This is a genomic window from Pseudoalteromonas sp. Angola-4 (assembly GCF_028599265.1).
Classification (GTDB): Bacteria; Pseudomonadota; Gammaproteobacteria; order Enterobacterales; family Alteromonadaceae; genus Pseudoalteromonas; species Pseudoalteromonas atlantica.
On record NZ_JAQREK010000003.1, the window covers coordinates 229,782 to 287,452 of the forward strand.

Annotated in this window: 48 protein-coding genes (2 of these 48 cut by a window edge); 14 read left to right on the forward strand and 34 right to left on the reverse strand. The window is 40.0% G+C overall.

What is annotated here, in order from left to right; translation table 11 throughout:
- The 3 genes from PSH48_RS05775 to PSH48_RS05785 form a co-directional block, all read right to left on the reverse strand.
- Positions 1-775: the 5' portion of an O-acetylhomoserine aminocarboxypropyltransferase/cysteine synthase family protein gene (locus PSH48_RS05775; RefSeq protein WP_273611099.1), read on the reverse strand. It extends 497 nt beyond the left edge of the window; 775 of the gene's 1,272 nt are visible here — the first part of the coding sequence; it begins with the start codon at positions 773-775; its stop codon lies beyond the left edge, outside the window.
- 313 nt (positions 776-1,088) lie between these two features.
- Positions 1,089-3,161 carry a sensor domain-containing protein gene (locus PSH48_RS05780; protein WP_273611100.1) on the reverse strand — a complete coding sequence of 691 codons (2,073 nt, stop codon included), beginning with the start codon at positions 3,159-3,161 and terminating at the stop codon, positions 1,089-1,091.
- Positions 3,162-3,303: 142 nt separating this feature from the next.
- Positions 3,304-5,094 carry a M61 family metallopeptidase gene (locus PSH48_RS05785; RefSeq protein ID WP_273611101.1) on the reverse strand — a complete coding sequence of 597 codons (1,791 nt, stop codon included), beginning with the start codon at positions 5,092-5,094 and terminating at the stop codon, positions 3,304-3,306.
- A 203-nt stretch (positions 5,095-5,297) separates the two neighbouring features.
- On the opposite strand from PSH48_RS05785, the gene PSH48_RS05790 reads away from it, so the two are divergent.
- From PSH48_RS05790 to PSH48_RS05815, 6 genes are all read left to right on the forward strand, one after another.
- Positions 5,298-6,833, forward strand: a complete 1,536-nt coding sequence (locus PSH48_RS05790) for a GGDEF domain-containing protein (protein WP_273611102.1) — start codon at positions 5,298-5,300, stop codon at positions 6,831-6,833.
- 79 nt (positions 6,834-6,912) lie between these two features.
- On the forward strand, positions 6,913-8,256 hold the full coding sequence (gene ppnN, locus PSH48_RS05795; RefSeq protein ID WP_004586396.1) for a nucleotide 5'-monophosphate nucleosidase PpnN: 1,344 nt from the start codon (positions 6,913-6,915) through the stop codon (positions 8,254-8,256).
- A gap of 10 nt (positions 8,257-8,266) precedes the next feature.
- Positions 8,267-9,040, forward strand: a complete 774-nt coding sequence (gene xni, locus PSH48_RS05800; protein WP_273611103.1) for a flap endonuclease Xni — start codon at positions 8,267-8,269, stop codon at positions 9,038-9,040.
- Between the two features lie 69 nt (positions 9,041-9,109).
- Positions 9,110-9,496, forward strand: a complete 387-nt coding sequence (locus PSH48_RS05805) for a DUF3192 domain-containing protein (protein WP_004586398.1) — start codon at positions 9,110-9,112, stop codon at positions 9,494-9,496.
- Positions 9,497-9,502: 6 nt separating this feature from the next.
- Entirely contained in the window at positions 9,503-11,191 is a 1,689-nt protein-coding gene (locus PSH48_RS05810; protein WP_138611303.1) for a hypothetical protein, read from the forward strand.
- A 189-nt stretch (positions 11,192-11,380) separates the two neighbouring features.
- Entirely contained in the window at positions 11,381-12,388 is a 1,008-nt protein-coding gene (locus tag PSH48_RS05815) for an isocitrate dehydrogenase (RefSeq protein ID WP_004586400.1), read from the forward strand.
- A 204-nt stretch (positions 12,389-12,592) separates the two neighbouring features.
- Here the strand turns inward: PSH48_RS05815 and PSH48_RS05820 are convergent, their stop codons facing one another.
- The gene (locus PSH48_RS05820) at positions 12,593-15,592 is read right to left on the reverse strand and encodes an immune inhibitor A domain-containing protein (RefSeq protein ID WP_273611104.1); all 3,000 of its coding nucleotides are present in this window, start codon (positions 15,590-15,592) and stop codon (positions 12,593-12,595) included.
- A 444-nt stretch (positions 15,593-16,036) separates the two neighbouring features.
- Here PSH48_RS05820 and PSH48_RS05825 point away from each other — a divergent pair, with 444 nt between their 5' ends.
- Together PSH48_RS05825 and ilvN are read left to right on the forward strand one after the other, a co-directional pair.
- Positions 16,037-17,761: an acetolactate synthase 3 large subunit gene (locus PSH48_RS05825; RefSeq protein ID WP_054981927.1), complete on the forward strand. Its 1,725-nt coding sequence runs from the start codon at positions 16,037-16,039 to the stop codon at positions 17,759-17,761.
- Positions 17,761-18,258, forward strand: a complete 498-nt coding sequence (gene ilvN / locus PSH48_RS05830) for an acetolactate synthase small subunit (RefSeq protein WP_004586403.1) — start codon at positions 17,761-17,763, stop codon at positions 18,256-18,258. The genes PSH48_RS05825 and ilvN overlap by 1 nt, the downstream gene beginning before the upstream one ends.
- 205 nt (positions 18,259-18,463) lie before the next feature.
- On the opposite strand, the gene PSH48_RS05835 is transcribed toward ilvN, so the two are convergent.
- The 16 genes from PSH48_RS05835 to PSH48_RS05910 form a co-directional block, all read right to left on the reverse strand.
- Positions 18,464-18,739 (reverse strand): HU family DNA-binding protein, encoded by a 276-nt coding sequence (locus PSH48_RS05835; protein ID WP_004586404.1) that lies wholly within the window; start codon positions 18,737-18,739, stop codon positions 18,464-18,466.
- Positions 18,740-18,945: 206 nt separating this feature from the next.
- On the reverse strand, positions 18,946-19,485 hold the full coding sequence (locus PSH48_RS05840) for a DUF3833 domain-containing protein (RefSeq protein ID WP_138611301.1): 540 nt from the start codon (positions 19,483-19,485) through the stop codon (positions 18,946-18,948).
- Position 19,486: 1 nt separating this feature from the next.
- On the reverse strand, positions 19,487-19,960 hold the full coding sequence (locus PSH48_RS05845; RefSeq protein ID WP_138611307.1) for a chalcone isomerase family protein: 474 nt from the start codon (positions 19,958-19,960) through the stop codon (positions 19,487-19,489).
- 50 nt (positions 19,961-20,010) lie between these two features.
- Complete coding sequence (locus PSH48_RS05850) at positions 20,011-20,523, reverse strand: DUF2878 domain-containing protein (protein ID WP_029774497.1); 513 nt, start codon at positions 20,521-20,523, stop codon at positions 20,011-20,013.
- A complete protein-coding gene (locus tag PSH48_RS05855; protein WP_138611300.1) occupies positions 20,498-21,760 on the reverse strand; it encodes an SAM-dependent methyltransferase in 1,263 nt (420 codons plus the stop codon). The genes PSH48_RS05850 and PSH48_RS05855 overlap by 26 nt, the downstream gene beginning before the upstream one ends.
- 53 nt (positions 21,761-21,813) lie before the next feature.
- The gene (locus tag PSH48_RS05860; RefSeq protein WP_054981923.1) at positions 21,814-22,551 is read right to left on the reverse strand and encodes a DUF1365 domain-containing protein; all 738 of its coding nucleotides are present in this window, start codon (positions 22,549-22,551) and stop codon (positions 21,814-21,816) included.
- A complete protein-coding gene (locus PSH48_RS05865; RefSeq protein ID WP_273611105.1) occupies positions 22,544-23,800 on the reverse strand; it encodes an NAD(P)/FAD-dependent oxidoreductase in 1,257 nt (418 codons plus the stop codon). Before PSH48_RS05865 ends, PSH48_RS05860 begins: the two co-directional genes overlap by 8 nt.
- Positions 23,797-24,507, reverse strand: a complete 711-nt coding sequence (locus PSH48_RS05870; RefSeq protein ID WP_004586411.1) for an SDR family NAD(P)-dependent oxidoreductase — start codon at positions 24,505-24,507, stop codon at positions 23,797-23,799. Before PSH48_RS05870 ends, PSH48_RS05865 begins: the two co-directional genes overlap by 4 nt.
- Positions 24,508-24,509: 2 nt before the next feature.
- Positions 24,510-24,938, reverse strand: a complete 429-nt coding sequence (locus PSH48_RS05875; RefSeq protein WP_024031753.1) for a nuclear transport factor 2 family protein — start codon at positions 24,936-24,938, stop codon at positions 24,510-24,512.
- Between the two features lies 1 nt (position 24,939).
- Complete coding sequence (gene phrB, locus PSH48_RS05880) at positions 24,940-26,331, reverse strand: deoxyribodipyrimidine photo-lyase (RefSeq protein ID WP_273611106.1); 1,392 nt, start codon at positions 26,329-26,331, stop codon at positions 24,940-24,942.
- Entirely contained in the window at positions 26,331-27,284 is a 954-nt protein-coding gene (locus PSH48_RS05885; protein ID WP_055254114.1) for a YbgA family protein, read from the reverse strand. The genes phrB and PSH48_RS05885 overlap by 1 nt, the downstream gene beginning before the upstream one ends.
- A gap of 8 nt (positions 27,285-27,292) precedes the next feature.
- The gene (locus PSH48_RS05890) at positions 27,293-27,973 is read right to left on the reverse strand and encodes a ChrR family anti-sigma-E factor (protein WP_273611107.1); all 681 of its coding nucleotides are present in this window, start codon (positions 27,971-27,973) and stop codon (positions 27,293-27,295) included.
- A complete protein-coding gene (locus tag PSH48_RS05895; RefSeq protein WP_273611108.1) occupies positions 27,966-28,589 on the reverse strand; it encodes a sigma-70 family RNA polymerase sigma factor in 624 nt (207 codons plus the stop codon). The genes PSH48_RS05890 and PSH48_RS05895 overlap by 8 nt, the downstream gene beginning before the upstream one ends.
- 69 nt (positions 28,590-28,658) lie before the next feature.
- Positions 28,659-29,240 (reverse strand): LON peptidase substrate-binding domain-containing protein, encoded by a 582-nt coding sequence (locus tag PSH48_RS05900; protein ID WP_004586417.1) that lies wholly within the window; start codon positions 29,238-29,240, stop codon positions 28,659-28,661.
- 223 nt (positions 29,241-29,463) lie between these two features.
- Positions 29,464-29,742: a hypothetical protein gene (locus PSH48_RS05905; protein WP_054981918.1), complete on the reverse strand. Its 279-nt coding sequence runs from the start codon at positions 29,740-29,742 to the stop codon at positions 29,464-29,466.
- Positions 29,743-29,967: 225 nt separating this feature from the next.
- Positions 29,968-30,327 carry a hypothetical protein gene (locus tag PSH48_RS05910; protein ID WP_273611109.1) on the reverse strand — a complete coding sequence of 120 codons (360 nt, stop codon included), beginning with the start codon at positions 30,325-30,327 and terminating at the stop codon, positions 29,968-29,970.
- A gap of 167 nt (positions 30,328-30,494) precedes the next feature.
- Between PSH48_RS05910 and trhA the strand changes: the two genes are divergently transcribed.
- Together trhA and PSH48_RS05920 are read left to right on the forward strand one after the other, a co-directional pair.
- Positions 30,495-31,124: a PAQR family membrane homeostasis protein TrhA gene (gene trhA, locus PSH48_RS05915; protein ID WP_055254106.1), complete on the forward strand. Its 630-nt coding sequence runs from the start codon at positions 30,495-30,497 to the stop codon at positions 31,122-31,124.
- 598 nt (positions 31,125-31,722) lie between these two features.
- Positions 31,723-32,622 carry an SDR family oxidoreductase gene (locus tag PSH48_RS05920; RefSeq protein ID WP_138577225.1) on the forward strand — a complete coding sequence of 300 codons (900 nt, stop codon included), beginning with the start codon at positions 31,723-31,725 and terminating at the stop codon, positions 32,620-32,622.
- Positions 32,623-32,893: 271 nt separating this feature from the next.
- On the opposite strand, the gene PSH48_RS05925 is transcribed toward PSH48_RS05920, so the two are convergent.
- The 3 genes from PSH48_RS05925 to PSH48_RS05935 form a co-directional block, all read right to left on the reverse strand.
- Positions 32,894-33,445 (reverse strand): diguanylate cyclase, encoded by a 552-nt coding sequence (locus tag PSH48_RS05925; protein ID WP_264389886.1) that lies wholly within the window; start codon positions 33,443-33,445, stop codon positions 32,894-32,896.
- Positions 33,446-33,990: 545 nt separating this feature from the next.
- Positions 33,991-34,302 carry an MGMT family protein gene (locus tag PSH48_RS05930; RefSeq protein WP_273611110.1) on the reverse strand — a complete coding sequence of 104 codons (312 nt, stop codon included), beginning with the start codon at positions 34,300-34,302 and terminating at the stop codon, positions 33,991-33,993.
- A complete protein-coding gene (locus tag PSH48_RS05935; protein ID WP_138577231.1) occupies positions 34,292-35,188 on the reverse strand; it encodes a LysR family transcriptional regulator in 897 nt (298 codons plus the stop codon). The genes PSH48_RS05930 and PSH48_RS05935 overlap by 11 nt, the downstream gene beginning before the upstream one ends.
- A 123-nt stretch (positions 35,189-35,311) precedes the next feature.
- Here PSH48_RS05935 and PSH48_RS05940 point away from each other — a divergent pair, with 123 nt between their 5' ends.
- From PSH48_RS05940 to PSH48_RS05950, 3 genes are all read left to right on the forward strand, one after another.
- Positions 35,312-36,394 carry an efflux RND transporter periplasmic adaptor subunit gene (locus PSH48_RS05940; protein WP_024031767.1) on the forward strand — a complete coding sequence of 361 codons (1,083 nt, stop codon included), beginning with the start codon at positions 35,312-35,314 and terminating at the stop codon, positions 36,392-36,394.
- Between the two features lie 2 nt (positions 36,395-36,396).
- Positions 36,397-39,477 carry an efflux RND transporter permease subunit gene (locus PSH48_RS05945; RefSeq protein ID WP_273611111.1) on the forward strand — a complete coding sequence of 1,027 codons (3,081 nt, stop codon included), beginning with the start codon at positions 36,397-36,399 and terminating at the stop codon, positions 39,475-39,477.
- Positions 39,478-39,810: 333 nt separating this feature from the next.
- Positions 39,811-40,395 (forward strand): hypothetical protein, encoded by a 585-nt coding sequence (locus tag PSH48_RS05950; protein ID WP_273611112.1) that lies wholly within the window; start codon positions 39,811-39,813, stop codon positions 40,393-40,395.
- Between the two features lie 9 nt (positions 40,396-40,404).
- On the opposite strand, the gene rluF is transcribed toward PSH48_RS05950, so the two are convergent.
- The 10 genes from rluF to PSH48_RS06000 form a co-directional block, all read right to left on the reverse strand.
- The gene (gene rluF, locus PSH48_RS05955) at positions 40,405-41,391 is read right to left on the reverse strand and encodes a 23S rRNA pseudouridine(2604) synthase RluF (RefSeq protein WP_273611113.1); all 987 of its coding nucleotides are present in this window, start codon (positions 41,389-41,391) and stop codon (positions 40,405-40,407) included.
- 76 nt (positions 41,392-41,467) lie between these two features.
- On the reverse strand, positions 41,468-42,547 hold the full coding sequence (locus tag PSH48_RS05960; RefSeq protein ID WP_273611192.1) for a DUF418 domain-containing protein: 1,080 nt from the start codon (positions 42,545-42,547) through the stop codon (positions 41,468-41,470).
- Positions 42,548-42,581: 34 nt separating this feature from the next.
- The gene (locus PSH48_RS05965) at positions 42,582-43,796 is read right to left on the reverse strand and encodes an EAL and HDOD domain-containing protein (RefSeq protein ID WP_273611114.1); all 1,215 of its coding nucleotides are present in this window, start codon (positions 43,794-43,796) and stop codon (positions 42,582-42,584) included.
- A gap of 91 nt (positions 43,797-43,887) precedes the next feature.
- Positions 43,888-45,423 carry a glycogen synthase gene (locus PSH48_RS05970; RefSeq protein ID WP_273611115.1) on the reverse strand — a complete coding sequence of 512 codons (1,536 nt, stop codon included), beginning with the start codon at positions 45,421-45,423 and terminating at the stop codon, positions 43,888-43,890.
- 41 nt (positions 45,424-45,464) lie between these two features.
- Positions 45,465-46,766 carry a glucose-1-phosphate adenylyltransferase gene (glgC, locus tag PSH48_RS05975; RefSeq protein ID WP_004586432.1) on the reverse strand — a complete coding sequence of 434 codons (1,302 nt, stop codon included), beginning with the start codon at positions 46,764-46,766 and terminating at the stop codon, positions 45,465-45,467.
- A 14-nt stretch (positions 46,767-46,780) separates the two neighbouring features.
- On the reverse strand, positions 46,781-49,318 hold the full coding sequence (locus PSH48_RS05980; protein ID WP_273611116.1) for a glycogen/starch/alpha-glucan phosphorylase: 2,538 nt from the start codon (positions 49,316-49,318) through the stop codon (positions 46,781-46,783).
- Entirely contained in the window at positions 49,311-51,374 is a 2,064-nt protein-coding gene (glgX, locus tag PSH48_RS05985) for a glycogen debranching protein GlgX (RefSeq protein ID WP_273611117.1), read from the reverse strand. Before glgX ends, PSH48_RS05980 begins: the two co-directional genes overlap by 8 nt.
- Positions 51,367-53,586: a 1,4-alpha-glucan branching protein GlgB gene (gene glgB, locus PSH48_RS05990; protein WP_273611118.1), complete on the reverse strand. Its 2,220-nt coding sequence runs from the start codon at positions 53,584-53,586 to the stop codon at positions 51,367-51,369. The genes glgX and glgB overlap by 8 nt, the downstream gene beginning before the upstream one ends.
- Positions 53,579-55,576: a 4-alpha-glucanotransferase gene (malQ, locus tag PSH48_RS05995; RefSeq protein WP_273611119.1), complete on the reverse strand. Its 1,998-nt coding sequence runs from the start codon at positions 55,574-55,576 to the stop codon at positions 53,579-53,581. Before malQ ends, glgB begins: the two co-directional genes overlap by 8 nt.
- Before the next feature lie 9 nt (positions 55,577-55,585).
- Complete coding sequence (locus tag PSH48_RS06000; RefSeq protein WP_004586437.1) at positions 55,586-55,888, reverse strand: isoamylase early set domain-containing protein; 303 nt, start codon at positions 55,886-55,888, stop codon at positions 55,586-55,588.
- Between the two features lie 373 nt (positions 55,889-56,261).
- On the opposite strand from PSH48_RS06000, the gene PSH48_RS06005 reads away from it, so the two are divergent.
- Positions 56,262-57,194 (forward strand): hypothetical protein, encoded by a 933-nt coding sequence (locus tag PSH48_RS06005; RefSeq protein ID WP_029774473.1) that lies wholly within the window; start codon positions 56,262-56,264, stop codon positions 57,192-57,194.
- Positions 57,195-57,246: 52 nt separating this feature from the next.
- Here PSH48_RS06005 and PSH48_RS06010 read toward each other — a convergent pair whose 3' ends face one another.
- Positions 57,247-57,671: the 3' portion of a cellulose-binding family II protein gene (locus tag PSH48_RS06010; RefSeq protein WP_273611120.1), read on the reverse strand. The gene runs 748 nt beyond the window's last position; the window shows 425 of its 1,173 coding nt (coding positions 749-1,173); its start codon lies beyond the right edge, outside the window; its stop codon occupies positions 57,247-57,249.

Below are 57,671 nucleotides of genomic sequence, written 5' to 3' on the forward strand. Positions count from 1 at the left end.
GACCAATAAAGGCTGCTTCTGCAAAGGCATCGGTATAGACCACATTGTGATACGACGGATCGGGCTCATTCATCATTGCAAAGCGTGTGGCATTGGCTTTCCAATCAAATTTACCTGAATCAACAATCATACCGCCAATAGCTGTACCGTGTCCGTTTATATACTTTGTCAGTGAATGAACCACTATATCGGCACCTAACTCAAATGGGCGGCATAAATACGGGGTCGCCACAGTATTATCAACAATAAGTGGTACCCCTTTACTATGAGCAATGTTAGCTAAACGCTCAATATCGACAATATTACCTGCCGGGTTACCAATGGACTCACAAAATACTGCGCGGGTATTATCATCAATCGCGTCTTCAAAGGCGCTAAAATCATCAGCTTTAATCATGCGAGCTTCAATACCTTGGCGCGGTAACGTATGGGCAAATAAGTTATATGTACCGCCATATACTTGGCTGGTGCTGACAATATTAGTGCCTACTTCACACAAGCATTGAATAGCATAGGTAATAGCTGCCATGCCCGAGGCTACCGCTAGCGCGCCAATGCCCCCTTCCATTGCAGCAATACGCTGTTCAAGCACGGCATTGGTTGGGTTCATAATACGGGTATAAATATTGCCTGGTACTTTTAAGTCGAATAAATCAGCGCCGTGTTGCGTGTTATCAAACGTGTAAGATGAGGTATTATAAATAGGCACTGCTGCTGATTTAGTGGTTTCTTCAGACTCGTAACCATGGTGCAGTGCTAATGACTCTAATTTCATAATTATTTCCTTCAATATTGTGATGATTAAACCTAGCATCATTAGCTTATAAAATGCACATGAATTAAATTAATGAATTATGAGTGTCAGGGGAATTAAAGTTTGCGGGATGAGTTTTACTCAATCTAGTGGGTGTTGTATTTCACTGCATAGGTTTTGTTTTATCAAAATACCAAAGCAGTAGCAGTAAAGCCTATCATATTAATGTGTAGCGTTATTTGGCTAAAGGGTTTAAATACTAAATGCGGTGGGCGGCTCAATTTACGCTATTTAAAGCTCACTGGGTTTAGGTTAACACTTATAATAAATGTACTTATAACGCTTTAAAATCAAGTAACTGTAATGCAGGCAGTGGTTTACTAAAGTAGTAACCTTGAATCAGATCGCAATTTAGCTCGGCTAGTAGTTTTTGTTGTGCTGATGTTTCTACGCCTTCAGCTACCACACTTAAGCCTAAGCTATGCGACATTGCAATTGTGGCTTTAACTAAGCTGTAGTCTTCTTGGTTTTCGGTAATACCACAAATAAAGCTGCGATCTATTTTTAATACCTCAAACGCATATTGCCTTAAATAGCTAAGCGATGAGTAGCCTGTGCCAAAGTCATCCATAGATAGTTTAATACCGAGCTTATTAAGTGCATGCAACGACTCTGTTATATTGGTTTGTACGCTCATTAACACGCCTTCGGTTATTTCAAGCTCGACATTTTTAGCACTTACTCCGGTTTTTTCTAACGTGCTTGCTATAAAACTTAGCAGCTCTGAATCTCTAAATTGGCTTGGTGATAAATTAATTGCCATGCTGTAGTTTTGTTGAGAGCTTGCCTGCCACTGCGTTAAAAATGCTAATGCCTGCTCAATAACAAACTTTCCAATAGGAATAATTAAACCTGTTTGCTCTGCTAACGGAATAAACTCATCGGGCATAACCTTACCAAGCACACTATTGTTCCAGCGTAATAGCGCCTCAGCCCCAATTATTTTAAGTGTTTTAGCATCGCATTTAGGTTGGAAATACAATTCAAATTCGTTTTTTTCAAGAGCAACATGCATCTGCTCTTCTATTGCTAACCGCCTTTTTATGGCGGTATTCATTTCGCTGGTAAAGCAGGCGTAGGTGTTTCTGCCAAGCGCTTTTGCTTGGTACATTGCTGTGTCTGCATGGCGTAATAAATCAGAGGCTGTTACCCCATTATCAGGGTACAAAGCCACGCCAATACTTAACGTTAATAACAATTCGCGGCCATCTATTTCAAAGGGGGTTCTAAAGCTTTTAAGTAAGCGTGTAACAATCGCATCTAGCTGTTTTTTACTGTGTAGCTCTGGTTGTAAAATAATGAATTCATCGCCCCCCAACCTGCCTACGGTCGCGTTTTCATTAACTATTTGGCTCAATTTATTAGCGGCGCTGATAAGTAATGAATCGCCAATTTCATGCCCGAGTGTGTCGTTTACTTTTTTAAAGTCATCTAAGTCGATAAAAATAACAGCGGCTAAAGTGTTTTTGTCGCTCGCAGTGTTAATTAGCTGAGTAAGTCGTTTTAAAGAATTAAAACGATTAGGGAGTAGCGTTAAGCTATCGTAATAGGCTTGTTTACGTATAAGTTTGTTTGACTCATGCTGCTCTGTTATGTCGCGAATTATCACCATGACTTGGTCTGAATGATGTAAATAACTCACTCGCGCTTCGAAATACAAAACGCCTTTGGGTACTAAAAGTTCGTATTCAAAACATACATTACTTTTGTGAATTAACAGCTCTTGAATATTGTCTTTAAACATTTTGGCTACAGTATAGGGCAATACGCTAAACATCGATTTATTTAAAAATTGCTCAGGCTGTAAATGTAAGTTGCTCAAATCATTTGCATGGTAATCAACTATGGTGCCATCCGGTTTGAGTAAAAAGTACAAATCAGGAATGGCTTCAAATACTTTTTCGAGCATCTGCTGTTTATCCATAGCTTGCGCTTGTGCTTGTTTTACATCGCTCAAGTCTATGTCGATGCAGTACATCTGTTTTACCCCATGCTGATTTGTAAACATAACATGGCTTGAAAACACAGTAACATTGCTGCCATTTTGGTGCTGTAATGTAAGCTCAGCCGCGGGTATTTCGATATCGTTTATGAGCCACTCACGATGAGCATCTATAACCGCATCTTGCATTGGGGGCGGAATAATTAAATCTTCTAGTTTTTTTCCGGTTGCGTACTCTTTTGTATAGCCATAAAGCAGCTCACTGCCTTTATTCCAATAAATAACGCGGCGCTGCTCATCGTATCCTTGCACAGAAATACTGTGTATCGCATCAAATAACTGATGCAGCGGATCGTTAAGCACAAATTGATGTGAGAGGATTTGAGTGGTTTTTAATGACTTCATTTATACGCAACCTAGAGTCGTTATTAACACAATAATAGGACGTACTTTTAAAATTAGCACTTTTAGGTTGGTTTTTAAGTGATATACCTTTGCATAAGATATAAAAAAGGAGCCAAAGCTCCTTTAATTAAACGCTATTATGTTAATCAGCTTGCACATTAATGGGGTGCTCTACCCCCATCCACGCTTTAAATAAGGCCCGTTGAGATAAAGTTGCATTTTTATCAGCAACCACCTTTTTAGGTTTATCATAATCTTGCGATAAAACGAGGGTTGTCGATTGAAGTGCATCGCGACGAATAAAATCGATAGTGACTTTTTCACCCGCTTTAAATACTTCTAAGCTCGATTTTAAATCTTTTCCAACATGCTGCTTGTTAACCGCCACAATTTTATCGTCTGTTGTGAGGCCCGCCTGCCATGCTGCTCCGCCTCTGCGAACGTGGGTAAGCGTTAATAACTCACCGCTATTTTTTGCAGTGGCATCAATGCTTGCTAATGGCTTAGCGCTCTTAGGGCGAGTAAGCTTTAAGCCAACTTTACCTAATAAAGCATCAAAATCTATATTAGCTGGGGTGCTCACGTTATCGTGCCACCACGTTGTGTAGTCTTCACCTGTTAGCTCTTTTAATATTGCCAGTACATCTTGCTCAGTAAACCCTTGTGGTAACGTGTGCTTGTTGTATAAAGCGTTGTGTACTTGGCGGTAGTTAACTTTTGCCTGGGTTGTTTCTAGTAAATGTATATCTAACAACATAGAAAGCAATGAGCCTTCTAAATATATATTGGTGCTGTAATTACGAGCGTGGTCGCCCCCTTGGTTTATCCATTTATCAAAGCTTGTTTCGCTGGCACTTTGTACTTCTCGACCTGGTGTTTGTAAGTGGCGATTAATCGTTTTACTCATCACTTTAAAAAACTCATCGGTAGTTTCTATGCCTGAGCGCACTAATAGATGATCTTCAAAGTAGCTAGTAGAACCTTCCGAAATCCATAATAAATTTGAGTAGTTCATGTTGGTGTAATCATAAGGCGCCAGCCCTTTAGGGCGGTAAGCTTTTACATTCCAAGTATGAATAAATTCATGCGCGGCGGTACTTATAAAGCCTAAGTAGTCTTCGCGGCTACCAAAACGATTCCGTGGGCGCTGTATAATGGTTGAGTTTAAATGCTCAGTTGCCCCGCCAGCACCCGATGTAGCATGCACCATAAATACATAACGCTCATACGGGTAGCTATCCCAAATAACATTACCTGTGGTCACTAATTTTTTTAAATCAGTAAGCATTAGTTGCTCATCGTAGTTGCCTTCGCCCCATATAACTAACTCGTATTGGCGGCCATCTACTTCAAATTTATGAAGTTTGTTAATTCCTGTTTCTATTGGTGAGTCTACCAGTACATCGTAATCTGCGGCTTTGAAACTGTGTTTATTACTCGCATTTTCCATACCTGATACAGAGCGCCACGCTTTAGGCACCTTTAAATCTACGGTAACTGGTTCTTGGCGAAACGATTCACTAAACATAAAAAAGCCAGATGCATCAATAAACGCATGGCTATCGTCTATGTGGCGTGCACGTTTACCTAACTCGTTTGCATATACTTGGTAATCAATATTCACGTGTGTTGGCTCAGCTAAATGCACTCGCCATGTGCTGTGATTAATTTTTTCCCATTTTAATGCATTGCCATTGTCGTCTGTGGCCGCAAAGTAACGTACCCCATTGGCTAAATTTAATATTTCGTAGCGACCAGTACGCCATGCAGGCAATTTAACATCGATATGCGATTGCGCCGACTTTGGAAACTCTACACTTACATTACCTAAATGATGTTGTGGCTGTGTAATACTTAAAGAATAATTTACATCGGCTAATGCAGGGGCTGCACAACAGGCCGCTAACATTGACAGGACTAAACGCTTTTTCATAATGACTCAAGGTTACTTATTATTTGAAATAAGCCTAACAAGGCATAAATTAAAAGTGAATTAAAAACGACAAACAACCTAATAGCTCAGTTTACATGCAAGGTCTAAGTAAAAATGCTAAGTTTTTAATTAGATAACTACACTTAATATGATTTTGTTGTAAACTGAAGGTAATGTAATTAATACAATGGCGGTATGCTTAGGTGTCTGAAAACTCTAACGCTGTAGATAAAAAGTTAAAGCAAGCAATTGAAGCAAGGGTAGCCATTGAAAATGCGCGTAAGCTCCAAGTTGATACTTTATCAAATCTAACTGCAAAATTGTCTTTAAGCTGTAAAGGGCTTGATATTGAGCTTGATAATAAACTCGCCAAATTTAGAAGTTCGCTAAATAAAGGTGTTGGGTTTGAAATATTATCCCCTTTAATAGATGACATTTTATTGTTACTGCAAAACCAAGAGGCGTTACAAACAGCCCATCAGCGAGAGCTGTTTTCGAGCGTACAAACAGCCGGTAAGCTTTTACAAAAAACCAAAGGCTTACCAGATGATACCCGCCGTACCTTAAGACATTTACTCGACCACGAAATTAATAATGTACAGTCTACGCACGACTACATCCCGATATTAAATCAGCTTATTAACTTTTATCACCATGCTTTGCATAGCAAGCTTTCAACCACGGATGAAACAAGCACCAATGCTTCTCCTCGTATGGCTAAAAAGCTGTTAGAGCTTGCAAATGAGCTGGTGTTAGAGGATGAATCGACTGAACAAATTAAACAAATAAAAAATGCAATTACCGAAAACGATAATGTAGAAGCCCTGCTGCAAGCTGCTTTAAATATAATAAGCGTCGTGGTCAAAAATATCAGTAAAGAGCGCCAATCGGCACAAAGCTTTTTAGTCTCGCTTAACCAAACATTAGAAGAGTTGCACTCATCAATTGTATCTACCAGCCAGCACTCTAAATCAATGGGTGAAGAGTTCGATACACTAAATAAACATATTGAAGGAAAAATAAAGCATTTAAACGAGCAAACCCAATCTGCTACGTCTATTTCCTCTTTAAAAGAATTAGTTGATAACGAGCTAAAATCCCTCAGCCAAGACTTTATAGCTAAAGAGCAGCTAGAAAGAAAAGACCGCGAAACGCTGATTGCCAGTTTTGATGAAATTAACGAGCGAATTGGCAGCTTAGAAGGCAAACTAACTAAATATAAAAAACGCCTAAACGAGCAACGCTTTAAAAGTTTACTCGACAGCCTTACAAAACTTCCTAATAGAGCGGCTTTTGATGAACGTTACAATCACGAGCTTCACTTATTTAATGTTCAAGCCTCGGATGTTACCCTAGTGGTTATTGATGTGGATCACTTTAAGTCAATTAATGATAGATTTGGTCATACTGCAGGCGATATAACTTTACAAGTTATTGCAAAAGCGCTGCAAAGATCAGTGAGGCAGTCTGATTTTATAGCCCGCTACGGCGGAGAAGAATTTGTCCTACTTATGCCTGGGCTTTCGTTGTCGCACGCTGCGCAGCCGCTTGAAAAACTAAGAAAAGTGATTAAGAATATTCCTTTTAAATTTAGAGAAAAAGAAATAGAAATCACCATTTCGTTAGGCGCTACACAATTTAAAAAAGGCGATACACCGCTCAAAGCATTCGACAGAGCAGATGACGCCCTCTATGAAGCAAAGAAAACGGGTCGGGATCGCCTTTGTATGAGTAAATAATGTCATAATTCTCAATTAGTTTGAGTGCTAAAGTAGATGACATGCAGTTTTTACATTTTAAGTAGCAAGGAGAATGCCGATGTTAATACAGTTAAACCCGACTGGGGTTTTAGATTTGCTGTCACAATTGGAAGTTGATTTATTAGAGCAATCTTCAGCCAGTGAACGTTATCGACTTTTTAGAAACTGTGCCTTAGCCGTCCTTAACGTAGGCAGCCACACAGACGCAAGTAATGAAATTTACGACAAATACCAAGACTTTGATATTCGTTTAGTCAGTCGCGAGCGCGGCATTAAAATTGAATTAGAAAACCCTCCCGAAACCGCCTTTGTTGATGGCGAAATAATTACCGGTATTCACGAGCATATTTTTTCGGTGATCCGCGATATTTTATTTATTTGCCAAAAATACGAAAAAGATCTTAAAGAACAAAAAGCCATTACCCACATGGTATTTGATATGCTTAGAAACGCCGGCGCGCTGCGTGTTAACAGCGAACCAAATATGATTGTGTGTTGGGGTGGACATTCAATTAACGAAATAGAATATAAATACACAAAACAAGTAGGTTACGAGCTTGGCTTACGTGGTTTAAATATATGTACTGGCTGCGGCCCAGGGGCAATGAAAGGCCCGATGAAAGGTGCCACTATTGGCCATGCTAAACAACGTATTAGTGAAAACCGTTATCTTGGTTTAACCGAGCCTAGTATAATTGCCGCAGAGCCGCCAAACCCTATTGTAAATGAGCTGGTAATTTTACCCGACATTGAAAAACGCCTTGAAGCATTTATTAGAACGGCGCATGCAATTATTATATTCCCAGGTGGTGCAGGTACTGCAGAAGAATTACTTTATTTATTAGGTATTTTGCTGCACCCAGATAACGAAAAACAGTGTTTGCCTGTTATTTTAACCGGCCCTAAAGAAAGCGAAGCGTACTTTAGCGAGTTATGTAAGTTTGTAGAGCTGACATTAGGCAAAGAAGCCCTTGATAAGTTTGAAGTAATCATTGATGATCCAGCGCTAGTAGGGCAAAAATTAAAATCAGCTATGGCAAATGTACGTAATTATCGTAAAAGCCAAGGCGATGCCTACTACTTTAACTGGACACTTAAAATCGATAACGATTTTCAGCAACCTTTTGCACCTACGCACGAAAACATGGCAAGTTTAGATTTGCACCTAGAACAGCCCAAGCAGCAATTAGCAGCTAACCTACGTAGAGCGTTTTCGGGGATTGTTGCTGGCAATGTCAAAGATGAAGGCCTGCGCGCTATAAAAGCACATGGACCTTATGTGTTAAGTGGTGAGCCTGATTTAATGAAAGATATGGATAAACTATTACAAGCATTTGTAGACCAAGGTCGTATGAAGTTACCCGGTAGTAAGTATATCCCTTGTTATGAAATAAAAGCATGAGTTTGACTATTTGAAACCCCATTTACTTTTAATTGATGCGCTTAATTTAATTAGGCGCATTTACGCAGTTGACGCTAACCAAACACACCATAGTGAAGAGCAGATGCTAAAGGCCAGTTGCGCGCGCGTAGCACATGCTTGCAAAAAGCTTTTACAGTCAACAAATGCCACTCACGCTATAGCTGTTTTTGATGGCGACAAAAGCTGGCGCTACCACTTTTATAAGCAATATAAACACTCTAGGGCCCCCATGCCCGACACGCTTAAAAATGCGCTGCACTACTTTAAAGAAGCTATAGAGCTAACGGGTATCGTTGTATTTGAACCGCTCAACGATGAAGCCGACGATATCATAGCCACCTTAGCCGACAAAGCTGCAAAAAATAAGATAAACAGTACCATTGTTTCTACCGATAAGGGTTTTTTACCTTTTTTGAACGACTATATTTGTGTGTACGATTATTTTAAAAAGAGCTACCTAGATTGCGACAGCATTAAGCAGCGCTTTGGTATTGAGCAAAGTAAACTTATTGATTTTTGGGCCTTAGCGGGCGATAAAACTAACGATGTACCCGGCGTTAAAGGTATAGGGACTAAATCGGCTCAGCTTATTGTAAATACCTACGAAAGCATAGATAGCGCCATAGAAGATGATGCCCTATCAAGCAGTATTCAAAAAAAGCTAGTTGAGCAAAAAGACATGTATGTTATTTCTAAACAATTAGTAACTTTGCGTACAGATATACAGCTAGGCTTTAGTTTAAAGCAGTTAAGGTTGCATTAGTCGCATGTTGATAGCACTGTTTAAGCGCACAACATATACTCACTGTATTGTTGCGAGTGTGAGTTAAAAATGATTAAAAAGTTTATAAGATACTTAATATTAGGGTTAGGCTTGTATGCACTCATTGCGACTTTAGTGATCACCTTTTATAAAGATGACCCGCAAGCAATGATTTGGCAAGACCGTGAGGCTTTTAACGAGCGCTACATAAGAAAGCTGTCTATTGATGAGGCGGTTACCTTAAACAGTGTACTCGATTATTTAGGAAGCCCCGATTTAACCTATGCCAAACGTAATAAAGACCAAGTATGGCAGATTGTTTTTTACCGTACTCAGCACCAAACTTCAGATGGCATAACTACGATGGATGAATGCACCGGCTTATTATTTAAAAATGGTGAGTTATTTTTATGGGGCCCCAGCGCCTATACAACTTATCAGGAAAAGATCAGGTGATGGCCAATGGATGAGCCTATTTCAAAACAGTTAGTGCGGTTACTGCATAACACACATCAAATACTAACAATTTATAGTGACAAAACGCAGTGGCAACATCTTTATCCGCTTGTTGTACAAACAGCCCAGCACTATCGCGTTTTGTATCAGCAACACCCGCACGCTTTACAAGCGCGTTTAAGCTTGTACACCAGCCACTACGACTTTGCTACAAACCTCGTTATTAACCAATGTGTTATTAGCACCGCACTGTGCGCTAGCCAGCAATTTGATGACGAACTAACCGACCTTTATATTGGTGTTGCATTGGTAGAGCATTGCTGCGTTGTAGCGCAACATAATAAAATTGCGCAGCAGCAAATGCTTACACTCAGCGATAAAAAAATATGGCGTTTTCGCCACCAGCTAGCAGCAAAAGTGTTGCTCAGTGCACAGCACCCTACTCAAAATAGCGTGCGTATGTTGGCTAAACTAAATAAGTATAAGCAAGCGTTACTAAGTACTAGCGACATAATGCTATATGACAATGCCATAACCTTGTGCGCATTAAGTAATATTATCGCGATGAACATAACCTATACATCGAAAAAGAACCCATTGAATTTTTACAAAGCTTTGGGTGAATTGTATGTCAAAACAGCTAACCCATTTGCGCAAAGGTTAATTAAGGATTTAATAGCGCATATAGGCCCGCACCTGCCAGGCAGTAAAATTGTTTACAGCGACCAAGCAATGGTTTATCTAGCAAGTGATGAGGCTAATAAGCATATACTAATTAATGCCAATAATGAGAAAAAACTGGCGTGGTACAAGGTTAAAACCTCACTTAAAGATCAACCAATGCAATGGCTATGTACTGATAAACGGGTATTATTTTTAGCCTGGAACAATGAGCACCTGGTACGTAAAGCCCCGGCGCAGATAAGTTCAAAGGCCGAGTTAATAGCATTAGTAAGTCATATAAAAGTAGCGCATGAATACAGTTTTAAAGGCTTAGATAAGTTACTGGCCCCTTTTAGTGAAATAACACAGAAGCTCTGCCAAGCAGTCAGGCCCTATAACAATCAGCACCAAGCCGCCAAAGACTTACGCCATAGCTTGTCGATGGTCGGCTACGATAATGCACCGGCGATTATTCAGCGGGTTATATTTGAGCAATTAGTGGATACATCACATCATCCGCACAAACACATCGTACTGAATAAACTTAATAGCTTTATTAGTATTTTAGCTTTAATGGTAAGTAATAACCCAAAACAGCAATTTGAACATATAGCCTTGCCCATCTATGGTTACGTACATTATTTATTAACCCATTGCAGTGCACAGCTCTGTGCAAAAGTAACCATAAGTAGCGTGCCTAACCAAACTTATAGTGCCCCATTAGCAGCCTTTTTTGGGGTGGAAGCGATTAATAATGAACATTTAAATACAGAATTAACACAACTACTGAGTGATAATCCTTGGACCAAGCCCCTACTCGATGCTGAACAACAACCTAAAAAAGAGCTAAACGAGCAGCACAAATTATGGATTAGTTTAAAGGTCGTGGCGCAAACTATTTTTAAACCCGCTCTGCCTTTAACGCCTTGGCAAAAACAAACTTTAAATGCACAGCTAAAAGCACAAGGCTTTAAATCTGAGGATGATTTTTTTGCGCAACTGCAAGGCTTATCGCTATATAACAGCATTTAAGTCACTTATGCTGACTATAAACACAGGTTATACCCTGTATTTATAGTATAAACTGGCAAAATGGGCGATAAGTTGGTATAAATGCGCCCTCAAAATATATCCACATACGTCACATAAATGACCTAACAAGCAGTTACTATTATTAGTAATAATTTATGTGCGTTTTTTATTCTTTTAAAGGAAAAGTCAATGGCCAAACAAACCATCACAGTGATCAAAGGCGACGGCATCGGTCCGAGCATTATCGACTCAGCACTTGAAATATTAAAAGCCGCAGGTTGCGATTTTGATTATGAATTTGTTGATGCAGGCCTTGCTGCACTAGAAAAAACTGGCGAGCTACTTCCTCAAGAAACAATTGATACAATCGCTAAAAACAAAATCACTCTTAAAGGTCCACTAACGACGCCAGTAGGTGAAGGTTTTACGTCTATTAACGTAACATTACGTAAGCAGTTTGGTTTATACGCAAACGTACGCCCTGTTAAATCTTTTGTTGGTACTAAAGCACGTTACGATGATATCGATATCATTACTATTCGTGAAAATACCCAAGGTATGTACTCAGGTTTAGGCCAAGTAGTAAGCGAAGACGGTAACGAAGCAGAAGCTAAATCTGTAATTACTCGCGAAGGCGCTGAGAAAATCATCACTTTTGCCTACGAGTTAGCAGTACGTGAAGGCCGTAAAAAAGTAACCGCAGTACACAAAGCAAATATCTTAAAATCTACCTCTGGCTTATTTTTAAAAGTTGCACGTGAAGTTGCTGAGCGTTACCCGCAAATTGAATCAACTGAAATGATTGTTGACGCAACATGTATGAAGCTAGTTATGACACCAGAAGAGTTTGACGTTGTAGTAACAACTAACTTATTTGGCGACATTTTATCTGATCTTTGTGCTGGTTTAGTTGGCGGTTTAGGTATGGCACCAGGTGCAAACATTGGTGAAGATGCTGCTATTTTTGAAGCCGTTCACGGTAGTGCACCAGATATTGCTGGCAAAAACCTAGCAAACCCTACTTCAGTAATTTTAGCGTCTATCCAAATGCTTGAGCACTTAGATATGGGCGACACGGCTGAGCGTATTCGCAGCGCAGTAGCTGATGTAATTAAATCAGGCGATCGCACAACACGTGATTTAGGCGGCAGCCACGGTACAACTGATTTCACTCAATCAGTAATCGACCGTTTATAATTTAACAAGGTTAATCTTGTTTTAAGCCTAAAAAGCCAGCATATTGCTGGCTTTTTTGTATTTTAACCTTTGCTAATTACATCACTTGGCATAACTACGCTATTTATTTTAAATAGAATTTTTAATGCAGCGAGCAGCACCTTTTATACCACTGGTGTTAAGTTATTAGATATTTAAGTCGATTGGTATTACTTCACAAAATCATTAAACTTTATTGCTGGTACGCCGATAAAACCCACTTATCACTAATAGCGCAATGAAATAACCTATTGCCCCACCACTTGATGACGATTCACTTTGCGCTTCTTGTACCGAGACTGTTAGCTCACTACTTATAACTTCATTGGTTTGACTGTCTGTGAGCACAAGTTTTACTGAATAACTACCTGCACCTTGGTAATTATGACTTGGGTTTTGCGTTGTACCTAGTGGGCTGCTATCGCCATAATCCCAGCTATATGTATAATTACCAGATCCACCTAATGGTGAGCTATTAAATTGTACCGCTAAGTTATTTGCCGTATGGCGTGTACTTAATTGCAGCGGTGAGTTAACACTCAAAGCATGTTGTTGGCTAACACTTATCCCTTGCGTATCAGTTACTATTAACGCGAGGGTGTAATCTCCAGAGTAGCTAAATTGGTAATCTAGGTTTTCAGTTTGCGATACGGGTTCACCATCTATAAGCCAACTCATGTTGTAAGGTGCTTCTCCGCCAGTTACGATTGCTTGAGCAGATAAAGCCGCACCGTTTAACTGATACGTTAAATTTTCAATTTCTAGCGGCTTTGTGATGGTAATTTGTTTAGTTTGTGTTTGCGTAGTCGTCTCACCCATTGCCGAAAAGGTAACACTGTAGGTGCCGTAATCGGCATAGGTATGTGTAGGACTTAGCTCAGTACTCGATTGCCCATCACCAAAATCCCATAAAAATGTATCTGTGGGGGTTAACTTTAAACCGGCTACATTAAAGCTAACGGTTGCCTCGTTTACTGTTGTGGTTATTTGTTGTAGCGCATCATAGCTAAGCAAAAGCTCTGCTGTTTCACTTTCAGGGTGTTGGCTGACTATTTCAAAGTTAAACCCTTGGGGAGTAAGCACCACACCTGATTCAGCCTGCTGCGTAAAGCTGTAATCAAAATGATCATTAAACTCATTAATGGCAGCTAAGTCTTGATCGCTTAAACCTGCACTTTGCTGATATAAACTAAATGCAGCATCGCGTACTTGTATAGGTGTATCTGCAAGTGTGGTGCTACCTGTACCGCGATAAATTGGCTTTTGATCCGCATCTACCACTAAATTAAAACCACCCCCTGGGTGATCAGTTGTGTTGTTGTTATCAAATGCACTATTGCTATACCACAATAAAACTCCCGGTGAATATTGCTCTGCTTGTAAGCCGGCATCCACACCTCTGTGCGCACGTAGCTGTAAATAGTAGTGGGCTGGTTTAGCATAAATATAACTACTCACGCGGCTAAAACCATTTAACGCTAAGGTAGACTCTGACAGCTCTGCGTTATTTTGCCAAATCACAGTATTGTTATGTGTTATTTTTAAATCATCGGCTACAAAACCATAATACTGTGTGTTTGTATCGGTAATATACTCAATACTTAATGTAATGGTTTGTCCTGCATATTGTGTTAAATCAAACTCATGCATTAAAAAACCATTAGGTTGCTGCGCATCTGCATGTAAAAACGAATCACCAGTTATATACGGGCCTATATCGCCATAATAAGGATTTGTCTCGATTGTATAATTACCAGCTAAAGGAGTTTGATTTACCTTTACTTGTACAAGGTCATAATCGCGCTCAATACTGTAGTAAGCTAAAAAGCTAAGAGTCAGTGGTGTAGCCGCCTCAGGTAAGGTCACGGTTTGTGAGAGCGTGTGTGTTAGATTGTTACCTGTACCAGAGTAAAATTGAAAATCACCTTCAACCGGGGTTTTAAATTTTTCTAGCTGCTGCGCAAGTGTCACTTTAATTTGGCTTTGCTGCTGAGAAAGTGAGCTAGTATAAACTAGCGACTGCTGAGGCTGGCTGTTCACTTCCTCCATGGTTAAATTAAGCTGGTTCACCCAATTGCCTTGGTATCTGTTTTGTAAATACTCAAGCGCCTGTGCACTAAACATAACGGGCTGTGAACCCCTAGGCCCACCAGCCCAGCTACCAGTAGACATTATTGACCAAGACGATACAGGCTCACCCACGGTATTTGACTGTAAATCGTACTCATCTGCTAAACCTAAGTCGTGACCAAATTCATGCGCAACGACACCTATGCTGGCATCTATTGGGTTTATAGTATAACCCGATAACTTAACGCTACTACCGGCAATACTGACAGGCTCACTGTTTTCATCAAATACGTAGTAGCGGTGCGACCAAATTGCATCAACGCCTAAATAGCCTCCACCGGATTCTTCACCAATACTGGAATGAAAAACCATAACATGGTCGATAATGCCGTTTGGCTCGTTGATAATGCCATCGCCGTCAATATCATCTAAATCTGTTAAATCATATTGCGTTAAATCAATATCAAATTGTGCAGTGGCTTTTTCTACTGCTTCTTTTATCAGTGCGGGGGCATTTATATCGCGTGTGTTACCTACGCGCTCACCATAGGTTTTAGCATTACTATCTGCCCTAACCCACCCATATACTTGCCCGCTAAAAGTTAAGCTAGCACCTGATGCGTCGTAATAAAAATCGTATACGCTGCTATGTGTTTCATTCTTAGGACCAATAAACCCACCCTCATTAAAAAGCAATTGTTGGTAATGCTCTTTTGTATAATTTTCGTAATACATATCGGTATCATCATCAACTAACTGATTATCATCGTGCTTTAAATCAGGAAAATCAATTAAAATAGCCAGTACTTTAACCTCATTTAGCGCGTTGCTAGGACTAGCCGCACTTGCATATTGCAGCTGCTTATTGGCTTGCTTAGCGGTTAAGCGGGCTTTCATAGTAGAAACAGGTTTTAACTGCGAAGGGTTAAGCCGTTCAGTATTCGCTAAGTAGCTTTCAACCGTTGGCTTGTTAGTGGTTTGTTGGGCATCAGCGCGTTTATTTAACCAATACTCTATTCTTTGTTTGTTAATAATACCTGGGTCATGCGCACTGGTATTTGCTGCGTTAAGATTTAGGCTGCAAAGAAATAAGCCAAGCCATATTATTTTTTTCACTGTATCTTCCCCAGATAAATTATTGTTCTATCATACCTAATATATGCATTAAGCACAGCGCTCAAATCACCTATTTACCGATTATGGTTACTCGGTAAAATTAGCATAATTTCTTCATATTTTTTATATAACTACAAATAGCGTGCAACTTTTTAGTATGAAAATAAATTAATTTGAAATTTTAATCCAAAACAGCCCTTTCAAGGTTGACATAAGCACGTAAAACCCTTAAAAATAACCCCATATAGAATTTTTAATCTAAAGCAGCATTTTGCTTTTTATAAAGTGACAATTATGAAAAAACAACTTCACCTTTTAATCGTACTCGTAGTGGTCTTAGTGATAAGCCCAGCGGGGATGTATTAAAAAGTGAAATTGCTTTTTAAAAACCCTCGCACTACGCGGGGGTTTTTTTATGCATAAACAGCGCACAGAGGAATGAGGATGAGCAAACAAGAATATAATGGTTCTGAACTAGTTGTTCAGGCATTAAAAGAGTTGAAGGTTAAGTATATATTTGGCTACCCAGGTGGGTCGGTTTTAGATTTATACGATGCACTTTTTCAACAAGAAGACATTGAACATATTTTAGTGCGTCACGAACAAGCCGCAACCCATATGGCTGACGGTTATGCCCGTGCTACTGGCGAAGTTGGTGTTGTACTTGCTACCTCAGGCCCTGGCGCAACTAACTGTATTACAGGTATTGCCACCGCTTATATGGACTCAATTCCGATGGTGGTATTATCGGGGCAAGTACCTACTAGCTTAATTGGTGACGATGCATTCCAAGAAACCGACATTGTTGGCTGTTCTCGCCCGGTTGTAAAACATAGTTTTAACTGCAGAAGTGCTGAAGAAATTCCGGCTATTTTGGCAAAAGCGTTTTATATTGCAAGTACTGGCCGCCCAGGACCCGTTGTTGTTGAGCTACCAAAAGATATGCTTAACCCTGCTATTAAGTTTGAGTACAACTTCCCTAAAACAACGGAGCTTAGAACCTACAGCCCAAATACAAAGGGCCACTCTAAACAAATTCGCAAAGCGGTTACCGCAATTTTAGAAGCAAAAAAACTGGTTATATACTCAGGCGGCGGTATTATTTTATCTAACACCTCTGAGCAATTAACCCGCTTAGTTGAATCGCTCAATGCACCTATCACTAATACGTTAATGGGTTTAGGCGGTATTTCTGGTATTCACCCAAATTACGTGGGTATGCTGGGTATGCACGGTACGCTTGAAGCCAATAAAGCCATGGCAAATGCCGATGTAATTTTAGCACTGGGAGCACGTTTTGATGATCGTGTAACCAATAATGTTAAAAAGTTTTGCCCTAATGCAACCATCGTTCACGTAGATGTAGACCCGACCTCTATTTCTAAAACGATTAAAGCACACATTCCAGTTGTGGGCTGTTTAGCCACTGTGATGGAGCAACTGCAAGCCGGCATAGATAAAAGTAGCATTCAAATTGATCGCAGTGCACAAGAGGATTGGTGGCGACAAATTATTAGCTGGCGCGAGCAAAAGTGCCTAAGCTACAACACCGATGGCGACAAAATAAAGCCTCAAGCTGTTATAGAAGCAGTGTATAAAGCCACTAATGGTGACGCATATGTAAGCTCTGATGTGGGTCAGCACCAAATGTTTGCAGCGCAATATTATCCATTTAAAAACCCTCGCCAATGGATCAATTCAGGGGGCTTAGGCACCATGGGCTTTGGCTTACCAGCAGCTATGGGTGTTAAGCTTGCCTTTCCTGATAAAGAGTCAGTGTGTGTAACCGGCGATGGCTCTATTCAAATGAATATTCAAGAGCTATCAACATGTTTACAATACAACTTGGCTGTAAAAGTGGTTTCGCTAAATAACCGCTCATTAGGCATGGTACGCCAATGGCAAGATATGATTTACGGCGGTCGCCATTCATCTTCATATATGGACTCATTACCTGACTTTGTAAAACTTGTTGAAAGCTATGGCCATGTAGGCATAAAGGTAGATACTTTAGATGAGCTACAACCTGCTATAGATAAAGCCATGAGCATTAACGACCGTTTGGTATTTTTAGATATTAACGTAGATGAAAAAGAACATGTATACCCAATGCAAATTAAACTAGGTGGCATTGATGAGATGTGGTTACGTAAAGGAGTAAAAGCATAATGCGTCGTATATTATCTATTTTATTAGAAAACGAACCGGGAGCCTTATCTCGCATTGTTGGGCTTTTTTCACAGCGCGCCTACAACATAGATAGCTTAACAGTGGGCACTACTGATGATGAGTCACTGTCACGTATCACCATTACCACTATGGGTGATGATAGAATCGTTGAGCAAATTACTAAACAAGTTAATAAATTAGTTGATGTACTTAAAATTATTGATTTGACCGAAATGAGTCACATCGAACGTGAATTATTACTTGTTAAAGTATTTGCCCAAGACGAAACCACACGTGCAGCTGTTACACGCGTGGTAGATGTGTTCCAAGGTGCTATTTTAGATATGGGTCGCCAAAGCTACAGCTTACAACTGGTAAGCAGCACAGACAAAATAGAATCGTTTTTAGACACCCTACGCCATGAAACCGACATTATTGAAGTGGTGCGCTCTGGTGCTGTAGGGATCGGCCGTGGTGACAAAGCACTAAAAGCGTAATTAATTAAAGCTTAAGCGTTTTTATTAAATCCCTGCTAAGCAATTAGCAGGGATTTTTTATGCTAAGCCTTGCCTTACAACGCTCTGCATTAATCCCTAATTAGGCATGTGGAAATAAGCTTAACTTAGGTAAGCTCACTGCTTTAATACGAGCAAAAAAAAAGAGCTAAATAGCTCTTTTTTAAAAAATTCTGTAAAACGCCAATTAAGGGTTTACTTGGTCTTTAAGACCTTTACCTGCTTTAAAGCTTGGGATAGTTGCCGCTGCGATTTGGATCTCAGCACCCGTTTGTGGGTTACGGCCAGTACGTGCTGCACGTTCTTTAACTGAGAAAGTACCAAAACCTACTAATGCAACTGAATTACCTTCTTTTAAAGAAGAAGTTACAGCGCCAGTAAACGCGTCAAGTGCACGTGTAGCAGCAGCTTTAGAGATTTCTGCATCAGTAGCGATTTTTTCAACTAATTGAGCTTTATTCATTGTTAGATTCCTATTCGTTATTATTTTGCCTTCGCAAAACCTATCTTTATGCATTTTTAAGGAGTTAGCAACAGCAAATTGCATTTTTTGCTTAAATACTTCGAAAATGCGTAAAATTTTAATAATTCTCGGTAAAATACAGCGTGTTGGGTTAACTAAAACTTAATTTAAGTACACAAAAGGCACACTTTAAATAACACACTGCTCTATATTTTTTCGATAACTAAGGTCACTTCCCCAACCTCGACACCAAACTTAACAATAGATGTTCGGTTTATCAAGCGCGATTGTGTAACCAGGTACATCCAATCATCAAAATTCACCTCAAGCGTACTACCGTCATAGGGTAAGGCCACATTGTAGTTCCAATGAAACACACTGCCTGCGCTTTTACCGGATGCAATGCCAAGCACATCATCAGCACGTCCCATTAAGCGATTATCGTCATTAAGGGTGACATACCAAATACGCTTTTGTGTTTCACCATCGTCATACACAAAATCTTCCTCTATAACGCCCTCGTTACCTTCCCAGCGCGCATTCATAGTGACAACAAGTTTACGTGTGAGTTCGCCTTTATAATCTTGCACAACGCCGTATGCTTTTAAATCGCCACTAAAAAACGCTTTAAAATCAAATTCTGGGTTGCTGCTATTGTAGTGCTCTACTTTTGGCGCGGAGCAGCTCACTAAAAATAATGCGGCCATTAAAATACATAACTGTTTAAATTTATTTATATTGCGCATGTTAAATCCCTAATAATTGTTTTCTAAGTGCTGGCTCTGAGGTGTTTGGGCTTAGCCAAATAGCTAAAAACTGATTGGCAAATTGCGAGTTACTAATTTCACCTAACTTTTTGTCATTATGATAAAAAGTAGCCTGACCGCTTGGTGATGTTTGTAAGCTTAACGACTCGCCTTTTTTAATGTCTGGCCAAAGAGTGAGCAATTTATCAGCATACTTAGCAGATAAGTCACTTTTACCTAAATGCTGCCATTGCTCTTTAGTGGCTTTAACAATGTCTTTTGCTGCAAAGTCTCGCAAATAGGTGAGCGTAAATTTAACGGGGTGCGCCCCCTGTTTGTAACTCCCTGAGCGGGTATATAACGTTGCATCGTAAACATCCCAAAATAAATATTCCATGCGCGCCTCGCCCACTTTTTTAAAGTCAGTTTGCTCTTCGCTAAAGCTCAATGGGGTAAAAAAAGTAGCCATAATCATTGTGGCCGTTATTGCACATATTTTTGCGGTGATATTCATACAAGCTCCTGTTATTGCTTGCTAAAATTTATAATCGCTTTAATTTTTTGGTTAATAATAAGAATTAATGTAAAGGCAGCAGCCCACAGTGCGCCGTACAGAAGCCAAAACATCCACACAGGTGAATAAATACTAAGCACGCCAAATTGAGCGCCTGAATAATAACTAATTGGCGCAAAGGCTAAGCACACTAAATAGGCTTGCCAAAGTTTTAGGTTAGTAATAAACGCCATTGATGTGTTTAAGCAAAGCAATAATGCTGCCCATAGCAAGGCTAACCAAAGCGGAAAAGGGGATACTTTAAATTCCAAAAGGTTTAGCTGCACAGCAAGGTATTCACATAACAGCGCAATTGGTAAAGCTTTGACTAAAAGCAACGCGTCGAGCTTATGCTGCTTTGATAAAACAAACATAAGCACAACAATACCAGAGGTGTATAAAACAGATTGAGCTTCTAAAAACAGTGATAAAAACCACACTGTTTGAAAAAGCACAAAATTAATAATTAAGGGCAACTTCGTCATTTTGACTAGTAAAACGTGGTTTACGCGCCGTTAAATGAACGGTACTGGTTGCTCGCGTTCTAAAAGCGCCTTCGCAATAAGCAAAGTAAAATAACCATAATCTGTAAAAACGCTCATCAAACTTGTCACTGTCTAGGGTGTGCCAGTTATCAATAAAGCGTGTGCGCCAATCGGCTAGTGTTCTAGCATAATGCGCGCCTATGTCGCTTACAGTATGAATAACCATATCGGTATTGTTCTTAATTTGCTCGCTCATCTCATTAATTGAAGGCAAACAACCACCGGGGAAAATATACTGCTGAATAAAGTCAGAGTTTTTTAAATAATGTTGATAACGTTGATCGCCAATAGTGATCGCTTGGATAAGCATTGCACCGTCTTCTTTAAGCAAGCTATTACATTGCTTAAAAAAGCTTGGTAGGTATTCATGCCCTACTGCTTCTATCATCTCTATTGATACAAGCTTGTCGTATTGCCCTTCTAATAAACGGTAATCAAGCTTGAGCAAAGTTATATTATTTTCAAGTCCTAACTGTTTAACCTTGTTTTCAACATAGGCGTATTGCTCATCAGAAATCGTTGTTGTGGTCACATGGCAGTTGTAATGTGTGGCTGCGTAAATCGCAAACGCCCCCCAGCCTGTGCCAATTTCAATAACTGAATCGCCTTCGTTTATCTCTACCTGCTCACAAATTTGTTTAAGCTTGTTTTGTTGAGCATCCTCAAGAGAGGCGTCTTTTGATGGATAAACAGCGCAGGAGTAGAGCATTTCCTCGCTTAAAAATGACTCGTATAAATCGTTACCTAAATCGTAATGTGCAACGATATTCTTTTTCGACCCAGATTCTGAGTTGCTGTTTTTAAGATGGTTAAAACGGTGGGCTAAGCCACTAAAAAACGAGAATTTTTTTTCAAAAGCATCTAGTTGTTTTTGGTTAATGGCAAAAATTTCGATGAGTTTGGTCAAGTTATCACACGACCATTGCCCAAGAACGTAAGACTCACCTGCACCCACACTGCCAGATAGCGCAAATGCTTTATACATGGCAGTGTCGTTAACGGTAATAGTGGTTTTTAAGTCTGAATGTTGTTGACCAAATACTGTTGAGCGACTGTTCTCAACTAACACTATTTGGCCTGTTTCAATACTTGCAAAGGCTTTGGTGACTAGCTTTTTATATAAGTTTGTAAACCAACCTGTTTGCTCTTGGCAGTTTATACTCGAGACTTTTTCCATCTTAAACCCTTTATAATTGTATCGCTACCCGCAACTAAGCCTGTTTAACTATACTAAGGTTTTCCTGAATGACCTAAAAAAGGAACCCTTTTAATAAACAACTTAAGTGCTTGCACATAAATACCTTTGAAAATAGACAAAGTCATCGCAGGAAATTTTTTTAATAATTTATTAACTTCTTGCTTCGTTAACTGACTTCGCTTTAATCGTAAAGACGCGTCGAATAACAACTCATCCCCACGTTTATTTTCTATATGAATTAATGTGTTATCGGCTGTATGTTGTACCTGCCAATGGTAGTCCATATCTAAATTCATAAAGGGTGATACGGAGAAAGCCTTCTTAAAGTTCACTTTTTTTTGTAAGGGCACCAAATAATAATGGCGCTCATTCCACGGCGTATTGCTTACCTCAGCCACCATATATTTAAAGTTATCGGTGCTATTACCGTAAAAGTAAAAATTTACAGGGCTGAAATAAATGCCCATACACCTAAGTTGGCCAAGCATATAAATATGCGAAAACGTCTCTTTAACGCCTAGTTTTTCTATTTGGCACTGTGCACGTTCAATAATACTTAATGGCTCTGAGTTTGGCAGTGTGTTTAAATAATCGGCTTGATTAAAACGCAGTGCTTTAAACCCAAAAGTACCTAACATAGGGTGAATGTTATTAAGCAATAACGGATTTTTTAAATCTACCCACATCATATAAAGCGGGTATTTAAACTGATGGTTTTTTACCGCAAAGCGCCTGTGCCTTACATCGCCTAAGTATACAGCGCTATTCAAATTCAACACCTAATTGCTTAGCCACATCTACCCCACTGCGAACACCATCTTCATGAAAACCGTTATACCAATAAGCACCACAAAAATAGCTATTATTTTGGCCATCAACAGTGTGCTTGAGTTTTTGTGCGGCAATGGATGATTCGTTAAAAACAGGGTGATGATAAGTAAACTCACGTAATATATTTGCTTTGTTAATCCCTTCTAAGTGATTAAGGGTTACACAAAATTGTGTATCTGAGTCAATACCTTGCAGTATATTCATTTGGTATGTAACAACCGCTGCTTTGTCGGTGTTTTCGTTTAGTAAGTAATTCCAGCTAGCCCAGGCGGCTTTTCTATCTGGCAGTAAACTGGTATCTGTATGCAATACTACCGAATTTTCGGTATAAGGAATTGCACCTAATACAGCCTGTTCTTGCTCAGTAGCATCACCAAGTAATGCAAGGGCTTGATCTGAGTGACACGCAAATACCACTTTATCAAATTCAGCTTGTTCGCCATTTTCAAGGGTAATAATTACTTTATTATCTACACGCGTAACCGTCTCAATGTCGGTATTTAGTTTTATCCGCTCTGCAAAACCTTTAATAAGCGGCTTAATGTATTGCTTAGACCCACCAGGGATTACATACCACTGCGGCCTGTTTGTAACATCAAGTAAGCCATGGTTGTAAAAAAAGTTTACAAAAAACTCAACCCCTACATTTTGCATCTCTTTGATGCTGGTTGACCAAATTGCCGCCCCCATAGGTAAAATGTAATGGTATTTAAAAAAGTCATTAAAGCCGTGCGTATCTAATAACTGACCCAGCGTTTGATCTTTAGGGTAGTTTTGCTCGCTGTGCATTGCTTTACATAATTTATTAAACTTAACTATATCGCTTAACAAGCGCCAAAACTTAGGCCTAAATATATTTCTTTTTTGAGCAAATAAGCTGGTAAAGGTGTGTCCGTTGTATTCAAAACCACTTGCTTGATTATGAACACTAAAGCTCATTTGTGTTTCTTGTCTGTCTACGCCAATGCGCGCGAGTAGTTTTTCAAAGTACGGGTAAGTGCGGTCATTAAATACGATAAAGCCCGTGTCTATTGCGCGTTTAACCCCAGCATCAGATATCTCTACTGTCGCGGTATGACCACCAATGTAATCGTTTTTTTCAAATACAGTAATATCGTAATGCTTATGCAGTAAATGAGCACAGGTTAAACCCGATACGCCAGAACCTATTATTGCTATTTTTTTCAACGGGCTAATCCTTTTGCTAAACGTAACCAAAGTGGTAACGGTAAAATACGTAATGCTTTTAAAATAAGCGTAAACCGATAAGGAAAATGAACTTCTTTACGGCGTTTATTGATCCCCTTAATCATATAATCGGCGGCCTCTGTTGCAGTAACAGCCATAGGCATTGGAAAATCGTTTTTATCAGTAAGGGGGGTTTTAACAAAACCAGGGTGCACTAACGTAACATCAACATCGTTTAAGTCGATTGCTAAGCTTTTCGCTAAATAGCTTACCCCGGCTTTAGATGCGCCATAAGCCTCAGAGCGTGGCAGAGGTAAATACGTAACGCTTGAGCTAACAAGTACAAGTTGTCCGCCAGCACTAATTTTTGGTAATAGTGCCTCTAGGCAGTAGCCCATTGCCAGCAGGTTTACTGAAATAACTCGCTCAAACAAAGCGCTGTCAAAGTTACGGGCATCATCTACATACTCACAGTTACCAGCGTTAAGAATAACCTTATCAAAAGCACTAAACCCAAGGGTTGCTTGCTTTATGTCTTTGAGGTCTGTGGCATCAAACTGACACGCTTTAATATTGGTGTGTTTTTCAAGCTCAGCTAACTTTTCAAGGTTTCTACCGCAAGCGATTACCGTGTTGCCTTGCTGAGCGTACTTTATTGCAAGCTGCTCGCCAATACCTGAGGTTGCACCTGTAATTAAAATATTCATCGCTACCCTGCTCGTTTATCTATGTAATTTATAACGCCACCCAAAATGGGAATATGCTTGTATAGCATTTCACCGACATTAAAATAGTCGCGGTGGTTAATAATTTTACCTTCTTTAAAAACCAGCTTACTGTGCCCTTCTACCGATATAGTTTTGCCAGAAGCCAGTTTTGGGTGGGCGTAATGCATAGTCCAATACAAAAATGCTTTGTCATCACGCTCGTAGGTGTCGCTAATATCAAACTGACAATGCTTAACATTACTATATAGATTAGAAAAATATCGGGTAAGCTCGCTTAGCCCGTGTATTTCGTGCATTGGGTCTTTAAATTTAATTTGCTCGCTGTAAATATCATTAAGCAAATGCAAGTTTGATTTATCGAGTTGTTGATATATTTCTACAAATTTTGCTACCGGTAATGCTGTTTCCATATCACCCCTTAAATGCAGCTATTGCACGCTCGCGAGCTGCTTTATGATCTACGATTGCCGGCCAGTAACATTGCTTATCAGCCCCTATTGACGCTAAATATGCATGAGGAAAATGAATATGTTTATCTGACACTTTTTCAAGCTCTGGTAAATATTTACGTATAAATTTACCATTAGGATCAAAGCGCTCACTTTGAGTGATAGGATTAAATACGCGAAAATAAGGCTGCGCGTCACAGCCAGTGCTTGCAGCCCACTGCCAACCGCCATTATTAGAGGCTAAATCGCCATCAATAAGGTGCTGCATAAAAAACTGCTCGCCTTCACGCCAATCAATTAATAAATGTTTGGTCAAAAAGCTGGCGACCACCATTCTTAAACGGTTATGCATCCAGCCGGTTTGAACTAACTGTCTCATCGCTGCATCAACGAGTGGGTAACCTGTTTTCCCCTCGCACCAGGCTTTAAACTCAGCCTCGTTTTTACGCCATTTAACGCCATTGTACTTTTCGTTAAAGTTATCACCACGAGAAAGCTTAGGAAATTGCGCAATTAAATGACGATAAAATTCGCGCCAAATAAGCTCGTTTACCCAAGTAAAAGTTTTACTTTTAGATGTTGTTAAAATATCTGGGTAGCGGTTTTGAATATTAACCAGTAACTGCTTAGGGCTTATAATACCCAGAGCTAGATAAGGGCTTAAACCCGATGTGCCTTTAATGCTGGGTATATCACGATGATCGTCGTAGCTACTTAATTTGTCGCAAATAAAATTATCAACAATGGTTGCTAAGCTTTCATCATCAACTGGCCATTTTTCTGAGCTGCCATCACTTTTAATTGCCTGTGCGTTGTTATTTATCGGCTGTTTTTTTAAAGGCCACGGTAATAAGCTAAAGTGAGTATCTTGGTGTTGTTTAAGCCACTGTTTTTTAAATGGCGTAAACACTTTGTACATTTCGTTACTTTGGTTTTTAACACTGCCTACAGGCGCTATTACATCTCCCTCATAGAGGGTAAACGTAATATTTTTATCATCACACTTTGCAAGTATTTGCGCATCACGATTTACTTCATTTAACTCATACTCTTTATTGGCAATTATATGTTCTACCTTATGTTTATCACAAAATGATAAAAGCGCACTTTCACAATCGTCAAAGTAAGGGGCATCAATAATATGCAGCTCTATTGCGTACTGCGCTAGCTGCTCGCGTATATAATTGAGGCGTCTTTTTAGTAAATCTATTTGAATGGGAGCGGCGTTGTGTCGTTGCCATTGCTTTTCGCAGATAAAAAAAATGGCCTGTTTAGCGCCATTATTTAGCGCTTCAATAAGCGCTTCGTTAGAAAAAAGGCGCAAATCGCGCCTAAACCAAAAAAGTGTATTCATTATATGCCGTAACGTAATTTTAGTTCATTAGGGTAAGGATTAAAAAACACCTGCTTTTCTAGGTATTCATTAGGGTGTACTTTCAGATGGTGTTTTAACAAAGTAAGCGGTACGTACAAAGGCACTAAACCTTGACGGTATTCGTCGATGGCATCGCGTAGCTCTTGCTTTTCAACCTTAGATAAGTCTTTTTTAAAGTAGCCCTGCAAGTGCATTAACGTGTTGCAGTTATTCCTGCGTGATGCAGGCTTTTTAAGGCCGTTCATTAACCCAAGAATGTACTCATCTGCTAAAGCGTTAATATCATCACCATTATAAGTACCAAGTAAATTACCTAAGTCGCGGTAAGCTTGATAATTATGAGCCATTAATAAGTACTTATATTGTGAATGAAACTGGGTAAGCTTATGCACTGTGAGCGGCTCAGAAGCTAATAACTGCCACTGTTTGTAAGCGTACACGCGCATTACAAAGTTTTCGCGTAAATGCATGTCGTTTAAGCGGCCGTTTTCTTCACATGGCAGTAATGGATTGTGCTTCATTATTTGCTCAGCAAAAAAACCAACGCCTTCTGAGGTATTGCCGGTGCCCGCTTCGTTATAAATTTTAATTCTTTCCATACCGCAGCTTGGGCTTTTCGCACAAAAAACAAAACCACTTAGGTTTTTAGCTTGCTCTGTGGCTACTTTTTTACCGTATTCAGTTAGCTTAGGCCCAACATCGCCAGTGCCATCTGGGCGACATACTTTTATTGTATCGCCTACGCGTACTTGGCGTATGGTTGGCCTAGGAATAGGTAACCCTACGGCTACCTCTGGGCAAAAACGCGTGTACTCTACATGTTTTCCAAGTTCATCCATACAAAAGTTAGACTTTTTATGGCCTGTATCAAAACGTACTTTTTCGCCTGCTAAGCAGGCGCTAATACCTATTTTTATTGTGTCTGTTTGCATAAATTCTCTTAATAAATCAAGTTACCTATAGGATTAAGTAACTTACTGAGCCCTTTATTAAAATGTAGCGCACTACTGACTACTGTAAAGCATAAACAGCCATCTTTTGTAAGTGGGGTGTGCTGATGAGAGCCATCTTGCCAAATAAAGTCTCCTGGCACGTAACTGCCCTCTTCATCACTAAATTCACCATCAAGTAGCAATGTTACTTCAAAACCAGTATGAGTATGCTCGGGGATTTCGCCCCCTGCGCCAATATGTAAAAGGCTTGAGCGCAATGGGCCATCATCAATAGCAACGCGAGAGCGAGCAAGCTTACCCACTTGCGTAAAACGCCCATGCGAAATACGTGTTAAGGCGCGTGGTAATTCGTAGTTATGCTCATTAACTTGTACGGTTACCGGCTCAACTTCGTAAACTTCATCAATGCTAGCATCGGCGGTTATCAAATCTAGCAGGTCAGCGTCAAAATCTGGCGCTTGTAAATCATTATTTAAATTTAATGTATCAGGGGCGTATGGCGGCTCGCTAAATACATCCTTTGCATTAGCGGCTTCAAGTTTTGCCACTTTTGCTTGGCAAACTGGGCACATATCAACGTGTATAGATACCGCAACGCTTAACGATGCAGGTAACTGCGCTGAACAATATTGTGCTAGTAAAGATTCACTAGGGTGATGTTTAATCATGCTGATCTCCCATTTCATTACGTAATTTTTGCAAGGCTAAACGCAATCGTGATTTTACCGTGCCTACAGGAATATTTAATTGTTGAGCAAGTTGCTCTTGCGACATATCTTGGAAATAAACGCCTCGGACGACCTCTCGCTGTGCGGTTGGTAGTTTGTCTAGGTAACGTTTAACTTGTTGATCTTCCAAGTGGTCGCTAAATTCAAGTGTTGTATCTTGAGATTCGTTAATAAGTGGCCAAATATCTTCGCTTATATTTTCTTCTTTATTACTTTTCATTTTACGAAGCATATCAAATGAGGCATTACGCATTACGGTATATACCCAAGTCGTCGCAGCCCCTTTATCGCTGTGATACAAATGCGCTTTACGCCACACTGAGGTTAATGTTTCTTGTACAAGCTCCATAGCTTGTGCCTCAGAGCCAAATTGCTTAATTCCAAAGCGTTTGATTTTTGGCGAAAAGTATTCAAATAAGTAAGCAAACGCTCTTTTGTCTCGCGAAGTAGCTACATCAAGCAGAGCTTGCATAAGCTCTGCACTTGGCGTTTCTGGCATGGCAGTATATTTACCTGTATTAGGTTCACAACGTGGTGAGGGTTGTTGACTTACCATAATAATTAATCCCGTGTATGCTTTTGTATATATCTATACGCCAAGCAATTAAACGCAGATCACATTATTTTAGGCAAATTCATTGTTAATCACAGTATGGAGGAAGTTTAGTAAGTTAGCAAAGTTACTTTCGAACGCAAGTTGCTGTTTTTTATCGATAGATATAGGTAACAGTTCAAGCCAGCGCGCAGCTACCCAGGCTAAATTATCAAACTTGGTTTGCCTATATAAACTAGAAAGCTCTTTATTGTTTAAAAATATGTCCTGCAAAGAATCAGACAAGCGTTGATTATCAGCCGAAATTTCACTGTGTGAGTCATTGTACCAATACGGCGTATTGCAATCGCTTAATAAGCCATGGCGCAATTCACTTTCATCTTGGTATACGTCATTTATTTGTACGCTTTTAGCAGCGTACACATCAATAAGTAGCATATTGCTAGGGTCTTGATCAAAGTCGATAATATCGACCAAACAGCCCTGAGCGCTAATATTAAATGGCGTGTCGTGCTGGTAGGTGCACAGTACAAAACCGACATTATTTTGTAGTGCGGTTTTTACCATGTTTAAATACCTAGGCTCAAATATACGTAAACGCGTATAGCCTTCTGGTAACACAAATATTGGTAATGGGAAAATCGCACGTTTCATAAAGTCTACTTCTTTAAATTACACTGCCTTTATTTACGTGCGCTTTTACTAAGTCGATCAGCTTACTCAAATCGAATTATTTACCTATAAATTAAAAGTTGATCCAACTTCCCATACTTTTTATTACTTGAACCATATAGTAAACACTAATCATGCTTACAACAGGCGCCAACATAAGTGCAAATAATCCTAATTCGTTACTCATCGTCTTATCCTTTTACACTTATTTAGCTTTAATTTGCGTAGTTACCGGCATTGTAGACTGCGTGGTAACGTCAGCTTGTTCTTGCGCTTGATTTACAAATTGCTCAAGTACTGCCTGGGCATCAAAACTAAGGCTCTGCGAAATTGATTGCTCAAGCTCTGCCGTTGCTTGATTAATATAGCTTGTTACGTTTTGCGTTATAATATCAGTTACATCTAGGTCCACTTCACTCGCATGTACTTGCGAAGAACCTAATACTAATAAACTTGCCATAGCGATTTTAATTGAATGTTTCATAATGGTATTCCTTGTTGTGTATATTGTTTAGACGCAATAACATAATCAAGGGTTGTGCCAACAGAAAAATAAAAATTAAATCATTGATATTTAAAGACTATATCAAAATACATATAGCAACGCAGCATTCAGGCTTGGTTAATTTAACTAACCTTTTTAATTTTTTGACTAACTATTAGTAAATATTTTTAGTTCACTATTTGCAGTTTAAAACAACGACTACCATTACTTTTTATTTTGTGTATCGGGTTTAACTTTTTTACCTAACCGATAAGCATCAACCATACTTAGTAACCAAATGACCACCATTAAAGGAAGATATTTATATTCCCCAAGCTGAGCACATTCACCTGATGGATTACGGGCGGCTTGTAAAATGCCTGAAGCCGTCATCGGAATTTTACCTGCTAAAATTTCATTTGCGCTACATTGCGCTATAGCCAAAATATCACCTAATGTCATAAACAAAAGTAGCGTAAATACACCTGCAAAAATACAGCCTATTAAATGCCTTTTAAGCGAAAAATGCCCTGCCCCAGGATACACAATGGCAGTAAGTAAAACGGCTTTGAGCTCTTTTTTCATGATAAACGTGCCTTAATTAATTGAGACTATACGACCACACTATACCCGATTAATTCCCTTTAAAATCAATAAAAGTACGGTGACTAATTTACAGTAACAATGCTGACATTGAAACATTGAGCGTACACCTGTACACTCAAGTTTAATTAATAAGTGGTAGGACTAGTATGACTATAGGTGCACCCTATTCTCGCAAAGAAGAAAAACTCAATGTATTAAGCCATGCACTGGGAATATTTTTTGCTGTGTTTGTAATGTGGGATTTATTTAAACAAGCCACCAGCGTAAAAGCTTATATTAGCACCGCTGTATATGGGGCTAGTTTATTTGTATTGTTTTTATCATCCACACTTTATCACGCCAGTGTACAGCCCAAATTACGCGCTTTTTATAAAAAGTGCGATCACTGCGCTATTTACGTATTAATAGCGGGTACGTACACCCCATTTTTATTGCTATCTCTAAATGGATTGTGGTCTTGGGGGACACTGAGTTTTATTTGGGCAGTCGCGCTTGGTGGCGTTGCTTATAAAGTGCTGGTTAAAAATGGTAATAAAAAAGTCTCGCTGGCTACCTACTTACTTATGGGCTGGTTTGCCCTTGCGATTGTATACCCACTTTATTTAAATATTGATGTAAAAGCACTGTACTGGTTACTGGCCGGTGGCATTTTTTATAGCTTAGGAACATTATTTTATAGCGCTAAAAGCACTCAATTTAGCCACGCAATTTGGCACCTCTTTGTAATAGCTGGGTGTGTGTGCCACTACATTTCAATTACTAATTACGTGTATTAATGCATGTAATTAGTAATTTTACGCTACGTACATAAACCGCATTAATTTGGCTACCCTTCTACATAAAAGCGCGTTTTAGCCCAGGTGATATCACCTGGGCCTTAATTAAAAACGCTGTAATTTACCGCTTTGACTATAAGCCTATCACTTTACCTTACTCGCCTAGTTAACTAGCTCGATAAACAGCGTGTAACATTTTCGGTACTCTTATCCATTTTTTACCCATTTTATTCACTTACTCTTTTCCTAATTTAAAATAAATGCATTAAAATAAGTGACATAGCATCATATTTTGAATGTAACGCTATGGCATATCTATTGCTCCTTCAATATAAATGGTCAGTAAAACCTTGGCCGAGCAAATACGTTAAAGGAGATACAAAGTGGGCGCATTACAAGCTGACTCTATAAGTGAGGCAAGTGCTAGATTAGTAAGTTGCTACTTATACTCAATATTTTTCAACCACACTCACTTTTACGTCTATTCCCGCCAAGCAAAGAGGTAGGTAACTCGCATTGCTGCGTTATATGCCATTAGGCTCTTTGTGATTACATGCAGTTAATCCAACTTAAACTTTACGTTAAAGGAGACGTTGATATGCCAACTAACCAATTTACGATGCAAGACCCTAGAAGCCAATATCAAATGGGTCGGACCGAAAAAGACAGTGATCAACCAGACCCTGGCCTAGATGAAATTTTAAAACCTAAAGCAGATCACGGCGAAGATACCTATGTAGGTAGCGACAGATTAAAGGGTCGCAAGGCGTTGATCACCGGGGGCGACTCGGGCATTGGCAGAGCGGTTGCCATTGCATTTGCCAGAGAAGGTGCCGATGTGGTTATTAATTACTTAGCCAGCGAAGAAGCCGATGCGAAAGAAACACTCGATATATTAAAAGCCAGTGGTAACAAAGCATGGGGAATTGCAGGCGATATCTCTGATGAGAGTTTTTGTAACGACCTTGTGGCGCAAAGCGTTGAAAACTTAGGCTCAATCGACATATTAGTGAATAATGCGGGTAAGCAACAGTTTGTTGCAGAGTTAGACGATTTATCTACCGAGCAATTTTGCCAAACATATGCAACAAATGTATTTGCTATGTTTTGGATAACAAAAGCGGCGGTAAAACATATGCCACCGGGCGCTAGTATTATTAATACAACCTCTATCCAATGTTATCAACCCTCTGCTGGGCTTCTTGATTACGCATCGACTAAGGGCGCAATTACAAGCTTTACTAAAAGTTTAGCAAAAATGGTGATTGATAAAGGCATTCGGGTTAATGGGGTTGCTCCTGGGCCAATTTGGACCCCGCTTCAACAAAGTGGTGGCCAACCGGCTAAAAAACTACCTGAATTTGGTGATAACGTACCATTAGGTAGACCAGGTCAGCCTGCTGAACTAGCACCCACCTATGTATACTTAGCATCGCAAGAGTCAAGTTACATTACCGCTGAAATAATGGGTGTTACAGGTGGGCAGCATCTACCTTAATCATGCTGGTTCACTCATATTAGTTAATTTCAGCTTATTGATTTTATAAAATAATAGCGGCGTATATACGCCGCTATTTTTACCTAGCCTTTTTCAATTATACCTAAATAAGCCCCACTAAGTATTAGTGAGGCTCTGGTTAACAATACATTAGACAGCATCTTAGCTTGGTACTAAAACCTGTGCTCATACAGCACTATTTAGCTCAGTGTGAGCAAGAGTGCGCCGAGTTAGACACGCATAAATTAACTGCATAAATAACTTAAGCCGATTAAGTGTTATCTTTTTTAGCACGTATACCGCGAATGAACTCTTCTAAATAAGGCGTAAATTCTAGCGCAAGTGCTATAAATAGCACCGTTGCCAAGTAAGTTATTGGTAAAGGAGAGGCTTTTAATTGCAGCGTAAAGTCAGGAGGAAAGCCGCCTGGAGTAAATAAAGCGGTAAATTGCTCCCAATGGCGCGCAATAATTAATACCAAAGCTAACAGGGGTATCATTTCTAAAAAACTGTGTATATGTTGCTCTACCGGCCCTACCCTTCGCTTACTTACTGCATAAGTTACATCCCACATTGCTGTAAGCTCATGCAGAAAAAACAACACAATACAAATGGCAATAATCAAACTATTAACTTCAAATATTAAAACGAGGATTAACGGAATGCCCACTTCGGCAAACATTAATAAATGAATAAATGACTCTTTAGCACCGCTGGTTGTAGAAATATTACTACGTCGATGACAAAACCAATCAGCAATGCCAGCAGCAAGCCACACAGGGATCACAAAATACATCAAAATCAATAAAGTTGGGTCAGTCATAGTTTGTTAGTCCTTAATATTTGGTTTTAATAACCCTCATGCTTAAAACTAAATATTTACACTTCATCAGCTTCTTCATTTATCACTAGCGATGTGAAAAAACGTATTTTTCAAATAATTTATCAGTCACTTTTAAGATGGCTTGAGGATTACTTACGTTTTCACCTTAATGTAAATGAGATACCATTTTTAAACGCGCCCTTGAGCGAGCATTTGGTATGCTCAATATCTATTTACAACTAATAAGTAGTTCAAGTGTTATGCCAAATCTCGACGCTTAATTGATTTAATGCCATTTTAGCTAATAGGTAGGTGTAGAGGTGTTTTTACTTTGCCGTATATATTGTTATTGTGTAAAAAATAGAAAATATATCGCTTTTCATTGTAAGTTTTTCATTCACAAAGCTAAATAAGTAGGTTGTGGTAAAGGTAAAACTACAAGCTGAAAAACCCTATTTGTTGTAGATTTACGCTAGTTAAAAAAAAGTAAGCCGCACACTTGTAATAAAGCAGCCTTTAAAAGCTCTTTTACGATAATACGTTCACTACTGCCATCTACACTCGCGCATATTTACTTTGTCGTTTTTAAAGCTAACCCCTTCTAATAATAGCTTTTGGCGCTGCTCTTGGTATTTATCACTGCCTGTAGGAAATGATATTTTACCTTGGCTGTTTACTACTCTGTGCCACGGTATAACAGAATCATCTGGCATTTGCTTTAATAAGCGCCCTACCAAGCGTGAATTTTGCGGATAACCGGCAAGCGTTGCTACTTGCCCGTAACTTGCTACAAAACCTGCAGGTATATTTGCAATAATGGTGTAGATGAGGGTTTCTTTATCAATATTATCGGTCATTAACGTACGCCTCACTGAGTACTTTAAATTGCTCCCAAATAGAGCGCGCAACAGGGCCATGGTGTATTGCATCACGCCTAAATGCACGTACTTCTATACCAAACTCATCTTCTCTGTCGTTTATCTGTATTTGCTGTAACAGCCCGGCTTCTATTTCAGGGGCGCAATAGTCTATGTTCATCATTGCCCAGCCGGCACCAGCAAGCAAAAACGACTTTAAATTGGTTACATCGTCAATCTTCATTAAGGCAGAGCCTTTTGAGTAAGAAAGCTTGTCGCTGTCTATGCTTAAGTCACTTTCAAACATGGCCAAACACGGGTAATTTTGTAGCTCGTTAAAGGTCATGTACTTAGGAAACGTATTAGTAGATGCAATAATTCCAATATTTAATTTACCAATTGGTAGGCTCTCTAAGTGCCCTGTTGCATGAAATAAGTCAAACCAAGGGCCTATGCCTAACTCCACTTGCCCACTATTTACTTGCTCTAAAGAGACAAAGCGTTTGCCACTGGTTAAATTAAACTCTGTACGCTTAAATAGTCTAAAAGTATTACTTATGATCTCGTTATAACTGTCTTTTTGACAAATTTGCTCGTAGCAAATTCGATATTGTGGCTCGTTACCCAGTGCAAGCTCTTTAGCAAGCTGCGCTAGCTCATCATTTGCATGCAATAATTGTTGTGCTTCGCGATGAAAAACACGCCCTTTTTCAGTTAACTGTAATCGGTACTTACTTCTATCGAGTAGTTCAAAGCCAATTTTTGCCTCTAAGTTTTTAATTGCTAAGGTAAGCGCAGGCTGAGTTTTATGTAATTTAAGCGCCGCGCCACTTAAACTTGCACTTTGTACAATGGCATCTAAAATTTGTAATTGATTCAGCTTCATACTGCGCTCAACATGATCATAAATAAAACTTATTATGTTTCTAAAATTTAATGAATTTTATTTTATATGGTTGCGGCGTATCCTGCACTTAATTATTTTGCCTATCATTGCCACGGAGAAGACATGAAACTCTTTCGTCTATGTATACTTACTACGACTTTACTTACCTTAATGGCCTGCTCAGAGCCAGAAAAGCAAGTAAAAGAAGAGCCCATTAGGCCTGTAAAGTTATTCAATATAGGACATGATTCGCAAACAAATGTGCGCAGTTTTCCTGCTGAAGTGGTTGCTAACCAAGGCTCGTACTTAGCATTTAGAGTCAATGGTGAACTGGTAGAGTTTCCGGTATTGGCAGGTGAAGAAGTTGAAAAAGGACAACTTTTAGCAAAGCTTGACCCAGAAGACTTTCAATTACAATACGATGATAGAAAAGCCCGTTATGAGCTTGCTAAATCACAACTTAGCCGCATTGAACAATTACTTGAAAAAAGAATCGCGAGTCAATCAGAGTACGATGAAGCATTAGCCAATATGCAAGTGGCAGAGTCTGCCTTTAAAATTGCCGAAACCAACCTAGAATACAGCGAACTGCGCGCCCCATTTGCAGGGACTGTAGCCAAAGTATTTGTTAAAAACTTTGAAAACATTCAAGCCAAGCAAAACATTTTACGCCTAGAAACCCGCGATTTAATGGATGTAGAAATCCAAGTTCCTGAAAAAATAATAGCGCGCATTAAAAAAGGCAGCGACTACCACCCTACCGTTGTGTTTGACGGTTATGATAATAAAGAGTACACCCTTGATTTAAAAGAGTGGGATACGCAGGCCGATCCTACTACGCTCACCTACAAAGTTGTTTTTTCGCTGCCAGTACCTAAAGACTTTAACCTACTTGCAGGGATGACGGGCCGTGTATTTATCGATTTATCAAAAGTAACCAGCTCGCAAGTGGCTTATACTATTTTACCGGTAGAGTCGGTTTTTTCTGAAGCTAAAGAAAGCGTGTCGGATAACGCCTATGTGTGGATATATAACCCAGAAACCGGTGTTGTTAATAAACAAGCCGTTAAAGTGGGCCAAGTACACCGTGACGGAATTGAAGTGCTAAGCGGTATTAAAGAAGGCCAAATTGTCGTCTCCGCTGGCGTGCACTCATTAGATGAAGGCATGAAAGTACGTCCATGGAATAAAGAGCGAGGCTTATAATTATGAGCTTTGCGCAACTCTCCATAGAGAAAAAAGTAATTAGCTGGATGTTTGCACTACTGCTGTTAATTGGCGGGAGTGTGTCGTACTTTGATTTAGGCCAACTAGAAGACCCAGAGTTTACGCTTAAAACCGCCATGGTTATTACTATGTATCCGGGTGCATCGCCACAACAAGTAGAGGAAGAAGTCACCTTTCCTATCGAAAATGCAATTCAGCAACTCCCCTACGTAGATTATGTGACCTCTATTTCCTCAAATGGTAAGTCGCAAATATCGGTAGAAATGAAAAGCACCTACCGAAAAGAGCAGCTGCGCCAAATTTGGGATGAAATGCGCCGCAAAATTAACGACTTAGCGCCTTCACTCCCAAGTGGCGTTTACCCAAGCACCATTTTAGATGACTTTGGTGATGTATACGGCGTTATGTATGCGGTTACCGGCGATGGCTACTCTTATGATGAACTTAAAGATTACACCGATTACTTAAAGCGTGAACTCGTACTGGTTAAAGGTGTGAGTAAAGTGACCATTGCTGGTGAGCAACAGCCTCAAGTAATGGTTGAAGTGTCTACCCGTAAATTAGCGCAGCTCGGTATTGCCCCAAGCCATATTTTTGGTTTACTGCAATCGCAAAATACAGTCTCTAACGCAGGTAAAATTAGAGTGGGCGATGAGTCTATACGCTTTCACCCAACCGGCGAATTTAAAGATGTTAAAGAGCTCGAAACCCTACTTATATCAAAACCCGGTGCTAGCGAGCTTATTTACTTAGGTGATGTAGCCAAAGTATTTAGAGAATACGCAGAAGTACCCAGCAATGTTATTCGCTACAACTCAGAACAAGCGCTTTTAATTGGTGTCTCGTTTATGAATAGCGTGAATGTAGTAGATGTAGGTAAACGTATTGACGAGCACTTAGCAGAGCTTGAATACCAGCGCCCACATGGCATACATGTAGAATCGGTGTATAACCAACCTAAAGAAGTAGAAAAATCGGTAGATGGCTTTATTGTCAGCCTAGTAGAGGCGATTGCCATTGTAATCGTGGTACTGCTTATATTTATGGGGTTAAAAAGTGGTATTTTAATTGGCGGTATTTTATTACTCACCGTTTTAGGCACCTTTATATTTATGAAGTTGTTCGCCATAGACCTGCAACGTATTTCTCTGGGTGCGCTTATTATTGCACTTGGTATGCTGGTAGATAACGCCATAGTAGTAACCGAAGGCATATTAATAAATTTAAAGCGTGGCCAAACTAAGTTAAAAGCTGCGGTTAATATTGTAGAACAAACTAAATGGCCGCTACTAGGCGCTACAGTTATTGGTATTACTGCGTTTGCCCCTATTGGCTTAAGCTCTGATGCGACCGGTGAATTTGCGGGTAGCTTATTTTGGGTATTGTTTATATCGCTTTTACTAAGCTGGATCACCGCCATTACGCTTACGCCATTTTTTGCAAATTTAATGTTTAAACAAGATGAATTTAAAAAAGCTAAAAATGCTGAGGGCGAAGAGGAAAATGACGACCCATACCAAGGCTTTATTTTTACCGGCTATAAAGCACTTTTAGATGTGTCTATGCATTATCGTAAAACCACGCTTGTGCTTATGGTCGTGCTCCTTTGCTCGGCTGTGGTTGGTTTTGGTGCGGTTAAACAATCGTTTTTCCCAGCCTCTAACACGCCTATGTTTTATGTAGATTACTGGCAGCAACAAGGCTCCGACATAAGAGCAACGCTAGAGGGAATTAAAAAGCTTGAAAACTACCTTCAAAAAGAAGAGCTAGTTGAAGAAATAACCAGTACTACAGGCCAAGGTGCTCCACGCTTTATGCTTACTTATGCACCGCAAAAGTCGTACTCGTCATACGGGCAGCTCATTATTAGAGTAAAAAACCGCGAGGCGGTGGCTGTAGTAATGAAAAAAGTGCGTGAATACTCGCAAAATACACCGCTTTCAGCTGAGCTTAAAATTAAGCCTATGGAAATTGGCCCCTCAACCGATGCTAAAATTGAAGCACGCTTTACAGGCCCCGATCCGGTAATATTGAGACGATTAGCCGCCCAGGCTGAAGAAGTGATCGCACAGGACGACGGCGCTTATAATATTCGTGATGATTGGCGCGCACGCACTAAAATGATTCGCCCTCAATTTAACGAACAAAAAGCGCGCCGTTTAGGTATTAGTAAGTCAGACCTTGATGATGTACTGCTTACTAGCCTTTCTGGCAAGCAAGTGGGTGTATATCGTGATGGTACGCAACTACTGCCAATTATTGCTCGCTCACCGGCAAATGAGCGCCTAAATGTAGAAAGCGTCCACGATTTACAAATATACAGCCCTGTATTGGGTGTATTTGTGCCAGTAACGCAAGTGGTTGACGAATTTGTAGTTGAATGGGAAGACAGCCTAATTATGCGCCGCGACCGAAAGCGCACAATAACGGTAATGGCCGATCACAACGTATTAGGCGATGAAACTGCCGCTAAGTTATTTGCACGCGTGCGCGGGCCCGTAGAGGCAATAGAGCTACCGCGTGGCTACAAATTAGAATGGGGCGGCGAGTATGAGTCGTCATCGGATGCGCAAGCCGCTATATTTGGTTCATTACCGCTGGGTTATTTAGCGATGTTTGCGGTAACCGTACTGCTGTTCAATTCACTTAAACAACCTTTAGTTATTTGGGCTACAGTGCCACTTGCCATTATTGGTGTGAGTGCGGGCATGTTAATAATGAATGCGCCATTTAGCTTTATGGCACTACTTGGATTACTAAGTTTAAGCGGGATGCTGATTAAAAACGGCATAGTGTTGGTCGATCAAATAAATCTTGAGCTTCGCGATGGTAAATCGCCTTATCAAGCTGTGTTTGAATCTGGCGTTAGCCGTGTACGCCCTGTAGCCATGGCGGCTATTACCACCATTTTAGGTATGATCCCGCTGTTGTTTGACGTGTTCTTCCAGTCAATGGCGGTAACTATTATGTTTGGTTTAGGTTTTGCAACCATACTTACGCTTATCGTAGTACCTGTGCTTTATACTGTTGTATTTAGAATAGACTACGAGCCTAGAAAGTAATTTAAAAGCCTTACAGCACGTTTAAAACGCAGCTTACCTCACAGTAGCTGCGTTTTTTATTATTTAAACCGAGGTTAAAGATGGACATAATAAACTAGGTTGTATTTGTATTCTCTTTGGCTATTTTAGCTTTATTACCGACGAAAATGGCAATGTAGATTTAAACAACTACCGTTTCACGGGCGGTATTGCACTGGTAATAACAGGCATGTTTGACGGTACTTACGATTTAATTAAACGACTGCGCTCTAAAAACAGCGTATCTACATTAGCCGTTTATTTAGAGCTTTTTTTACTTTATATTGGCGTTGTGTTTTATAAATAACCCCTCAAATGACAGCAAAACAACTTTTTAGAATAATAATTACCGCTAGTTTACTATTCCCACCCCTATTTTTTATTGCTTGGGATGAAAATCTCGATCCCCCCTTTATTGCCAATACCGCTTATGATTTTTTAACACATAAGCTGCTTCCTGTTTTGTCAGTAATAATTAGTATTGCAGGGGGGATGTACGGATACAAAAAGTACAACGCATGCATAACATTTAAATCAAATTTTAAAGACTACTTAGAGGATGATGGGAAGCTTAGGGGCTGGCTGGGTATTTTGTTTATACCGGTTTTAGTTTATTTATGGCTGTGGGCTAGTTTTTGTATTTCAGTAAAGTTATGGACGTATTATTATAGCGACAATAGCTGGCAGCAAGAGTACCAGCTACTGGCTGTAGAGGCGTGCCCGACTGATTACGAATACAGCTGCGCTAAGCTGGTTGTGTTAGATTTAAATACTTACAGAAAGCGCTCTTTTAGATGGTATTTAGATAAACCAGCATTAAAGCGGCTAAAAAATGAAAAAATAAACATCGTGGGCGTTAAAAGCCCACTTGGTTACGTTGTGCATCAAATACAATGGTAAGTGCGCACGCTATTTTTTTAAACTTAATGTGCCAGATGAACGCGCTTTACCGTTTGCTGGCTTTTTGTTGTTTGCGCTTTTGCTATCGCCTTGCGTATTTTTGCTAGCGCCCCCTTTACCTACATAGGTGGTTGAGCGCTTTTGAAAAGGGGTATTACTTCTTTGAGTGCGAGTGCCTCGCTCATTATTAAAGGCGCGTGGGTTTTCACCCTGAAAATCACGCTTTTTAGGCTCGCCTTTGTTATTGGCATTTTGCTTATTGGTATCAACCGAATGCTCTTGCGTTTTACCCGAATCGGCAATGGAGTCATTAATTTGCGCCATTTCTACGTCGGTTAAATGTCGCCACTGACCTACTTTTAAGCCCTTTAACGTTACATTCATAATGCGGGTACGTTTAAGGGTCACAACTTCATAACCTAGGTATTCACACATACGACGAATTTGGCGGTTTAAACCCTGCGTAAGCACAATTTTGAATTCTTGCGGAGCTGTTTGTGTCACTTTACATTTTTTTGTAACGGTATCTAAAATAGGAATACCGTTGGCCATTTTGTTCACAAATTGGCGATTGAGTGGTTTATCAACTGTCACCACGTATTCTTTTTCGTGGTTATTACCCGCTCGCAAAATTTTATTAACGATATCGCCTTCGTTAGTTAAAAAAATCAATCCTTCTGAAGGTCTATCTAAACGGCCGATAGGAAATATACGGGTGGGATAATTAACGGCTTTGACAATATTACTTTGAATTTTACTCTCGGTGGTACAGGTGATACCCACTGGCTTATTATACGCAATGTACACGCGTTTTGGTTTTTCGCGCAGCGGTTTTCCATCTACTAAAACAGTATCGGTATCAGCCACTTTTACGCCCATTTCAGGCGTATTACCATTAACCGTTACACGACCTTGCTCAATATATTTATCGGCTTCACGGCGTGAACAAAAACCTGTTTCACTAATAAATTTATTTAAACGTTTTAATTCGGTCATGGTACTTAATGGTCCTAATTTTAAAGGCGACTAGTGTAAACCACACGCCATTATTTTTCGCCCCTAATTTAAACCTTTACGCATTAATTTTTGCAATTTTTGCTTGAGTTAGCCTGCGCCAAACATATTCCAGCGGCCCTTGCTCATAATAGCGACAATATAAAGCTGTAAACAATAGCTGCACGCTAACCAGGCCAGTCGCGACTATCCAATAGTCTATTCGGTTAAAACTTAATACCCACTGCGGATACAACACTTTATAAAGCAACAGCTGCATCAGTGTTTGGCATATATATAAGGTAAAAGCTAAGCGCCCAGCTTGCTGAATAAGCTGGCCCACATGAGCACGGTTATTACAAAATTTAACGATGAGATGAATATAAAATACAGCCATGAACAATGCGGCAAAGGTATTTATAAACTCTTGTATAGCGAACCCCGCTCCCCCTGTGAACTTTGACGCATAAAGCCTCATGCCTGAAAAAATAAAGGCACCAGCTATACAAACAATAAGGTGCGGCTTAGTTAAACCTTTACTAAAGACCTCATTTTTATATAAATATATGCCAATCAGCATTAGCCCTACGCACAGCCACATGATCATGATAGGAACAGCTACCAGCATTAATACATTCATACCTAGATTACTCAAAAAGTAATCGCTGTAATACGGGCTATATAAATCGATATACTGCGCTGAGTCACGATAAACGACCTCATCTGGTGCACTAAAGAGCACCAACCCCGTGGCTACACAACCAATTAAAAGAAACTCCCCTGCCCTTTTTACAAGCAGTTGGTTATTACTTTGCAAATATTTTAGAACAAACCAGCCAGATACACCGTATAAAAATAAAATGTCGCCAGCCCAAAGTAAAAAACCATGTACCAAACCAAAAATGATAAGCCAATGCAATCGCGCTTTTAAAGGTGCTGTTGATTTAACTTTTTGCCACTGAATATAAAGCCCTGCCCCAAACAGTAAGCTAAACAGCGTTCTAAATCGGCCATCAACAAAAAAAATACTCACAGCATGGATAAGGGTGTCGCTAAAAGGCGGGGTAGATAAAGGAATATAGCTATAATCTATTAAGCCAAACGCATAGCCATTCATATACACTAAGCAAAGCACGGCAATGCCGCGAATAAAGTCCATATTATAATTTCGCATAATGAGCGGTTACTGTCCTTTAACTATTATTTTTATAATTATCTGCCCAATCTACGGCTTGATTATATAACCCTGGCAGCACATCACTTTTAACATTAAGTAATATAACGGCTTTTTCTAATGTCCACCAGCTACCTGTTTCGTACGCTTGTACTACATTTAAAATATAATATAGGGTGTTTTTTTCGTTTAATAATGCCGCTTTAATATCATCAGGAAAAGGTAATTTTTCGACTAATAAACTCATAGGTTGATCGAGTATGGCATCTAGTAACGAAAACAAGCCGGTTAAAAACGCCTCACCCGCCAACGATTTAGACACTTGCTTTGCTATTAGCTCACAAAAGCGTGCTCTAACTACACACACTTGCATTAGCTCTGCTGGCTTTTTACCCGCGGTGTGCGCGGTAACAATTAAACTAACAAACTTTTTTAAACGCTCATGCCCTAAATACACTAACGCCTGTTTAATAGATGATATTTTATTCTGAATAGGAAAAACACCGCTGTTAATTAGCCGCATAAGCTTATAAGCCAAGGCCGCATCGGCTTCAAATAACGCACTAATTTGCTTTATATCTGGGCTTGGCTTCATTACTTGCGCGTAAATAGCCACAACTAACGCATAATTATAATCAATGTCTTGCTGTTCGTGCATTGTGGGCTTGGCAAAAAAATAGCCTTGAAAGTAATCAAACCCCATTTTATGTGCTTGGTGATAATCGGCTTGGGTTTCAATTTTTTCTGCTAGTATTTTTATTTTTTTATGCTGTTTCAGTTTTTCTACAATCTCGGCAATATCTGATAAAGGCGTTTGCGCAATATCAAACTTTACTAGCTTGATAAACTTTAAAAATCGCTCCCATTGCTCGTTATAAACAAAGTCATCTAATGCGAGTTTATAGTTTTTATGAAAAAGCTCTCTGCAAAGCTGATAGTTATCGTCGGTGGGTTCAATGGTTTCTAATAGCTCAATGACCACATCTTTACAGGGTAAAAAGTCACATAAATTGTGCTTTAAAGAGTCAGGGCCTATATTTATCAGTGCCGTTTTACCGGAGGTGATGTGGCGTGTGCCTAAATTAAGCTGGTTTTCCATTATTAGGCGAGCAGTTGCTTGACCTTCTTCTATATCGGGAAAAAAGTTTTCAGCACTATTACGAAATAAAAGCTCGTAAGCAACTACATTTTGCTTACGATTGAATATTGCTTGCCTTGCAACAAATACAGACACATTACCTACTTCTTATTTTTATACTCAAACTAAGTAATTAATAGCGTAAATAGGTATAAATGTCACTTCTGCTGCGTTTAATTTTAATGATTTAGCAATACATGCTTGAAATATAATCAGCAGCGACCGTTTCCCACGAAAAACGTGCTCCTTTAGCATTAGCTGTAATGTCACTCCATTGCTTAGGATTTTGCTGTTTTAGCGTAAGGGTTTCAGTTAAGCATGTCATTAACCCATCAACTTGTTCATTCAACGAGCCGCCAGAAAATGCAAAGCCATTGTTGTTGTGGCTTACGGTGTCTTTTAAACCGCCAACACTGTGTACTAAACAAGGTTGCCCTGCGCGCATAGCAAGCATTTGACTAATTCCGCAAGGTTCAAAGGAGCTTGGCATTAAAAATAAATCCCCAAGCTCATATAGGCTATCGCCAATACCTTGCCCATAACCTTTTAAAAACAATAAGTTTGCATTGCGTGCCATGGCCTTGGTGAAAATGCTTTCAAGGGCTTTGTCACCAGAGCCTAAAATAATAAGACGACCATTAAAACGGTTAATTATTTCACACACTTTATCAAGCGCTAATGCATTACCGTATTGTTGGCAAAGTAATAACACCTTTTGCTCGGTCAGCCTGCCAACACTTGTCACAAGGGGCCCATCTATTGGCGTGTTTTTAAACTGCAGCATGCGCTGATGCGCCACATAGTAGCTCGTTTCAAGCTGCTCATGTTTTGCCATCCAATTAAATAAAGTATGTTCAATACGCTCATACAAGAGCGATAAAGTAACTTGCTTAGGGTGTTGCTCAGGGTATTCACAGCCATTTAATATTCCCACCACCTTGCCTTGAGCCGATTGATTTTGTAAATCAAGCTCTAAGCCTTCTCCACCAAAAAAACCTTGCTGATAATTACTCGGCTTTAGTACCTCGGTACTGTAAGTAGGTGAGACTAAATGAACTTTATCTGCCAAATTTATAGCACTGCGCATAGGGTTAAAACAGTGTGGGTAACGAGGGTCGCACAAATGTTGCCCGTTATAACCTAACGACGGAAACCAAGCCTCTAAACTCGAGTCGTCGTGTTTAAAAGGCCTGATCCCTTGCAGTGCTAAATTATGAACTGTATAGGCAATATGTAAATTAGCGAGGGTATCGTAGCGTTTATCAAATTTTAATAATACGGCGACACACGCGCTATGCCAATCGTGTAAATGCAGTGCTTGAGGGCGTGTTATTAAACCCTGTAGCAGCGCTTCACATAGAGCGGCACTAAATAATGCATATTTTGTTGCATCAGTAGCAAAAGGTCGCCCGGGTTCGTCATTGCAATACACCGAACCCGATTGGCTAAACAGTGGGTGCGAAATAACAAATTGATTAATGTGTGTGTTGTCATCACTTATTTTAAATAAAGATAATACCTGTGGCTGCGCTCTAAATATAACAGTGACATCACCTATATATTCACGTTGCAGTTGCTCAAACCCATAATCAGGAATAACAACATCTACGCTCACGCCTTGTGCTGCTAGTGCTTTTGGGGCATCTCTGACTACATCTGCTACCCCGCCCACTTTAGCGTTTGGTAAAGCATCGTTTTCTGCGGCAACCATTAATACATGCATTTATTTACTACTTCCTTAACCTTTGTTATTCGCACCCGATTTTAAGCGAACTTTTTATTTTCGTGTGCTTGACGTTCAAGCTTTTTAGCAAGTTCCGTGAGCATATCACGGGTGACTAATACGATGCCTTTTTTAGACACCCTAAAGCCATTTTCTTCATCGGCTTTTCTATCGTAGCCAATTTCAAGCCCTGCGGGTATTTCACAGCTTCGATCAATTATGGCTCGCTTAATTTTACAATGACGATTAATGAGAGCCCCGGGTAAAATAACCGATTGCTCTATTTCGCAAAATGAACGCACGTGCACGTTTGAAAACAGCAGTGATTTTCTAACCACTGAGCCCGATACAATACACCCTCCTGATACCGTTGAGTCTACCGCCATACCTCGTCTATCTTCATCATCAAAAATAAACTTAGCCGGTGGCAACTGCTCTTGATAGGTCCAAATAGGCCAGGTTGGATCGTATAAATCTAGCTGTGGCTCGGGCATTACCAATTCCATATTGGCTTCCCAAAACGAGTCTAACGTTCCTACATCGCGCCAATAAGGTTGCCCTTCTTGCATGGGATCTCTAAACGGAAACGCATACACACTGTGCTCTTCTATAATTGCCGGAATAATATCGTGCCCAAAGTCGCGGCCAGAACCTTCATTTTCAGCATCTTTTTTTAGCTGCTCAAATAAAAACTCAGTATTAAACACATAGTTGCCCATAGAGGCTAAGCAGGTACCTGGCTTACCAGGGACAGAGCTGGGGATCGAAGGCTTTTCATCAAAGCGACATACCCGATTTTTTTCATCAACAGTCATTACCCCAAAGGTATCTGCAGCCTCTTCAACAGGTACTTCAAGGCAACATACAGTCATGTCGGCGCCTTTTTGCACATGCTCGGCTAATAGAGCGCCGTAATCCATTCGATAAACGTGATCGCCTGACAAAATCATCACATATTTTGGCAGTTCGTGGCGAATAATATCCATGTTTTGAAAAACCGCATCGGCAGTCCCACAATACCACTCATCACCATTACGCTGAGATGCGGGTAAAATTTCAACCGACTCCCCCAGCTCTTTTTTAAAATGGCCCCAGGCGCGATTAACATGGCGAATCAAAGAGTGCGATTTATACTGTGTGGCTATGCCTACACGCCTCACACCCGAATTGATACAATTTGATAATGGAAAATCGATAATACGGTGCTTACCGCCAAAATAAACAGCGGGCTTTGCGCGCCAATCTGTCAATTCGTGTAAGCGTGAGCCGCGTCCACCAGCCAGTATTAACGCGTACGTATCTCGGGTTAAGCTACTTATGTAACGATTTGCATAACTAGGCATAATACTCTCTCCGTTTAGTCTGTGCTCTTAGTGGCATGGCTCGTAGTTGCGTGTAAGTCTGTTTCACTAATAGTTAGGGGGGTTAGGTGCCAAATATCTTCACTGTATTGGCTTATGGTTCTATCGCTTGAAAATATGCCGCTTGCGGCCGTATTTAAAATACTCATTTGCGTCCAATGCGTTTGGTCTTGATACGCAGCCTCTACCTGCTTTTGCGCTGCCACATAGCTTTCAAAGTCATGTGCAACCAACCACGGATCGTCAGGGCTTTTAATAGCATTAATAATGTCGTCAAATAAATTAGGCTCAAACAGGTTAAATTGCCCGCTTTCGAGTAACTGCATTACATGGCTTAGGTCGCTGTTTTGCTCTATTAAATGTGAAGGGTTATATCGCGATTTAATATCATCAATTTGATGAGCCTGGGCACCAAACAAAAAGAAATTATCAGCGCCAACAGCGTCTCTAATTTCAATATTCGCCCCATCTAACGTACCAATAGTAAGCGCACCATTCATCATAAACTTCATGTTACCAGTGCCTGATGCTTCTTTACCTGCGGTCGATACTTGCTCTGATAAATCGGTTGCAGGGCAAATAGTTTCCATTGCGGTTACATTATAATTTGGCAAAAACGCAACTCGTAAATAAGGCGCTGCAAGTGGGTCTTTATTAATAACCTCAGCTACGTTATTAATTAACTTAATTATTTTTTTAGCCATGTAATAACCAGGGGCGGCTTTACCCCCTAGCAGCACACAACGTGGTACTAAGTTTGTGGTATCGCCTCGGCGTATACGATCGTATAAATGAATAACATGAAGTACATTTAATAACTGGCGCTTGTATTCGTGAATACGTTTAACTTGTACGTCAAACATCATCTCTACATCAAAATCAACACCACAGCGCTCTTTCACTAAATCGACGAGACGTTGTTTGTTTTCGCGTTTAACATTTTGCCATTGCTGATGAAACGCGGTGTCGTCGAAGTAGCGGCGTAATTGGCTTATATCTGCAAAATCGCTAACCCATTTTGAGCCAATTTTTTCTGTAATTAAATGACTCAAGGCCGGGTTGCAGTGCGCTAACCAACGCCTTGGGGTAACCCCGTTGGTTTTATTATTAAACTTGTTAGGCCAAAGCTCATAAAAGGTTTTAAATAGCCCTTCTTTTAAAAGTTGGGTATGTAGTGCGGCCACACCATTTACCGAATAGCTACCCACAATCGCTAAATAAGCCATGCGTATTTGCGGCACGTCGCCTTCTTCAATTAACGAAAGCGCGCGCTGTTTACTTGCATCGCCTGGCCAATGCTGAGCCACTTGCGCTAAAAAGCGGGCGTTTATTTCATAAATAATTTCTAAAATTCGCGGCAATAGTTTTGCAAAAAGCGGCACCGACCATTTTTCTAAAGCCTCTGGCAATAGCGTGTGGTTAGTGTAAGCCATTGTGCTGGTTGTAATTTCCCACGCGTTATCCCAATCAAGCTCGTAGTCATCAACCAAAATGCGCATTAACTCTGCCACGGCAATACTTGGGTGCGTATCGTTTAATTGAAATACATGATGTGCTGCAAAGTCACTAAAGTCTTCGCCGTATTGTTCAACCCATTGCGATACGATATCTTGAATACTCGCTGATGATAAAAAGTACTGTTGGCGCAATCTAAGCTCTTTACCATTTTCACTGCTGTCATTTGGGTAAAGCACCATTGTGATTTGTTCTGCTAGGTTTTTTTGCGCTACCGCTTCTGAATAACTCCCCGCGTTAAACTCGGTTAAGTTAAATTCGTCGGTCGCTTCTGATTTCCATAGCCTTAGCGTATTAACAATGTCGTTTTTATAACCAGGAATAGGCACATCATATGGCACAGCTAATACGTCGTTACAACCAACCCATTGACGGTGTTCGCGCCCATGTTTGTCGGTATAACTTTGTACGTGCCCAAAAAACTTCACTCGTTGTGATTGCTCAGGCGCGGCAAGCTCCCACGGGTGCCCCTCACGAAGCCAGTTATCGGGTTGCTCAACTTGGTGGCCATTTTTTAATGATTGGTTAAACATACCGTATTCGTAACGAATACCGTAACCAACCACGGGAAGTGCAAGGCTTGCACAACTATCTAAAAAGCAGGCAGCTAAACGCCCAAGGCCACCATTACCTAGCCCTGCATCGTGCTCGGCCTGGGCTACGGTTTCAATTGTGGTGCAATACTCTTGCAGTGCACTGGAGACTTGTTCGTCTAAGTCGAGATTTAAAATTGCATTACCAAGTGCTCTACCCATTAAAAATTCTAGCGATAGGTAAGCTGTTTTACGGCGTTTTTCTTGCTTGATTTGTTGTTTGGTTTCTCTGCAACGTGCAACCAGCCGATCTCTGATTGTCAGCGCAAGCGCATGATATAAATACAGTTGCGACTCACCCACTTTGTCACGCCCTAAACTGTAATAAAAGTGCCGAGTTAAATCATCTTTTAAAGTGCTTTCATCAATTACAGGGCCTTCTTGCCACCCTTTTACCACACACACATTTTCGTCTTGCTTAGACATGACCATCGTCCTCTAAATTTGCACTAAAAACCCAGCTGCTTTGTGCTGAAATTTCGACTATTGCATCCTCTTTACTACTCACCGATGCGTTATGTACACTTGATAAAACCATGTCCCATTGCGCCGCGATTGGCGATGGGGGTAACTTACAAAAAACTGTTTTTTTACTCGCATTTAAAATGATTAATAAGGCGTATTTATTTTGCTTATCTAACAAGCTATACATTAAAAACTGGCGCAGTGGCTCGTGCCAATGCTCGTTGGTCATTTTTACGCCTTGCTCGGTAAACCATTTAACCGTAAAGCGCTCGTCAATATCTTCTGAAAACACGCTGTGTTTAAACGCACTGTGACCACGCCTTATTTTTAGTGCATCGTCAATAAATCGGGTTAGTGAATGATTTAGCTGTGAGTCTTTCCATGCCAACCAACTGGTGCGGTTATTTTGACAATACGCATTATTATTGCCCCCTTGCGAGTGACCCATTTCACTGCCTGAGGCAATCATAGGCACCCCTTTTGAGAGTATTAGTGTAAGTAAAAAGTTCTTTTGTTGCTGCAGCCTTAGGGCAATAATTTTGGCATCATTAGTAAATCCTTCAACACCACAATTGGTGGAATGATTAGCGCTGTGGCCATCGCGATTTTGCTCGCCATTCGCTTCATTATGTTTATGCTCATAACTCACCAAATCGGCAAGCGTAAAACCATCATGGCTGGTAATAAAATTAATACTGTTTAGCGGCCCGCGCTGGCTGTGCTCAAAAATATCAAATGAGCCATGAATACGCTTTGCTACATTTGCAATAACGCCTTCTTCGCTTTGCCAAAATCGGCGTATTACATCTCTGTATTGGTCATTCCACTCTCGCCAAGGTGCAGCAAAAGAACCCAGTTGATAACCTCCTGGCCCTATATCCCAGGGCTCACTAATAAGCTTTACACGGCTTAATACAGGGTCTTGTTCAATGGCTTGAAAAAACGCATGGGCGCTATTAAAACCATGGGCATTTCGGCCTAAAATGGTGGCTAAATCAAACCTAAATCCGTCTACTCCCATTACTTGCACCCAATAACGTAAGCTATCAAGTACCAGCTTTAAGGTTTTAGGATGATCAATATTAATGGTGTTACCGCAGCCTGTATCGTTTATATACACCTGAGGCTTATCAGCCACCGTCCGGTAATAAGCTAGGTTATCTAGCCCTCTGAGCGATAAAATCGGCCCATCGGCGCCCGCTTCTGCGGTGTGGTTATAAACCACATCTAAAATAACCTCTATATCCGCTTTATGAAGCTCGCTAACCATGCGCTTAAATTCGTTAATGTCATCATCAACTAAATAATCTTTATGCGGGGTAAAAAAGTTGAGCGTGTTGTAGCCCCAATAATTTTGCAGCCCCTTTGCCGTTAAAAACTGCTCACTTATAAAAGCATGCACAGGGAGCAGCTCTAGTGCGGTAACCCCTAAATTATGTAAATGCTCAATAAAGCTAGGGTGGCTTAAGCCTAAAAATTTGCCTTGCAAATTTTTAGGAATATTAGGGTGTCGGCACGTGGCGCCTTTTACATGGCACTCATAAATAACGGTATTAGACCAGCTATGGTTTGGCTTCTTATGTTTATAAGGCTGGCTATTTATAACCCGTGATTTAGGTATATCAATGGCATTATTAACGGTGCTTTTCGTGCCAATAGGCATTTGCCCATAGTGGCGCTCACTCCATGTGAATTCGCCAAATAAGTCTTTTGCATAAGGGTCAATCAGCAACTTGTGCTCGTTAAACAGCAGACCTTTTTCAGGGCTGTACTCCCCTTCTACGCGATAACCATATAATGCGCCTTCAGCTAAGGGCGCTACATGGGCTGTCCATATACCGCCTTCGTTGATATGCATGGTTACTTTTAATATTTCAGAGTGCCCGCTTTTATCAAATAAGCACACATAAGCTTGTGTTGCCTTAGGTGCGTACAAGCTAAAGTTAACGCCGCCACTGCTAATAGTTGCGCCAAGTGGCTGTGGTTGCCCATGTGAAACCTCAAATCGATTACTCATCTTCAACCTTTTGTAAATAAATAGTCGTTAACCCGCCCATTGCAATTTTAATGCTGTGCGAAAAGCCATGAGCGCTTGCCTTAACGCTACTAACCGTGGCGTTTTTGTTTGCTGTTACTTTAATACCTGAGCCAAAAAAAGCGTCATCATCGGTGTTTAAAATAACCTTATATTTACCCGCTGCGGGTACCCCAATTTCATACTCTTGATAAGAAACAGGCGTAAAGTTTGCCACTACTACAATAAAGTCGTGGGCATTTTTAGCATAACGTACAAAACTAAATATACTTTGCTCGTTATTGTTGTTATCTATCCATTCAAAACCCGCAGGGCTTGAGTCGAGTTCATACAGTGCAGGCGACTTTTTATAAACAGTATTAAGCGCTTGTACAGTGTTTTGTATACCGCGGTGGCTTTTATGCTCTAGCAAATGCCAATCAATAGAATGGTTGTGATCCCACTCTTTTCGCTGTGCTATTTCGCCTCCCATAAACAACAGCTTTTTACCGGGGTGCGCCCACATAAATGCGTAATACGCGCGTAAATTGGCAAATTTTTGCCAATCATCACCAGGCATTTTTTCAATTAGCGAACCTTTTCCATGTACAACTTCGTCATGACTTAGCGGTAAAATGTAATTTTCGCTAAATGCGTACACCATAGAAAAGGTCATTTCGTGATGATGATGCTGCCTATAAAGCGGATCATGTTGCATGTAATGAAGGCTGTCGTTCATCCACCCCATATTCCACTTGTAGCCAAAGCCTAAGCCATTGTGATCAACACTTTGAGTGACCCCCGGCCACGCGGTCGACTCTTCAGCCACCATCATAATGCCCGGATTATTTTTATAACTACGCAAATTTACCTGCTTTAAGCACTCAATAGCGCCAAGGTTTTCTCGCCCACCATAACAATTGGCAACCCATTCACCTTCTTTGCGGCTGTAATCTAAATAAAGCATTGAAGCCACCGCATCTACGCGCAGTCCATCAAGGCCAAATTGCTCTAGCCAATACATCGCATTAGAGATTAAAAAGCTTTTAACCTCCGGGCGGTCGTAATTATAAATATAGGTATTCCAATCAGGATGAAAGCCCTGTCGAATATCGGCATGTTCAAATAAATACGTGCCGTCAAAGTGGTGTAAACCATGCGGATCACTAGGAAAATGCCCAGGCACCCAATCAAGTAGCACGCCTAAGTTTGCTTTGTGACACTGCTGTACAAAGTATTTAAAACTGCTGTAATCACCAAAACGACTAGTTGGTGCAAACAACCCCACCGGCTGGTAACCCCAAGAACCATCAAACGGGTATTCACTTATTGGCATTAATTGAATATGCGTAAAGCCCATTTCAAGCGTGTAATTAACCAGTTTGTCGGCAAGTTCGCTATAGCTTAAATAGCGGTTTTCTTCAGCCCTTTGCCATGAACCTAAGTGCACTTCGTAAATACTTATGGGCGCGTCTATATGGTTACGCTTTTGACGATTTTTAAGCTCGCTATCACTGAGCGAAATAGCCGTTGCTTGCTGTTGTAACACACTGGCCGTACCCGGGGATTGCTGCATTTTAAAGGCAAACGGATCTGCTTTTTCAAGCACTTCGCCTTGCTGTGTCACAATAGAAAATTTATAACAGGTATCGGGCTGAAGCCCTGCGATAAAAAGCTCCCATACACCACACGCAGGATGAAAACGCATATAATGACGATTAGCTTGCCAAAGGTTAAATTCGCCAATAACAGATACACTGGCTGCATTTGGCGCCCACACACAAAAACGCACTCCATCAACCCCTTGTTGATTAATAAAGTGTGCGCCTAAATGTTTATATGCATGCTCTAAACTGCCTTCGTTAAATAAATACATTGCATCTGTATCTAGGCTGCTTACAAAGCTATATTCATCGTAAAAACATAATGCTGAGTTTGCATATTCAACGTTGCACTTATAAGGCTGGGAGGGCATTTCGTTGCTTGTTGCAATAAATAAATCGCTACTGTTATAACGCTTAGCAATAACTTTTTTATCATTAATAATAATATTTACATTTTTAGCCGCGGGTAAATACACGCGTATTTCGTAGCCATTTTTATAAGCATGTGCCCCTAAAAAACTAAAAGGGTCTTTAAATCTGCCGCCTTGAAGTGCAGTTACCTGTGCGTCGTAATGGGTCTGTAATGAATCCTTTGGTGCGGTACTACTCATATCCTTTCCTTATTGAATTAACTGCAGCCAAAGTACTGGCATTATTTTTAAAAATAGCGTTGCTTGAATGAGTTAAAACACGGCGCCAATTTGGGTATTCGGTATTAGTACCGGGTATATTCACCGGATACGTTTGTTTATCTAAATCATCAAGCTGAAGTGCAAATAAACGGGTCTCACTGTGTGCAAGTGCTTTGGCAAGTTCACCGTAAACGCACATAGCATCGCTAGTTTCGCTAAGTTGCTCTGCGCTATGTAACTGTATAAAACGCAGTAATCGTTGTTTTTCTTGTTGTCGTTCGTGCAATTGCTGTTGGTACTGCTGATCATCAATAAGCTGATACTGGCGTTTAATATCTAAATCATCTGTTTGCCACCAGCCGCAAAATGGCGGTACGTCATGATTCGCTATCATAATTAAACAATGCTTAGGTAATTCTTGTAACGGTAAAAACTCACCATCATGTTGTTTTTCAAAATAAAATAAGCTATTTGAATAAATACCACTTACAGCAAGTGCGTGTTTTACCTCGGGCGGGACTATGCCTAAGTCTTCACCTATTACTATGCACTGATTAAGGTGAGACTCTATTTTTAAAATAGCCAATAAGTGCTCGAAAGGGTAATAAACATAACAGCCATCTTGTGTATGGTTATTTTCAAAGCACCACCATAAGCGCCTTAGTGCCATAACATGATCAATGCGCAAACCGCCAACGCCTTGCATGTTTGCGCTAATAAGTGAGCGATAAAAGGCAAAGTGATCATTTTTTAATTGTTGCGGGTTAAGCGCAGGCAGCCCCCAATTTTGCCCTGCTTGCGCCCAAGGGTCTGGCGGTGCGCCAACATTGGCATTATCACTAAAAAGTGATTGCTGAGATTGATACTCAACGCCATCTCCTGCACAACCAACAGCAAGGTCATTAATTAAACCTATTGCCATGCCTTTATTTAAACAGTGCTGCTGACAATGGCTTAATTGTAATTTAGCCTGCCATTGTAAGTAGTAATCAAAGGTAGGATTGGCTGAATTTAGCGTAGTTAGGGTTTGGGCGTTTTGTTTGCAAAACTGGGCAAACTCATCGCGTCGTGAAGCGCTGGCATGTGCTTCAAAATGACTAAATAGCGCTTTAAATAATGTATATTTAACTGCGCTTACTTTTTCATAATTTATAAACTGTTCATTGCTGTTAAAAAGCGCTTTTACCTCATCACTGTGTAACAAAGCATCTAATTGTGGATTGTTTTTAGCATCAGCTGATAGTTCAACACAAATGTACAAAGGATTTAATAACGCACGGCTATTAGGGCTATAGGGACTGGCTCGCTCACTTTGCTGTGCAAACAGCAAATGTAATGGGTTGAGTAATATGTAGTCCATGTGCTGCTGCGCACATAAGTCACATAGCTCTAGTAAATCATTAAAATCCCCTATACCTAGGCCTGCTTTGTTTTTAACTGTGTACAACTGCAGCGAAAGTCCAGTGCGCTTAGTATCATCTACTTGAAAAACTTTTTCTGGGGTGGCCCACAATTGAATCTCTTTGCTTTGCTCCCCTACACTAACCAGCGCCTGATGATAACCTACCGGAATAGCCCCTAACGGCACTGCTACTTCAATATAACGCACGCCATGTACATAGTAATCGCCAGTGATGGCCAAATTATGTAAGTTAGCACGCTCATAGGTAACGTTTAACTGTGGCAACGTTATCGCAACAGGTAAATCAAGTTGACGCTCATCTATGCGAATATAAAAAAGGTTATCAGTTAAATTCACTAAGCTGGTATCGGGTGCTAACTCTAACCAAGGCGCAACATCTAATTGATAATTAAGCTGTGCTATTTGGTGTTCATCTTCGGTATTTACACCACAACATTGTAAGGCACGTTTGCGCGTGTCTTCGCTAAATATAACCTGCTCGCCCGTGTATTTAGTAAACTCATAACCAATACCGTGCAGATAAAACAACTGCGAAAGTGCGTCCATTTACTCGCCTTAATTTATGCGTTGAGTGTTCACTATGCTATTTTCTGTGCCAAATGTATTAGGTAGGTAGTCATCTGCTTGGTGGTCATTATCCCAAATATCACCATTAATTAAGTAACGAAAATGAAACTGCTGATCAACTGGCAAGCGTTGCTTACATTTAAATACCCCTTCTTTTTTATTAAGCTTCATAGGCACCGGCTGCCAATCGGTAAATTCGCCAAGTAAACTTACTTGCTCTGCATCAGGGTGGGTAAACTCAAAGGTAACTTCAGCTTCATTTTTTGTTTTGAAAAAACGTTTATTCAACATAGTAGGCTCCAACTAAACCAAAATGGGTACTTAATCTTTGCCACAGGGCCGATACAACACTTTAAAGGGCGATGTGGGGTGCATTTAAACATCATTAAACGCGGGTAATTTAAACAAACTTTTATTTACGCATTATTACAGTGCAAAAAAGTTTTTAGCTGCACATATAAGGTGCGATTACGATAAAAATTTTCGCTTATTAATGACAAACTAATGTACAGCAAGTATTAAACCAACTTAATCATTTTTCATTATTAATATATTGAGCAAAAAATCGTATAAAGGTTCACACTAACCTATAAAATTCTTTCGTTATCAGTGTGCTTAAGTAATAATACACAGCATCTTACGTCTCTGAAATACCAAAAATTTCATGTTGAAAAAAAGCATTTTATTTACTACGGTAATTGTATTTATTGCACTTGCCTCCTTTGTAAGCCTTTCTGTATATACCCTTTATAGTAAAAAGCAATTATCAGTAGACCCTAAATTAAAAGAAATTTCAGGCATTGAGTTTGATAAAAAAAAGCGCTTGTGGGCGATTAACGATGGCGGTGACGACCCTAAACTTTATCGCCTGGGCGAAGATGGCGCTATTGAAAAAGAAATCCTTGTTACGAATGCTAAAAATATAGACTGGGAAGACATGACGCAAAATAAATTTGGTCATTTTTTCTTAGGTGATTTTGGCAATAATAAAAACGACAGAAAGTGGTTAACTATCTATAAAATAGAAAACCCAATAGATATAAAAACAGAGACCACCGAAGCCGAAATTATTAAATTCACCTATCCTGAAATGGATGGCACTCCCATTACTCCTAACAAACGCAACTTTGATTTAGAAGCCTTTGTAGAATACAAACGCCATTTATATTTATTTACCAAAAATAGAACCGAACCTTTCGATGGCATAACCAATGTTTATAAAGTGGGCGATCATGCAGCCAATTTTGATGCTCAGTTAATTGATTCATTTAAAACATGCACAACTCTAGAAAAACTCTGTTGGATCACATCCGCTGCTCTTAGCCCTGACAGGACTAAACTTGTGTTACTTGATTCTACAAGCATTTGGCTGTTCGAGAACTTTAAAGGCGACAAGTTTTTTTCTGGTGATGTGTCTCGAATCGATTTAGGTATTGTCACGCAAAAAGAAGCGATCACCTTTTATGATGATAATACACTTATTTTTACCGATGAAGAATTTAAAGGGCTGGTAGGAGGAAATGCTTACGTTATTAAATTAAACGAAGCACAAAAAACCGTTATCAGACAAGCGCCAAAGACTGCCGTAAATAAATAGCTACACAAAATTTTGCTATACAAGCGGGCTTTAATAGACGCTGCACACGCTATTAATTTAATGCGTTGTTATTAAATGAGTGCAGCGCTTTTTCTACATCAACTCCCAAAATAATAACGCCAATATGATCGCCCTTCGCATTTTTTATGGGTAGACTTAATTGCACCTGAAAATGATGTGTTGAAGCATCATATTCAACACTGTCAAAGCGATACACTAAAGACTGCTGGTATACGAGGCTAAATTTATTCTCATCCCCTTGCCAATAATCACTGGTGATTTTGCTTATAGCCACATTTTTACCTTGCTTATCTGTCACTATAATTTCGGTAATTATGCCTTTGAACTGCCTTTGCCATTGTTTTAAATATAATGAAGCATCAGTAAATAGCATATTTTTAGCTAAATCATGTTGATGTGTTTTAACTTCTTTTATCCAAAGCTCGTCAGCGAGTTTAAGCGCTTTGTTTTTCAGCT

Coding starts and splice junctions, on each gene's coding strand:
- PSH48_RS05960 (WP_273611192.1), bottom strand. CDS start 42,547: ATGGACTTTATTCGCGGCATTGCCGTGCTTTGCTTAGTGTATATGAAT.
- PSH48_RS05900 (WP_004586417.1), bottom strand. CDS start 29,240: ATGAAACGTGCGATTTTCCCATTACCAATATTTGTGTTACCAGAAGGC.
- PSH48_RS05970 (WP_273611115.1), bottom strand. CDS start 45,423: ATGCATGTATTAATGGTTGCCGCAGAAAACGATGCTTTACCAAACGCT.
- PSH48_RS05945 (WP_273611111.1), top strand. CDS start 36,397: ATGAGCTTTGCGCAACTCTCCATAGAGAAAAAAGTAATTAGCTGGATG.
- PSH48_RS05905 (WP_054981918.1), bottom strand. CDS start 29,742: ATGAAACATTCAATTAAAATCGCTATGGCAAGTTTATTAGTATTAGGT.
- PSH48_RS05825 (WP_054981927.1), top strand. CDS start 16,037: ATGAGCAAACAAGAATATAATGGTTCTGAACTAGTTGTTCAGGCATTA.
- PSH48_RS05810 (WP_138611303.1), top strand. CDS start 9,503: ATGGATGAGCCTATTTCAAAACAGTTAGTGCGGTTACTGCATAACACA.
- PSH48_RS05840 (WP_138611301.1), bottom strand. CDS start 19,485: ATGCGCAATATAAATAAATTTAAACAGTTATGTATTTTAATGGCCGCA.
- PSH48_RS05805 (WP_004586398.1), top strand. CDS start 9,110: ATGATTAAAAAGTTTATAAGATACTTAATATTAGGGTTAGGCTTGTAT.
- PSH48_RS05815 (WP_004586400.1), top strand. CDS start 11,381: ATGGCCAAACAAACCATCACAGTGATCAAAGGCGACGGCATCGGTCCG.
- ppnN (WP_004586396.1), top strand. CDS start 6,913: ATGTTAATACAGTTAAACCCGACTGGGGTTTTAGATTTGCTGTCACAA.
- rluF (WP_273611113.1), bottom strand. CDS start 41,391: ATGACCGAATTAAAACGTTTAAATAAATTTATTAGTGAAACAGGTTTT.
- PSH48_RS05855 (WP_138611300.1), bottom strand. CDS start 21,760: ATGGAAAAAGTCTCGAGTATAAACTGCCAAGAGCAAACAGGTTGGTTT.
- PSH48_RS06005 (WP_029774473.1), top strand. CDS start 56,262: ATGTTGAAAAAAAGCATTTTATTTACTACGGTAATTGTATTTATTGCA.
- PSH48_RS05895 (WP_273611108.1), bottom strand. CDS start 28,589: ATGGTAAGTCAACAACCCTCACCACGTTGTGAACCTAATACAGGTAAA.
- PSH48_RS05780 (WP_273611100.1), bottom strand. CDS start 3,161: ATGAAGTCATTAAAAACCACTCAAATCCTCTCACATCAATTTGTGCTT.
- PSH48_RS05930 (WP_273611110.1), bottom strand. CDS start 34,302: ATGACCGATAATATTGATAAAGAAACCCTCATCTACACCATTATTGCA.
- malQ (WP_273611119.1), bottom strand. CDS start 55,576: ATGGACGCACTTTCGCAGTTGTTTTATCTGCACGGTATTGGTTATGAG.
- PSH48_RS05950 (WP_273611112.1), top strand. CDS start 39,811: ATGACAGCAAAACAACTTTTTAGAATAATAATTACCGCTAGTTTACTA.
- PSH48_RS05870 (WP_004586411.1), bottom strand. CDS start 24,507: ATGAATATTTTAATTACAGGTGCAACCTCAGGTATTGGCGAGCAGCTT.
- PSH48_RS05910 (WP_273611109.1), bottom strand. CDS start 30,327: ATGAAAAAAGAGCTCAAAGCCGTTTTACTTACTGCCATTGTGTATCCT.
- PSH48_RS05920 (WP_138577225.1), top strand. CDS start 31,723: ATGCCAACTAACCAATTTACGATGCAAGACCCTAGAAGCCAATATCAA.
- PSH48_RS05890 (WP_273611107.1), bottom strand. CDS start 27,973: ATGATTAAACATCACCCTAGTGAATCTTTACTAGCACAATATTGTTCA.
- PSH48_RS05835 (WP_004586404.1), bottom strand. CDS start 18,739: ATGAATAAAGCTCAATTAGTTGAAAAAATCGCTACTGATGCAGAAATC.
- glgC (WP_004586432.1), bottom strand. CDS start 46,766: ATGCCTAGTTATGCAAATCGTTACATAAGTAGCTTAACCCGAGATACG.
- PSH48_RS05925 (WP_264389886.1), bottom strand. CDS start 33,445: ATGACTGACCCAACTTTATTGATTTTGATGTATTTTGTGATCCCTGTG.
- PSH48_RS05940 (WP_024031767.1), top strand. CDS start 35,312: ATGAAACTCTTTCGTCTATGTATACTTACTACGACTTTACTTACCTTA.
- PSH48_RS06000 (WP_004586437.1), bottom strand. CDS start 55,888: ATGTTGAATAAACGTTTTTTCAAAACAAAAAATGAAGCTGAAGTTACC.
- PSH48_RS05845 (WP_138611307.1), bottom strand. CDS start 19,960: ATGATTATGGCTACTTTTTTTACCCCATTGAGCTTTAGCGAAGAGCAA.
- PSH48_RS05850 (WP_029774497.1), bottom strand. CDS start 20,523: ATGACGAAGTTGCCCTTAATTATTAATTTTGTGCTTTTTCAAACAGTG.
- PSH48_RS05980 (WP_273611116.1), bottom strand. CDS start 49,318: ATGTCTAAGCAAGACGAAAATGTGTGTGTGGTAAAAGGGTGGCAAGAA.
- glgX (WP_273611117.1), bottom strand. CDS start 51,374: ATGAGTAATCGATTTGAGGTTTCACATGGGCAACCACAGCCACTTGGC.
- PSH48_RS05935 (WP_138577231.1), bottom strand. CDS start 35,188: ATGAAGCTGAATCAATTACAAATTTTAGATGCCATTGTACAAAGTGCA.
- trhA (WP_055254106.1), top strand. CDS start 30,495: ATGACTATAGGTGCACCCTATTCTCGCAAAGAAGAAAAACTCAATGTA.
- PSH48_RS05785 (WP_273611101.1), bottom strand. CDS start 5,094: ATGAAAAAGCGTTTAGTCCTGTCAATGTTAGCGGCCTGTTGTGCAGCC.
- phrB (WP_273611106.1), bottom strand. CDS start 26,331: ATGAATACACTTTTTTGGTTTAGGCGCGATTTGCGCCTTTTTTCTAAC.
- glgB (WP_273611118.1), bottom strand. CDS start 53,586: ATGAGTAGTACCGCACCAAAGGATTCATTACAGACCCATTACGACGCA.
- ilvN (WP_004586403.1), top strand. CDS start 17,761: ATGCGTCGTATATTATCTATTTTATTAGAAAACGAACCGGGAGCCTTA.
- PSH48_RS05885 (WP_055254114.1), bottom strand. CDS start 27,284: ATGCAAACAGACACAATAAAAATAGGTATTAGCGCCTGCTTAGCAGGC.
- PSH48_RS05875 (WP_024031753.1), bottom strand. CDS start 24,938: ATGGAAACAGCATTACCGGTAGCAAAATTTGTAGAAATATATCAACAA.